Genomic DNA, 57,671 nt, shown 5'->3' with positions numbered 1-57,671 from the left:
TATTTTAAAGTGTTTTGCAGTTTCTTGTTGGTTTTTTTGAAATTATTATTATTATTATTATTATTATTATTAAGATTTTGTTAATATATCAGTATTGATTTCTAGATTACTGATAGTTCGGATATTTTTAAATCTTTGAACCCAAAAATATTTTTGCGACAATATCTAATCTAAGATTAATCCATAGTGAATTTAGAATATTGTAAGCGATTTCCCTACTAAATTAAGTTGTAAATTACTTATTACGATAGAAGTGGCAAGAAGTTTTTATTGTTTTAAAGCGGATTTGTATTGATGGAATGTAATTTAAAATTTTTTGATATGCAATAATTGAAAGCTTAAGATATTTTGCTTATCTATATTTTAATATTATTTCATTTGCTGTAATTCGATCTGAATTCAAGCTCTATTCGCTTGCAGATGATAAGTTCGATATTCTTTAATTTTTTGTTCAACGTCAGTAGGCTAGAAACCGTTTGTCGATATTTTTTGGTGATTTGCCGTAACTTGTTAATGACTTAACGAAAATGTTTAATCGTCTAAAAAAATAGATGATAATTTTGGTATTAGATAATAGATTTAACTCATCGATATGTATTCAGAAATATTTATTATAAAAGTATTTCAAATTGATCAGTACAAATAACTTTTTTAAAAAATAGTATACCTTATTTATTAAATTAATTTAAAGTTTTTAATTGCAAAATGCCAAAAGTTTAATCTCATTGTTTCTGTAGGTAAAAGTTTAATACTTATTTGCAACCAATAATATGAAGCAAATAATTTAGTACAAGTGGCTAAATTTTAACTATAAGTTTTAATATTTTTTTTCATAACATTAAATATTATATAGTATTTAATTCGAATTTCAAATTAATAATCCTTGTGGTTATTGATGTCCGTGGATGATTAAAAAAAAAACTCTTTTTTTTTAAAATTAGCAAGATTTTGCTTTTTATTTGTAAGTTTGTGATGTTGTTTTTAGTTTTTTTTTATCGGAATTTTTCTTCGTTATAAAAACCAATTTATAATTTATCTCGTATTTTAATTTGATATCCAATTTTTAATTAAAATTTCTATAGTATGAATAATTTTACACTCATTAATTCTGTAATTAAAAGTTTATTATCGATTTTCTATTTTCTATTTAGCAAAGGACTATTGATTTTGAATAAGTTATTAAATTTTAATTCTTTTTCTTTTTTTATAAATGTTTTTTTTCTTTTTAATATATCATCTTCAATATATGCTCAAGCTACTATTGTAACAAATCCATCAAATTTGCAGATAAATACCGCTTTAAATGGGCCTGGAATAGTTATCGTTGGTGGAACATTGTCGGGAGCAGCAACTGCCGCAACATTGCGTGCAAATCAAGTTGCCACCTTTTCTAATGGTATTAGTGGCGCTGGTTTGCAGATACCGAGCGGTGTGTACTTTACTACAGGAAGTGCCCCTTTCGAATTAGCAAACAAAAATACTGCTGTCCAAAATAGTTTTAACCCTGCTGGAGCTACAACATTATCAGATCCCAATTTATCTTTAATTGATCCTACCGCAACACGTGACTTAGTATCGTATTCTTTTACAATAACTTTAGCACCGAATGTTTCGGGACTACTTTTTAGTTATCAATTTGGTTCAGAGGAGTTTCCAGATTATGTAGGTTCTAATTATGATGATGCTTTTGGTTTTTTTGTTTCGGGGCCTGGTATTTCTGGAATTCAGAATTTCGCAACATTGCCAAATGGTAATGCCACATCAATAAATAAGGTAAATTCTGGTATTCCTGGATTTAGCTCACCGGCAACACCTGTCGCTGCATACGATGGTTCTCAATCTGCTTTGTATATCAATAATGGTCACATTACAACTACTACTGGAGGTAAATATAACCTGAATACAGCGCCTCAACCAGGACCTTTCCCAGTTTTTACAGAACATAATGGTTTAACAAAGTCGATAAAGAAATCCATTACTGGCTTAACTCCTGGAGGAACTTATACTTTTAAAATTGTAATTGCTGACGCTGGTGATGCATCGTTGGATTCGGGTGTTTTTTTAGATATTATAGAGGGTATAATTTCTGCCGATCTCTCTGTTTCTAAAACTGTAAATAACCCAAGTCCAAATGTGGGAAGCAATGTTGTTTTTACACTCACAGCAGGCAATACTGGTCCTGGTAATGCACCAAATACCAAGGTTACTGATTTGTTACCAGCTGGTTACACTTTTGTGTCTGCTACACCAAGTGTTGGGACATACGATTCCTCGACAGGGGTTTGGGATATTGGTTTATTAAATATAGGCTCTTCCCCAACTTTGCAAATTACTGCTACGGTAAAAGCTGCAGGTCCTTATTTGAATAGTGCTTCTATAGCATCTCCAGATATTGCAGATCCTACCCCTGGAAATAATACCTCTAGTGTTACCCCAACCCCGGTTGCGCAGTCTAATGTTGGTATAACCAAAACCGCAAGTAGCGCTACGCCTAATGTTGGCAGTAATGTTACTTTTACTTTAACAGCAACCAATGCAGGTCCAAGCAACGCAACAGGAGTAAGTGTAACGGATATTTTACCTTCCGGTTATACTTTTGTAAGTGCCAGCACAGCTTCAGGAACCTATACAAGTGGAACTGGAATCTGGGCCATTGGTACTTTAGCCAATGGAGCGAATGCTACCTTATCTATCATTGCCACAGTCAATGCCTCAGGAACGTATACCAACAGTGCGAGTATAACTGCCAATGAAGCAGATCCTACCCCTGGAAATAATACCTCTAGTGTTACCCCAACCCCGGTTGCGCAGTCTAATGTTGGTATAACCAAAACCGCAAGTAGCGCTACGCCTAATGTTGGCAGTAATGTTACTTTTACTTTAACAGCAACCAATGCAGGTCCAAGCAACGCAACAGGAGTAAGTGTAACGGATATTTTACCTTCCGGTTATACTTTTGTAAGTGCCAGCACAGCTTCAGGAACCTATACAAGTGGAACTGGAATCTGGGCCATTGGTACTTTAGCCAATGGAGCGAATGCTACCTTATCTATCATTGCCACAGTCAATGCCTCAGGAACGTATACCAACAGTGCGAGTATAACTGCCAATGAAGCAGATCCTACCCCTGGAAATAATACCTCTAGTGTTACCCCAACCCCGGTTGCGCAGTCTAATGTTGGTATAACCAAAACCGCAAGTAGCGCTACGCCTAATGTTGGCAGTAATGTTACTTTTACTTTAACAGCAACCAATGCAGGTCCAAGCAACGCAACAGGAGTAAGTGTAACGGATATTTTACCTTCCGGTTATACTTTTGTAAGTGCCAGCACAGCTTCAGGAACCTATACAAGTGGAACTGGAATCTGGGCGATTGGTGCTTTAGCCAATGGAGCGAATGCTACCTTATCTATCATTGCCACAGTCAATGCCTCTGGAACGTATACCAACAGTGCGAGTATAGCTGCCAATGAAGCAGATCCTACTCCTGGAAATAATACCTCTAGTGTTACCCCAACCCCGGTTGCGCAGTCTAATGTTGGTATAACCAAAACCGCAAGTAGCGCTACGCCTAATGTTGGCAGTAATGTTACTTTTACTTTAACAGCAACCAATGCAGGTCCAAGCAACGCAACAGGAGTAAGTGTAACGGATATTTTACCTTCCGGTTATACTTTTGTAAGTGCCAGCACAGCTTCAGGAACCTATACAAGTGGAACTGGAATCTGGGCCATTGGTACTTTAGCCAATGGAGCGAATGCTACCTTATCTATCATTGCCACAGTCAATGCCTCAGGAACGTATACCAACAGTGCGAGTATAACTGCCAATGAAGCAGATCCTACCCCTGGAAATAATACCTCTAGTGTTACCCCAACCCCGGTTGCGCAGTCTAATGTTGGTATAACCAAAACCGCAAGTAGCGCTACGCCTAATGTTGGCAGTAATGTTACTTTTACTTTAACAGCAACCAATGCAGGTCCAAGCAACGCAACAGGAGTAAGTGTAACGGATATTTTACCTTCCGGTTATACTTTTGTAAGTGCCAGCACAGCTTCAGGAACCTATACAAGTGGAACTGGAATCTGGGCGATTGGTGCTTTAGCCAATGGAGCGAATGCTACCTTATCTATCATTGCCACAGTCAATGCCTCTGGAACGTATACCAACAGTGCGAGTATAGCTGCCAATGAAGCAGATCCTACTCCTGGAAATAATACCTCTAGTGTTACCCCAACCCCGGTTGCGCAGTCTAATGTTGGTATAACCAAAACCGCAAGTAGCGCTACGCCTAATGTTGGCAGTAATGTTACTTTTACTTTAACAGCAACCAATGCAGGTCCAAGCAACGCAACAGGAGTAAGTGTAACGGATATTTTACCTTCCGGTTATACTTTTGTAAGTGCCAGCACAGCTTCAGGAACCTATACAAGTGGAACTGGAATCTGGGCGATTGGTGCTTTAGCCAATGGAGCGAATGCTACCTTATCTATCATTGCCACAGTCAATGCCTCTGGAACGTATACCAACAGTGCGAGTATAGCTGCCAATGAAGCAGATCCTACCCCTGGAAATAATACCTCTAGTGTTACTCCAACACCTATAAATATAATTGTTGCGGTAACAGAAACGACCCCTTCGGTTAATGGATTACCAGGTGGCACCACCACGGCATTAACGGGCAACGATACCTTAAATGGAAGCCCAGTAGTAGTAGGTACTGCAGCAGGGAATGTACAAATCACATCAAGTACGGTTCCAGTAGGATCAGGACTAGTAGTAAATGCAGATGGAACAGTAACAGTTCCGGCCAACACCCCATCTGGAAACTATTCAGTAAGCTATACGATTTGTGAAGTAAACAACCCATTGAATTGTAGTACTATTAGCTCTACGGTAGTAGTAAGTGCCCCGGCGATTGTTGCGGTAACAGAAACGACCCCTTCGGTTAATGGATTACCAGGTGGCACCACCACGGCATTAACGGGCAACGATACCTTAAATGGAAGCCCAGTAGTAGTAGGTACTGCAGCAGGGAATGTACAAATCACATCAAGTACGGTTCCAGTAGGATCAGGACTAGTAGTAAATGCAGATGGAACAGTAACAGTTCCGGCCAACACCCCATCTGGAAACTATTCAGTAAGCTATACGATTTGTGAAGTAAACAACCCATTGAATTGTAGTACTATTAGCTCTACGGTAGTAGTAAGTGCCCCGGCGATTGTTGCGGTAACAGAAACGACCCCTTCGGTTAATGGATTACCAGGTGGCACCACCACGGCATTAACGGGCAACGATACCTTAAATGGAAGCCCAGTAGTAGTAGGTACTGCAGCAGGGAATGTACAAATCACATCAAGTACGGTTCCAGTAGGATCAGGACTAGTAGTAAATGCAGATGGAACAGTAACAGTTCCGGCCAACACCCCATCTGGAAACTATTCAGTAAGCTATACGATTTGTGAAGTAAACAACCCATTGAATTGTAGTACTATTAGCTCTACGGTAGTAGTAAGTGCCCCGGCGATTGTTGCGGTAACAGAAACGACCCCTTCGGTTAATGGATTACCAGGTGGCACCACCACGGCATTAACGGGCAACGATACCTTAAATGGAAGCCCAGTAGTAGTAGGTACTGCAGCAGGGAATGTACAAATCACATCAAGTACGGTTCCAGTAGGATCAGGACTAGTAGTAAATGCAGATGGAACAGTAACAGTTCCGGCCAACACCCCATCTGGAAACTATTCAGTAAGCTATACGATTTGTGAAGTAAACAACCCATTGAATTGTAGTACTATTAGCTCTACGGTAGTAGTAAGTGCCCCGGCGATTGTTGCGGTAACAGAAACGACCCCTTCGGTTAATGGATTACCAGGTGGCACCACCACGGCATTAACGGGCAACGATACCTTAAATGGAAGCCCAGTAGTAGTAGGTACTGCAGCAGGGAATGTACAAATCACATCAAGTACGGTTCCAGTAGGATCAGGACTAGTAGTAAATGCAGATGGAACAGTAACAGTTCCGGCCAACACCCCATCTGGAAACTATTCAGTAAGCTATACGATTTGTGAAGTAAACAACCCATTGAATTGTAGTACTATTAGCTCTACGGTAGTAGTAAGTGCCCCGGCGATTGTTGCGGTAACAGAAACGACCCCTTCGGTTAATGGATTACCAGGTGGCACCACCACGGCATTAACGGGCAACGATACCTTAAATGGAAGCCCAGTAGTAGTAGGTACTGCAGCAGGGAATGTACAAATCACATCAAGTACGGTTCCAGTAGGATCAGGACTAGTAGTAAATGCAGATGGAACAGTAACAGTTCCGGCCAACACCCCATCTGGAAACTATTCAGTAAGCTATACGATTTGTGAAGTAAACAACCCATTGAATTGTAGTACTATTAGCTCTACGGTAGTAGTAAGTGCCCCGGCGATTGTTGCGGTAACAGAAACGACCCCTTCGGTTAATGGATTACCAGGTGGCACCACCACGGCATTAACGGGCAACGATACCTTAAATGGAAGCCCAGTAGTAGTAGGTACTGCAGCAGGGAATGTACAAATCACATCAAGTACGGTTCCAGTAGGATCAGGACTAGTAGTAAATGCAGATGGAACAGTAACAGTTCCGGCCAACACCCCATCTGGAAACTATTCAGTAAGCTATACGATTTGTGAAGTAAACAACCCATTGAATTGTAGTACTATTAGCTCTACGGTAGTAGTAAGTGCCCCGGCGATTGTTGCGGTAACAGAAACGACCCCTTCGGTTAATGGATTACCAGGTGGCACCACCACGGCATTAACGGGCAACGATACCTTAAATGGAAGCCCAGTAGTAGTAGGTACTGCAGCAGGGAATGTACAAATCACATCAAGTACGGTTCCAGTAGGATCAGGACTAGTAGTAAATGCAGATGGAACAGTAACAGTTCCGGCCAACACCCCATCTGGAAACTATTCAGTAAGCTATACGATTTGTGAAGTAAACAACCCATTGAATTGTAGTACTATTAGCTCTACGGTAGTAGTAAGTGCCCCGGCGATTGTTGCGGTAACAGAAACGACCCCTTCGGTTAATGGATTACCAGGTGGCACCACCACGGCATTAACGGGCAACGATACCTTAAATGGAAGCCCAGTAGTAGTAGGTACTGCAGCAGGGAATGTACAAATCACATCAAGTACGGTTCCAGTAGGATCAGGACTAGTAGTAAATGCAGATGGAACAGTAACAGTTCCGGCCAACACCCCATCTGGAAACTATTCAGTAAGCTATACGATTTGTGAAGTAAACAACCCATTGAATTGTAGTACTATTAGCTCTACGGTAGTAGTAAGTGCCCCGGCGATTGTTGCGGTAACAGAAACGACCCCTTCGGTTAATGGATTACCAGGTGGCACCACCACGGCATTAACGGGCAACGATACCTTAAATGGAAGCCCAGTAGTAGTAGGTACTGCAGCAGGGAATGTACAAATCACATCAAGTACGGTTCCAGTAGGATCAGGACTAGTAGTAAATGCAGATGGAACAGTAACAGTTCCGGCCAACACCCCATCTGGAAACTATTCAGTAAGCTATACGATTTGTGAAGTAAACAACCCATTGAATTGTAGTACTATTAGCTCTACGGTAGTAGTAAGTGCCCCGGCGATTGTTGCGGTAACAGAAACGACCCCTTCGGTTAATGGATTACCAGGTGGCACCACCACGGCATTAACGGGCAACGATACCTTAAATGGAAGCCCAGTAGTAGTAGGTACTGCAGCAGGGAATGTACAAATCACATCAAGTACGGTTCCAGTAGGATCAGGACTAGTAGTAAATGCAGATGGAACAGTAACAGTTCCGGCCAACACCCCATCTGGAAACTATTCAGTAAGCTATACGATTTGTGAAGTAAACAACCCATTGAATTGTAGTACTATTAGCTCTACGGTAGTAGTAAGTGCCCCGGCGATTGTTGCGGTAACAGAAACGACCCCTTCGGTTAATGGATTACCAGGTGGCACCACCACGGCATTAACGGGCAACGATACCTTAAATGGAAGCCCAGTAGTAGTAGGTACTGCAGCAGGGAATGTACAAATCACATCAAGTACGGTTCCAGTAGGATCAGGACTAGTAGTAAATGCAGATGGAACAGTAACAGTTCCGGCCAACACCCCATCTGGAAACTATTCAGTAAGCTATACGATTTGTGAAGTAAACAACCCATTGAATTGTAGTACTATTAGCTCTACGGTAGTAGTAAGTGCCCCGGCGATTGTTGCGGTAACAGAAACGACCCCTTCGGTTAATGGATTACCAGGTGGCACCACCACGGCATTAACGGGCAACGATACCTTAAATGGAAGCCCAGTAGTAGTAGGTACTGCAGCAGGGAATGTACAAATCACATCAAGTACGGTTCCAGTAGGATCAGGACTAGTAGTAAATGCAGATGGAACAGTAACAGTTCCGGCCAACACCCCATCTGGAAACTATTCAGTAAGCTATACGATTTGTGAAGTAAACAACCCATTGAATTGTAGTACTATTAGCTCTACGGTAGTAGTAAGTGCCCCGGCGATTGTTGCGGTAACAGAAACGACCCCTTCGGTTAATGGATTACCAGGTGGCACCACCACGGCATTAACGGGCAACGATACCTTAAATGGAAGCCCAGTAGTAGTAGGTACTGCAGCAGGGAATGTACAAATCACATCAAGTACGGTTCCAGTAGGATCAGGACTAGTAGTAAATGCAGATGGAACAGTAACAGTTCCGGCCAACACCCCATCTGGAAACTATTCAGTAAGCTATACGATTTGTGAAGTAAACAACCCATTGAATTGTAGTACTATTAGCTCTACGGTAGTAGTAAGTGCCCCGGCGATTGTTGCGGTAACAGAAACGACCCCTTCGGTTAATGGATTACCAGGTGGCACCACCACGGCATTAACGGGCAACGATACCTTAAATGGAAGCCCAGTAGTAGTAGGTACTGCAGCAGGGAATGTACAAATCACATCAAGTACGGTTCCAGTAGGATCAGGACTAGTAGTAAATGCAGATGGAACAGTAACAGTTCCGGCCAACACCCCATCTGGAAACTATTCAGTAAGCTATACGATTTGTGAAGTAAACAACCCATTGAATTGTAGTACTATTAGCTCTACGGTAGTAGTAAGTGCCCCGGCGATTGTTGCGGTAACAGAAACGACCCCTTCGGTTAATGGATTACCAGGTGGCACCACCACGGCATTAACGGGCAACGATACCTTAAATGGAAGCCCAGTAGTAGTAGGTACTGCAGCAGGGAATGTACAAATCACATCAAGTACGGTTCCAGTAGGATCAGGACTAGTAGTAAATGCAGATGGAACAGTAACAGTTCCGGCCAACACCCCATCTGGAAACTATTCAGTAAGCTATACGATTTGTGAAGTAAACAACCCATTGAATTGTAGTACTATTAGCTCTACGGTAGTAGTAAGTGCCCCGGCGATTGTTGCGGTAACAGAAACGACCCCTTCGGTTAATGGATTACCAGGTGGCACCACCACGGCATTAACGGGCAACGATACCTTAAATGGAAGCCCAGTAGTAGTAGGTACTGCAGCAGGGAATGTACAAATCACATCAAGTACGGTTCCAGTAGGATCAGGACTAGTAGTAAATGCAGATGGAACAGTAACAGTTCCGGCCAACACCCCATCTGGAAACTATTCAGTAAGCTATACGATTTGTGAAGTAAACAACCCATTGAATTGTAGTACTATTAGCTCTACGGTAGTAGTAAGTGCCCCGGCGATTGTTGAAGTTCCATCAATTGCCATAATTAAGACAGCGGTATTTAATGATGAAAATAGTAATGGGAATGCAGATGCTGGCGAAACTATAACTTATAACTTCAAGGTTACTAATACTGGAAATGTTCCTTTGTACAATATTACTGTTTTAGATCCATTAGCTGGTATTATTATGTCAGGAGGTCCAATAGATTTGAATGTAAATGATACGGATGAAGTTTCTTTTAGTGCTCAATATAGCATCACGCAAAATGATATTAATAATGGAAGTATTAGTAATCAGGCTAGTGTAATGGGTAGTACTCTAAGTGGAATTAAAGTTGAGGATAAGTCAGATAACATAAATAATCTAGGTGACAATCCAACAGTTTTATTATTAAGTGGTTGTGTAATCAAAATTTTTAATGCCGTTTCAATAAATGGTGATAGTATGAACGAAAGATTCTATATACAAGGAATAGAATGTTATCCTGACAACACAGTTCAAATTTATAATCGTTGGGGTGTATTGGTTTTTGAAAGAGATCATTACAATAATACCGATGTTGCCTTTAGAGGAATTTCAGAAGGACGTGTTACCATTAAAGAATCAAAAGGATTACCAGAGGGAACATATTATTATATCATAAAATATAAAGACCATCAATCTACTCCTCATCAGGAAGCGGGTTATCTGTACTTGACCAAATAATATTCTATGCTAATTAATTGGCTTGTTGAAGTTGAGCTGTAATTAAAAATGAAAAAAATGAAAAAGTTAATTTTAGTTTTACTGTTTTGTTCAACTGCGAGCTTTGCACAGCAGGATGCACAATTTACACAATATATGTACAATACCATTAATGTGAATCCTGCTTATGCGGGATCACGTGGAGTACTGAGTATTTTTGGTTTATATCGTACCCAATGGGTTGGGTTAGATGGCGCGCCGGAAACAAGTAGTTTTTCTGTAAATACACCAGTTGGTAATAACGTTGGGTTAGGAGTTTCATTAATCAATGATAAAATAGGTCCAACGAATGAGAATAACTTATCGGCAGATTTTTCGTATTCTATACCAACATCGGCTACAGCCAAATTATCTTTTGGCATAAAAGGATCAGCAAATTTATTCAAATTAGATCCAACTAAATTAACACCGGAAGATCAGGGAGATCCGCAATTTCAGGATTTTAAAAATAAATTCACGCCTAATATTGGAGCCGGAGTTTACTGGCATACAGATAAAGCTTATGTAGGTTTATCGGTTCCTAATTTCATTCAGACCAATCGTTATGATGATAATGATGTTGCGATTTACAAAGACAAAATCAACTATTATTTTATCGCAGGTTATGTATTTGAATTAGATCGTTATGAAACCGTAAAATTTAAACCGGCTATAATGACAAAAATGGTCGAAGGTTCACCATTGCAAGTAGATGCATCGGCTAACTTTATGTTCAACGATAAATTTGTAATTGGAGTGGCTTACAGATGGAGCGCTTCGGTAAGTGCACTGGCTGGTTTTCAAATCACAGATGGTTTGTATTTGGGTTATGCTTACGATCGTGAAACAACCAAATTAGTGAATTATAATTCAGGATCGCACGAGATATTCCTCCGTTTTGAATTCTTAAATAAATATGGACGTATAACTTCACCAAGATTTTTCTAATTATGAAAGTTAAAAATATAATTTATGCTGCTGTTTTGTCGTCTGTTTGTTTTAACGGAACGGCTCAAAAAACAGTTTTAAATAAAGCAGAGAAGGAGTACAATCAATATGCTTTTGTAGACGCTATCGCTATTTATGAAAAAGTAGCAGAAAGCGGATATAAGGATGAAAAAATGTTTCAGAGATTAGGAAACTCCTATTATTTTAATGCCGAATTACCGAAAGCTGCAAAGTGGTATGACGCCCTTTTTGCTTTTAACGAGCAACAAGAACCTGAATATTATTACAGATATGCTCAGACGTTGAAATCTGTGGGTGATTATGCCAAAGCAGATAAAATGCTTGAAATTTTTAATGCGAAAGTAAAAACTGATACAAGAGGCGTTTTATTCGAAAACAATAAAAATTATCTGGAGCAGATTAAAGCGAATTCAGGAAGATTTGATATTGCAAATGCCGGAATTAATTCGAAACAATCAGATTACGGAAGTACAATTTATAATAATAAATTAGTATTTGCTTCTGCTCGTGATACTGGAAGTGTTATTAAAAAAACATTTAAATGGACAAATAAATCGTTTACGAATTTATATGCTGCGGAATTAAAAGCGGATGGAACTTTAGATAATCCAATTCGGTTTGAGAAAAAAATCAATTCAAAATTCAATGAATCTTCTCCGGTTTTCACCAAAGATGGAAAGACAATGTATTTTACCCGAAACAATTTTTTAGGAGGTAAAAAAGGAAAAGACAATAAAAGAATTACATTATTAAAGTTGTACAAAGCCGAATTTGTAAATGATAAATGGGCAAATATTATTGAGTTGCCTTTTAATAGTGATCAATACAGTATTGCACATCCGGCTTTAAGTCTGGACGAAAAAAAGCTGTATTTTGCATCAGATATGCCGGGAACTTTAGGACAATCGGATTTGTTTAGTGTTGTTATTAATGAAGATGGAACATTCGGGAAACCGGAAAATTTAGGAACAGCAATTAATACCGAAGGAAGAGAAACATTCCCGTTTATATCCGGAGATAATGAACTTTATTTTTCAAGCGACGGACGTCCTGGATTAGGCGGACTTGATGTATTTGTGGCAAAAATCAAGGAAGATGCTACTTTTGATCTGGTACAAAATATTGGAGAACCCGTAAATACCAAGTTGGATGATTTTGCTTTTATAATTGACAGCAATACACGTAAAGGTTACTTCTCATCCAACAAAGAAGGCGGAATTGGAAATGATGATATCTATAAATTCACAGAAACAAAAAGACTGGATTGTGAAAAAAAATTATTTGGAATTGTTTCAGATTCTCAAACGAACGAAGCTTTAGCCGATGCAAAAGTAATTTTGCTTGACGATAAGTTTAAGGAAATTGCAACAATAATTTCGGATAAAAACGGAAGTTACAATTTTGATGTAAAATGCAATCAAACCTATTATGTAAGAGTTTCAAAACAAGATTATGAAACTAATGAAAGTTCGGTTACAATTCAGCCAACAAATGATAAACCTGAATTAGATATTAAATTAAATAAACAAATCAAGCAAATAGAAGTAGGGACAGATTTGGCTAAAACTTTAGATATTCCGATGATTTATTTTGATCTGGATAAATCATTTATTCGTCAGGAAGCTGCTTTTGAATTAGAGAAAGTACTTGCTGTAATGAAACAATATCCTGAAATGAAAATCGATGTTCGTTCTCATACAGACAGTAGACAGACTCAGGAATATAATATGAGATTGTCTAATAAAAGAGCAAAAGCAACAATCGAATGGTTTGTAAAACGAGGAATTGCCCCAACCAGAATATCAGGGAAAGGGTATGGCGAAAGTCAGTTAATCAATAAATGTTCAGATAATGTAGCTTGTACAGAAGATGAACATCAGTTAAACAGAAGAAGTGAATTTGTAATTGTTTCAATGCAATAAGAACTTACAAATCATTATCGATAAAAACACAGTCCTAAAAAGTGTGTAAGTTTTAAAAATAACGGGGTTTAACTTTTTAAATAAAGTTGAACCCCTTTTTCAAATATAGTTAAGAACTGATTGAGTATTAATTCCTAATTATGGATTAGAATAGCCCGTTTTTTGGTCAGTTCTATTCAAATAGACCTATATTTCTTAAAAGGGTTCTGTCGCATTTGGGAATAGCTTTTATCTTTGGAATTTTAAAACTAAAAAAAATGAATACCAAAGGTCAGAGCTATCCAAAATCTATTCTTCTTCGGGCAGTGTATTTTAAATTAAGATTTACCCTTACTTACAGGGATGTATAAGAGATCATGAAAATGCACGGAGTTCATGTTGATCATGCTACTATTCAACGCTGGGGCTATACGTTTACACCTTTCATCGAGTTAGAAATAAAGAAGAGAAAAGGCAGAGTGGGGACGAGCTGGAGATTGGATCAGACCTATATCAAAGTAAAAGGTATATGGTGTTACTTATATCGAGCGGTAGATAAATTAGGTAATACGGTTTACTTTCTTTTGACCAGAAAAAGACAAAGAATGAGCGCTCAGCCTTTTCTAATTAAAAATTAATAATAATTGCCGGCCAAGAGTAATAAACATTGATAAAAGCGGTTCTAATACTGCAGCAATCAAAGTCTGTAACAAGCGTTCGTTCTCAAAGATTAAAATCCGGCAGTGTAAATATCTCAACAATATTGTCGAACAGGACCATCGATTTATAAAATGGAGGATACAAAATGGGTTAGGCTTTAAAAATTTTGAATCGGCAAGACGAACATTGAGCGGAATTGAAGTTTTGCATATGCTGAGAAAGAATCAGATGATTGAATCAGGGGTAACTATGTTTAAATCATTCTGTAAATTGGCAGACTAACTTTAAAATTACTTAAAGTGTTATATCTGATTCTGACAGATGCGACAGAACCATTGTTGAAGGATTTCTTGATTTATGAAATGTAATAATCAAAAAATTTAAAAAAAGTCCTTTACAAAGAGTAAAGGACTTTCTGTTTAAATTCAAATCTTCCAAATTTAAATTTGTTTAGGGGACTAAACTAAAGTAAAAATAGATAAATTAAGCTTTAGTTGTTAGAAAAATATTTAAATAAAAAAGTTATTGTAAATACCATAAAATATTTATGATCATCCGTACTCATAATCTAAGTTTTTTAATTCGTTAACTAATCTGATATTTTCGTTTTTAGATTTTTAAGTAGATGTCAATTTATATAACAGTAGTAAAAAAAAGATATCGACTCCAAATGCCATGTACCATATTTTTGCCACAAAACTTATTACTAATTTTTTCAACATTTTTAGATATAGAATTCTATTCCTTGGTGTTGTGATCGCGAATCGAACCTGTTAAAATAAAAAAAACAACTAAAAAACAAGGAGCTTTTATAATATATTTAAATCTAAACTTTGCCAATAAATGATTCTCTAGTTTTAAAAAATAGCTTGTGCTACAATTTTACAACAGAGTAGGAAAATTAAATGAATTAAAAATTTTGGTAATAATTTTTGTTAGCAATATTTTAATAAAAGACCCGGTTGGGTAACATGGATGATAGTTAGTAGTAAATTCTATAAACCAATGGAATTATTACGTACTGACAAAAAATAAAAAGTAAAAAAGAAACAGTCTATATTTCATTTAGATAATTTAGTAATGTTTCGAACTTAAGGTTTCAAGTGATTGTTTTATAGTGTTTTATGGTTTGTGTTAAAATAGATGCACCGATTCTGCACCTACATTATTATATATAATTGTATTATAGATATTTACTATAAAAAAGTAATAGGAAACATAGTAGGAAATAGTAGGACATAATAGGAAGTGGTAGGAAGTAAAAAAACAACATCCTACCACATCCTACACCTTTTTTTTATCAAGAATTAGAGAAGGTTACTTATAATTTCAAATACATTTTTTTAAATGCAGAAAATTATTGTTAATAATATACTCGTGAAATATTAATCAAATTTCTTACTTTTAGAAACTTAATGCAACAATAATGATAGTAAAGATTAATTAATATATTTCAAAGAAGTTAAGATCATATTACGCCTTTTGGATCAAAAACATGTAAAAAAAAATACAACCCAAAATGACATTTGATTATAACTACCTAAAAACTATTGTTTATCATTTGAAACAGATAAGAATATGAAAAAAATAAATAAAATTGAAATATAGATGGAATCATCAAATGAAAAGTTTGAACAAGATTGGATAGAATATCGTAATGCTGTATCTGATAATAAAAGTAAAAGTCAAGATGATTTTGAAAAATACATAAATTTATTAGCTTCTGGTGGAATTGTACTTTCTTTGACTTTTTTGGAAAAAATTATTACAGTTGACAAGACCGATTTCAAACCTTTATACATTATTGGTCTTATTTGTTTAGTTCTAACATTGCTTTCAAATTTATACTCTCATTATAAATCAATTATAGATTCCGATTTAACAATTCAAGAAATAGATGAGAAAAAGTATAATGATATTTTTAAAAATATTAAAAAAAGAAATAAAATAATTAATCGTCTGAATAGAACATCAATTTGGAGTTTGATAATTGGAGTTGTATTCGTTCTAACTTTTGTAACAATAAATTTATTTAATATGAGCAATAAACAAAACCCTAGCCCGCCAGCCAAGCCAATGCCTGCAACAGAAGAAAAAGGCAGGACGATTCCTCTACCACCACAGAATAGACCAGCTAATAATCCTAAAAAATAAAAGATGATAGAAAAAAAAGTAGCCGATATTTTAAAAGAAACTATAGAAAAGTTAAATAAAAATGTACAGACAGGTGCTGTTGCAGGAAGAATAGTTCCAGTGCCGACTAGTTCACTAAAGCCAAAAGTTATAGTTAAGCCTGAAGATAAGAAGGACTAATAAAAATTGAGCATATTTAATTGTAGATACTTTAAACAAGTGAAATAAGATATGTTTTGCTAAGATAAACGTAGTGCCCTAAATAATTTTTGAAAAAGTTTTATATGGTACGAAAAATGAGAAACGTTCATCCTGGAGAAATTTTAAAAATGGAACTTATAGATGGAAGAAAATTTTCAATAAGTAAAATTGCAGAATTGCTAGATACTCCAATTTCGGATATTTCCAATGTTTTAAATGGTAATGTTGAAGTTTCTCCTATGATAGCTTTAAAACTTGAAAAAGTATTTGGAGGCACAGCTGATTCATTTTTACGTTTACAAACTGGATATGATTTAGAAGAATTTAAGAAACGGTTTAAACCCTAATTTAGATATTAGTTAATTAGTATTAAGCTAATTAAACTTACTTAGCTAGCAAAAGCTACATTTAAAAGCTATTGTTGGTAATCGAATGTGCTAAATTAATAAGGATAAGTATGCGTTTTGCATTAATTAAAGATATGAGAGTTGAGGCGACTCCAAACGGGAAAGCGATTTGTCCAGGTTGCACTCAACAGGTTGTAGCAAAGTGTGGTTCAAAGCGAATTCATCATTGGGCGCATCAAAGCAATAAAAATTGTGACAAGTGGTGGGAAGCTGAAACTGAATGGCATCGCAATTGGAAAAAAGAATTTCCGCTTAATTGGCAAGAAATTATAATGCGTGATGAAATTACAGGAGAACTTCACATAGCTGATGTTCGAACTGATAATAATATTATAATTGAATTTCAACATTCGCATATTGATACAAAGGAACAAGCTTCACGAGAAAGCTTCTATACAAATTTAATTTGGGTTGTTGACGGAACACGGCTTAAAAATGATTTTAAACGGTTTCAAAAAGGGAAATATTATTTTTCTTCATTGATGCCTCAAGTTTTTAGAACAAGCTTTTCATATGAGATTTTTCCCTCTAATTGGATTTATCGACCAGTCGCAGTTATTTTTGATTTTGGTAGGATTGAAACTCCCAAAAAAAGCAGACATACAAAACTATATTGCTTATTTCCTCAACGTCTCAATAATGAGTTTATAGTAGCTGAAATATCAAGAGAAGCTTTTATAGTTTCTATCACAAAAGGTAATTGGCTACAGCGGTTTGAAAATTTTATCAACAAAATTAAAGCTATTGAAATAGCAGAACGAGAAACATTTGCAGCATTAGAATTAATTGCATCTCGAAACAATAGGTAAAATGGAAGATCCAAAACTAAATATCAGTGTTTAAAAGGAAAGCTCATATTAAAAAAATGCTTATTTAGTTTTGATTCAAATTATTATTTTTTGAGGTAATAGATATGAGAAAATTTTTAAAAAAAACATGAATAAAGAGTTTCACGAAAAAGATATTGAAATACGTAAAGAGTTAGAGGAATTAATCGAAAATGGTAAAAAAAACATTTCAGAAATAGAAAAGATAATTGAAAATAATGATTTTAGAATTAATGATCTAAACGATCCAAATTCAAAGTCTGCAGTTAATCTTCGAATCGTGAGGAATTTTGTAATTGGAACAATTTTATTTTTGCCAATAACATATATTTTACTTACTTATGTTAAAGGTTTTAATGAGGTACTATTTTATTTTCTTTTAATTTTTTACTCTTTGCTAATTGGACTTATTTTTTGGTTTATTCGAAAAAAATATAGGTTGTTATATGGTCTAATTGAATTAAGCGTAGGGGTTACGGCTATTTTTATAGTACTTCAATCTGTAAATAATAGTTTAGATATTTTTTATTGGAAAATCGAAAAATTGATGAGTTTTGTAGGGGGAGTATATATTCTAGTTAGAGGCATTGACAATATTTCTGTAACAAATTTTGGAAAGAAGGTTGATGATTTTTTAAATTTTAAATGACAAAAAAATAATTAATATGTACAGAACAATTATAAAGAATAAAATACATTAACACGAAAATATTAAGGATCAAAAACATGAAACAAAAGATATTCTTACTATTTTTACTATTTTCAACATTAAATAATTACGCTCAATTATCTGATTCAGAATATCAAGATAGATGCGATAAAGAATTTCAATCACTTTGCAACTTATTACCTAAAGGACAAGAAGAAAGTTGGATAATAAAAGCCAGAAATATTGATATTGAATATATCAAAATTGGAAAAGAGAAACAGAAAGAAGAAGAAGTTTATAAAAAACTAAATGCAGAAGCAATCTACGCTGTGCAATACCTAAATTCAATCAATAACTTTTTGTTACCTGCAAAAACAAAGCTTGTGAATTCATTAGCTGATAAAATTGTTAAGATTAAAATCGGCAGTTCCATTGAATCAAAAATAGATTCTTTGGACAGAGTATTTAATGATTATGCAAATACAAATAAAGCAAAAAATTTTGAAAAAGCTTATGATAAATTTTTAAGCGAAAAATCTAAATATTTGAAGATAAAATCTGAACGAGACACTTTATTTTATACCGTTTACGAGGTAAAAAGTAATGTTTATTCAGATCCTGATTCTAAAGATATATATGCAGTATTTAATTGGAAAGTTCGTATTGAAAAACTAAATAAATTAAAAACTGATTTTGATAATATTTCTGAAGAAGTAAAGTCAAAGCAATTTCTAGTTGTTAAAGATCCAAATCCAATTGTTCCATTGTTATTCCAGTTTTGCACACTTTTGGTAGTAATTTCAGGAGTGTTTGTAAACTTTGCATTTGAAAAAAAACGCCATAAAATAGTTTTAATATTAGTATTGTCATCGCTAATTACAGCAATTATTTTATTGTTTGTAAGTGATAATACTTTTCTAAATACTGCTGTAAATATATTAGTTCCAGGAATAGGATATATTATATTTTATTACAAGAAAAAAAGGAGTTAAAGATCATAATATTTACTAACTTATATTTAAAAAAAAAAATAACTAATGAATAGAGAAAAAGAATTATTGTTATTGACCGAAAATGCAGAAGACAGTATTATCTTAGACCTTTATAATAGAGCTTATTCGAACTTAGAAAAACTGAATGAAAAAGTTGATAAATATTCTATATACTTAATTCTTGTTATTTTATTTTTTTTTATTTCTTCAAATTTAGAAATTGATACACTTCAAATTGGACCAGTTGCTATAAAAAACACCTCCATTGTTACAATTATACTTCCTGTTTTATATTTTTCTTTTATATTCACTATTATTTCTATGTCTATGTACAAAAGCGAATTGTATTTTGGAATTAAAAAATTGGGAAAAAAAATTTATAATAATGATTATAATTGTCCTAATATTTATGATCATCAAAATAATTTTATAGACAGAATTTCATTACCATTTTCATATTCATCTTTTGGAAAACAAATGATTGTTAAAGAAGGAGGAATAGCAAGTGTTATTTTTGGCCTAGCCGTCTTGTCCCCAGTTATCTTAATATTTTTGGCTTTATTTGGAATTGCTTTTTTGATGTTAAGAGATTTGTGGCTTGTGCATTATTCTACAACATTAGGTAAGATTTCATTCTGGGTTTCAATATGGATGATATTATTCATTATTTACATAATAAAAACTTGGATAAAACTCTTAGATGGCGAAAATTTAAATATCTAAAGAAATAGCTTACCGTAAAACATTTTTAGAACAATGAAGCTTTTTTGCGTATATAAAAATTAAATGCTCTACTACAAAGATAATAATCAATTATATAACTATCAAATCAACTAAATATGGATGATATTAGATTGTTTCTAACTAGTACAATTATGGCCGGAATAGTTTCTGCGATTGTATCTTATGTCATTACTGTTAAGCTTAAAAAGTTAGATTTCAAAAATGAGTACTATAAAGAAATATTAAAAAAGAGATTAGTAGCTTATCAGTATATTGAAAGCCAAATAGCTGTTCTTAAGACTGTTGTGCTAGATGAGGCAGACAGCCAACCTTATCACATGATGTTCTCTTACAGCGATATCGAATTTTTTGAGTTCCAGAAAAATATGCTAATGGCTATAAGTTTTAGTTTATGGATAGATGATGAAACGAGTGAAAATTTGGAGAAGTTAAATGAACTTTTTTATAATTTAAATATAAAAGTAGGAGGGAAATCTAATCTTGAATTAATAGATTTAGGTAAAAAATATTATCAACATATTTCCGATTTGAGATTTCAGTTAGAAAATTCTACAAAAAGAGGATTGTACAACTTGCATGACATTGACAAAGCATTTAAAACTAAGAAAGTAAACACCAAAAGAGAGATTCGAGAATTGAAATAATATATATTATAAAATTTTTAGTTGTTTTAGATGCTTAATAAAATCAATTTTTTCTTTATTTTCTACAGCAAGGGCTATAATAATGTCTTCTTCTGATAATGATTTATCTATTTTTTAGAAGAAGCAACACATTTATAGAATTACTTTGGTCATTTAAATTCACATTATTTATTCTATTTTTAAGTTTAATTTTGTCTATAATTTTATATTCAGGAACTTCATTTTGGATTGAAACAAATCATGATGAAAGTTGGCTACAAATACTAGCATACTTTTAGTTTTGCAATTTTGATTTCTATACGGTATGCTTGCTACGTGGTTTTCTATAATCGATACAATTAGATTTTCTATAGTTTTAATTAAAATTAAAACTGTCAAAAGTAGAATTATGTTTATTTATAGTATTTGTTCTGAAGTTAGCCCAATAGGTTTATAATTAGTTTTAATATTAAAACTATTATAATCTGCAATACAAATCCAATCCTCTGACTGTTTATTTGTATAATAAGACTGGTACCAAGTTATACCAGATCCAATTAACACTCTAATAAGTCCAAAAACTGCTTCTGTCATATTAAATTACTTGTAAATTAAAGTCTTTATTAAAATTTTCAATCTGAATTGAAATCATGATTTAACGAAAACTTATTATGAAACCATGTTGGTAATCTTCTCAAAAATAAATCTTACTGCTTCTTCACGTATTTTATTTCTTTCAGTACTTTCTATTTTGGTAATAAAAGTTTGAAGTCGTAAATGAGGCTTTAAATGCTTATAGTAGACTGCAACAAAAATGTCCCCAACTTCACCAGATACAGGATACTTTTCCGTTCCAGGAGATGCTATTCCTGTAACAGCAACATATATATCAGAACTAGGATAGAGCTTTAACAATCCATATGCCATTTCTATAGTTGTTTCAATTGATTCAGCAGAGTATTTATCAATAGTTGATGGATTGACTTGTAGAATTGTTGATTTTAATTCTCTGTCATATGTGACAATGCTTCCTTTTAAAATACTTGAAGCGCCTGCAACAGAAGCTATCGAGCTTGAAAGCATTCCAGCGGTAATACTTTCGGCGCATACAATTGTTAAATTATTTTTACTAAGGGTTTTGTTGAACTTTTTAATTTCCTGCTTTCTCATTTTCTATTTAAATTTTTTCTGTGTAAAATTTGTGTATGCAGCCTAATCCTTCCCTTACGATAATGCAGTCTGATTTATAGTTATTTTTATTGTAAGGGCAGACTTCAACACCTATATGGGAGATAAAATGAAACTCAATACGGCTTTCTAAATGATCATTCTCACTGTCGAAAAATTCATCTTCTTTATTCTTATTAAGCAGGTTATATACATCTGTATGAGATTCCGTAATCTTTCCAGTATAGAATAATGAAACAACATAAATTTTTTCAACGCCATTAAAAAATTCATGAGTTTTGTCTTCCTTTCTTTTTTTATGAATTAACTTTCGAATAGTTCTTCCATCATGAACAACATCTGTTATTATAAGAACAGATTTAAAACGTCCGTTATTCTCAAAATTCAATTGTTTTTCAAAGTCAGAATGATCGTCATATCTATAGGAATATGGCAAGAAACTATAAGGCTTTGAGCTGAGGACTGCTGTTCTGGTTGCCAGAATATTTCCTTCAACTCCGAGCCCAATTACAAAATCAAATTTAATGTCAGAGTTTGCTATAGTTTCATAAATATGCTTTTTACATTTAGCAAGACGGGATCTATCTCCCAATAATTTTGCTACATCAATCCATCCGTGAGCCCGTGAGGTTTCGCTCCAGTGAAAATGTCCGGAATGAAATAAGTTATTGTCCTTGATCAGTTTCAATAAGCTAAGATGTCTACTGTCATTTATATCGAATGGATGAAGCGGTTCTTTTTTCTGCACCTCGGCATCTACTGGTGATTCGGTTTCTTCCGGTAAAAAATCAGAAAAAGGAAGAGCCGTCTGGCTTGGCGGTATTTTTAATTCTATTTTACTGACCTCCCCGCAGGAAGAGCTTATGTCCCATACCCCGTGCTCAGGCTGTCCATTTATATTGTTATTAGTAATTCTAAAATATTTATTTTCAAGAATCACCTGTGAATCTTTTTTTTTAAAGACTAAAAGATTAAAGTTTGGATCAGGGTTTTTACAGCCGAACGACCCTATGCTGATATGTGGAACCCTTTCTTTTATTTCGGAAAATGGAGTGTGTTCGTTGCCAAATATATAACAATCCACCTGATTGATTTCGAGTATTCTTTTTATGTCCGAGTAATTCTCTTTATCCCACTGCGGAGCTATTTCTTTTTTATAAAAATTGATTAAATTGTGGTGGATAACTGCGATTTTAATATAATCAGAGTACGTTGTTGTAATTTCAGCCAGTTCTTGTCCAAGTTTAGCAGGATCTATAAAACCTAAACCTGAGATAGCACCAATTTTGAAGTTGGAATTCAAGCCTATGTAAATTATTTTTAAATCTTCAATAACTAGTACATCTGTAACAGCATTCTCAGCACTAAATGTTTTTGATTTTTCAAAAAACGTGTTGTAGAATTTCTCAAATTTCTCCACATTAAAATCATAAAGCTTTTTTGGCTGTGCTCCCGCACCGGCCTTTTCAAATGCTATGGCAGCATCAACTCTATTTACGTCATGATCACCAGGAATTATTAAAATATTTTCTTTACTAATCCTTAATTTGGTTATGAGTATATCCAAAATTAAGGCTAGTTCGATGAATTCATTATCTTTTGCTGAATTTGTTAAGTCACCAGATATAATTAAATAAATTAATGTATCTGGAATTTGTTCTTCTACAAAATCGCAGAAAGATATTATAAATCTTTCATTTTCAGCTTTCTTATCAACCACAAGCCAAGAATTGAAATCATTAAGAAGATCGCCGTTTGCGTCAAAGCAGGAGGTTACATGAAAATCTGATATGTGTAAAATTGCCTTATTCATCTGGATCTATAGCTGTTTTAATTTTGAATTTTACCTGAGAATTATTTTTCTGATTGATGTTAAAAACACTTAAGTTCTTAATTTTTTCTTTGGCAATGTCATCTTCATATAACGTATCTAATTTTACAATGCTAACATTACCAATAACCCTCCCGCCAAGAAAAGAAATAATATTTTTCGTGATTTTAACTTCTGTGCCCAGACATACAACATCTGACACAATTATATATTTTTTGCCTTCTTCGATTTTGCTGTTTAAACTGCTGTAGTGTGTATTGACAGGACCAACGTGATCAAGAATCAGTATATCAAGCTGGAGGAAATTTGATAGTACGGAGCTGATGAAAGAGCTGTTTAAATTTTGGCAAACCAGTACTGGTTTATCATTAATGTTTTCAATCCAGCTATCTTTAACTTTTATTGACAAATGGTAAAGGCAGAACATCATAAAACTGGTATCCTCTGAAATCATTCTTTTGATATCTATATAGGATGTCAAGTAAACTGAAGATGATTCATGTAAAAATAACTTGTCTGTATCCTTAGTTTTAAAATGCATTATAAATGACAGCAGATAGTCTTCAAACAAGTCTTTCGAATCTAGATATTTTTCTGTTGCAGAATCATTTCCAAAATAGAACATAGCAAATTTATCGTCTTCGTCAACTTTATGATTGTTAGGATTGTTCAAAAAGTCCTCACTAAGTGATAATTGACTTAAAATATTCTCTTTTAAATTAATGAATATCAAAGACTTTACTTTGCTTTTTATTGAAGATAGGTCGTCAAATAAATTTTTTCCTGCGTTTTCAATACGTTCGAAATCTAGGTATAAGACATATTTTGTACTATTATCGATTTCATCCAGACCTTTAGTAATCCTATTAAGGGTGCTGTCAAAAAGTTCTGTGGCATATAACCCTATTTCAGCAGCGAAGTAGCTGCTGCTTATAGTCTGTTCAGCGTGAAGATTGAAATAAATCGATTCTTCATGTATAATCTTAGAAATTAACATACTTAGTACTTTTTAGGGATTTCTACTTCTATGTGCACCCCTTTAAATCTAACCTCATATAAGCGTATGGAGGAGTATTTTACATCTTGGTTATAATTTGAAATTATGTTTGAAATCAACTTTTTAAATTCATTTCTAACGACCAATGTAAGTTCGTTGAAAACAGTCATAAATTCATCTTTAGTAATTAACTTCGAAATATATTTTAAATGATTATCATAGATTAGATTTCGCATATTTACCAAGCTCTGAATTTCATTAAACATTCTAAGTGATATTATGATCTGGGCGTTATTATTATGCAGTCTGAAATATCCATTAGAATCTAATACGACTGTAGTCATTAAGTCAAAAAGTCCCTTTCTGTCCTTTAATATTGAATAGTAAAGGGCTTCAAAAATTGCGTAAAATGACTGCTTTATTTTGTCTGCTACATTTAATGGAATCTCATTCAAAAGCTCATTATATAAATCAAACAATTTATAGCTGTCGTTTACAATCTGTTTTTCTTTCAGAGCCAAAGATGAAAACAATCCAATTCCGTTATCCGAAATTGAGAAACAGGTCTTTTCCCTGTCGGTAAACATCAAGGCATATACATCTGATTTTGAGTGCAAAACTCCATTAGTAATCAGTTCTGATAAGATCTGGACATAGTCGAAAACAACTTTATTGTTTTGGTGGCTTTCTTTTAAAATATCTTCAAAATGGTCTTTGACTTTGTACGTGTAGTATTCGATAAGAAGATCTCTCTGCTGTTCAGCCGTGGAGACATTGATCATATTATGCGAAGAATTAACTTCATTCAAAGAATAAAATCTCACTTTGTGCTCGGGCCTTTGTTCATTTAAATTGAAGAATCCTAAATACTCCTTGTTGAACTTTAATATATTTTTACCAGGCTTGGCAAAATTACCTGAAACTTTGAAAAAATCGGACCTGTCTAAAAAAGCCAGTACTTTATTTGTGGAGTGGGTATTGTATAATTCAAGAGAAATAGGCTCATTATGAAACTTGGTGAGCTGGTCCGCCAATGAAAGAAATAGGGGGATAGTAATTGGGTCAAAGTAATAAGAATGCAAGAAGGATTCTTTTTCATTTTCACCGATTAAGAAAAATGTTATTTTTTCCTTTGGAAATTGCTGATAAAAACTAGCAACGCTGCTTAAAAAATACGAATAAAAGTGAAATGGCGTAAAAGCCTTATTATTCAGTAAAATAGGTACTCCGTTCATTTTATTATATTTTTAAGACTTAAAAATGATTATTTAAATTTTATCTTCTTTTTTTATCACTTCTGTAAATCTAATCCCGTCATTTTACTTATGGATCGATAGCTTATTTAACAGGATTATTTATAATCACTGAGTTTAATATCAAGGTGACTAAGATAAAGAAAGTTATAAAAAAGAAGCTAGAGTATAAATACGTGTTTAAACTTGTTTAATCGGCATGTCTTTTTTTAAGCAGATTTTTCATTGTCTGGCGCAAATTAGAAAATGCTAATGTAAATAAATTACGGGTTTCCGTAACGTGAGTGTTTTTATTAAAATATTAGGGAAAATCATGGGGCACTATTTATATCTCCCATTTCTAATGTCTTAATTTTAAATTTGTAAATTCGTTTCTAATATCGCTCAGGCTGTTTTAAAGTCAATGCAGTCAATTACTCATTTTATACAGATCAAAATTAGTACAGTTGGTAACAAATTTTAAAAATAAAATGTTCTAAATAATAACAAAATCTAAAAATCCTTATTTTTCAGGGCATAAAAAAAGCAAATCGGTGCTTTTTGCTTTATTAAGAATTTACGGAAGGATCAGAATTATTCTGAAGCAGGTTCTTCGCTGATCGGCTGGTCTGCTGTTTTCTTCATAAGAATGTAAAAATCCCTTAAATGCCACCATGCCGGACAGCGATCGACAGGACCGTTAAAGTTTCTGATGGTGGTATAACAGCTTTTCAGGAAAACCTGAGTGTCGGTAATCTTCGCCCATTAGGTCCACACTACTTCATTCGGCGGCGGAGTGTTCTCAAAATATCGTTTTATTTCTTCATGATTCATAGGGCAAAATTACTTAAAAAACCAGAACAGCACAAGGGCATGAAAGATGAAAACGCCCCTAAAGGGCGCCTTCATCTGCAAAAGAGTAATAGGTTTCGGGTGTCACAATCAGATGGTCGAGCAGTGGAATATCCAGCAGTTTTCCCGCTTCCCGGATTTTTCGGGTCATATTTCTGTCGGCCTCGGAAGGTGATGTTTTTCCGGAGGGATGGTTGTGGGTGATGATGATCCCGACGGCGGCAGCTTTCAGGGCTGCAGCGAAAAGCAGGTGCATATCCACCACAGTTCCCGCTATGCCTCCTGAGGAAACCTCATAGATTCCCAGAACCCTGTTGGACTGGCTGAGCAGCAGCACTTTGAACTGCTCAAAGAATTCTATTTTGCCGGGATCCCAGCTGTCGAGCAGTATGCGGTAAGCATCTCTGGAAGAAGTGATACACGGTCTTTCAGTACTTTTTACTCTGGTTTTATAGATCAGTTCGATTTCTGATACTTTCTGCCAGTCTGTGTTTTGATGTTGATTTTTCATAATTGCTGTAGTTTTAAGATTAATTACAGCACCGCTGAGCGGGCAGGGACGAGCGAACGCAGAAAGCAACGCAATAAAGCAGGAGCGCAGCCCTGCATTTATGGGGGAATTTTTTGCGGAGAACCGAAAGCCGTGCCCGAACTTTGTGGTGAAATTGACTTAACATTCCACAATAGCCCCTAAGCCGGGACTGCTCTGTGAACCTTAAAGTGTCTGCGCGCGCAAAAAAATACCGCAGTGTAAAATCTGCGGTATCAATAGTAAAATGGTTTAGGCGAGAGCATTCTGCTTTTTCTGCTTTTTCAACCGCCCGGCAATCTCAGGCAGGTTTTTATTTATAATCCTAAGAATCCTGCTGTGATATTTAGTGGCTTTATTGCGAAGTCCCCTGCACTGGATAATTTCCATTCTCGAAAGGGATACTTCAATGGTTTCCACGGGTCTGTTTTCAATCTGCGCCGAGAGTATCAAGGAATCTTTCTTTTTATAATACTCATTGGTAAATACGCAGTGGTGGAGCGTGTCGCCCTCTTCGAGAAAATCCTGCACACGGTCAAGGACTTTTACGGTAAGGTCGTTATCAGTAAAGGAAAGTCCGAAGAACTGTTTTTTATCATTTTCATAAATCGGCTCTGCTTTTTGTATTTCAGCACGCATCTGCGCAAGATGTTTCTTGCGCTGAATATCCCTTTTTTTGGCAACAAGCCTGTCATGCGCCTGGTCTAAATTTTCAGGGCAGACAAGAGCAGGGGAGCTGAGGTCTTTTTTAAACCATCGGAGCAGGGCAATATAATCCTCCCAAATTTTTATGTCCTGAATCTGATAACGCTGTTTAAGGCAGGTTTTTACTGCCTGCCAGTTTTCACGCAGATGCTGTTCATGGGAGGTGAGATAATGCTTGAGCAGAGAGGTCTGCGAACTTTTTAAAAGGGTTTCTGCAATGGGGTCTTTTAGAAGAGCAGTAAAGAGTATCTGCGGTGCAATGCCATACGTGGAAGTCTTAAAACCATTTCTTTTCAAAAGCGGAATCACTTTCATGTGCGGATATACCTTGTAGGGATTGATGCGGTACTTTGGCGAGTTCTGAAAATCCTTTGGGCGGATTTCTAAAGGGGAATAGTACTGCCATGCATCATAGGCATTAGAAAAAACATTGGTGCTTCTTGAGATGGTGCGCACTTCCCCTTTTGGATTTATCCAATGTTGCATGACTTCGGTATGGGAATAGGCAGGAAGAACATTTTTTTTCATGTTCTTGTGCGAGCAGATGATGCGCACCACCTGATACCCAGAGCAGGTATCGGTGAGGGCAAAGTATTCGATTTCTTTGAAATGCACCTGATTGTGCTGATGCATTTTAAGTTTCCCCTGACAGGCGGTACAGTTAATATAATTTTTGCAAGACTGGCTTTGGCTGTCGGGTTTCCACGAATGGGTGCATTCCAGACAATGGAATTTTCCCCTTGAGAGTACCGCCCATTTCAGGAAAATGTTTTTTTCCGCCCACTGATGCATCTGTGCTGTGATTGGGGCTAGGGTAGTGCTTAAGGCGCTGATTTCTTTTTCTATAACTGTTTTGGGTATCATAAGTCAAAGAGTGTTAGGGTTTGTACAGGCTTCACGGGCTGCACTATTTCTGTTTTTTGAACTGTGCTTTGAGATACTGCGGGAGCAGTTGAGAACAAATCAGGTTTGGCAGGGGAACTTGCTGCTACTTTGCATTGAACAGGGGCAGGCGTTCCAATAGTGTCGTCTGTGTAGTACTTCACAGCCATGTCAAAGATTTCCTGATTGTCAAAGGCGCATTCCTCTGTTTTTTTGACCTCGCCGAAAATGTAATGGAAACAGCTTTCAAGGTTTTTGCTCTCTTTTTTATAGTCCGCTGAAAAAACGGCATCGTTCTGCGCTTTTTCGCTCAGGTAGCTTTCTATAGCGGTTTTAAATTTATCTGATGCTTTCATAAGGGAAGATTTAAGATTGAAAAGCGTTATTCAAAACTGTTTCTGTAGATGTCAAAACAGTATTCTTCAAAGCAGAGCCAGCATACAAAGGTGTAATGGGGCAGACGGTGGCGGTTTTTGACAGATTCCCCAAGGGAATCTTCAATTTCGTATCGGATATTTTCCAAATCATCCAAATGCTGGATATAGAATTTCCTGCAGTCCGAGTTGTAGACAAACTCTGAAATCATCCCGCAGATGCATCCATTTTTCTGCAGGTCTTCCAAAAAAGATTTTAACTGCTCTTTTTTTGTTCCGTCATAAGATTCCATATTGGAGAGGACTATTTTTTTGAACTGGGCGGATACGGGATATTCTATGTAGACTGATTTTTCAAAGGCTTTCATGGCGTATAAATTTTGATGTGAAACCGTATAGATTCCAATTAGAAAGGCAGGTCGTCAGGGGTGTCTTGATCCATGTTTTTCTTTTGGACTGCGGGAACTTCAGTAGTGTTTTCTGTTTTCGGGAAAACCAGTATTTTAATATTACTGGTGTGAAAGGTCAGCGAACCGAGCGCTTTGCCCTCGGCATTATTGTAAACATTCATACCTATACGTCCGAAGAGTTCAACCACGGTTCCTTTTTTAAGCCACTGCGCCATTTTGGAACCCATCCAATAGGAGCAGTCGATGTAGGTTACAATCTTTTTAAGCTCGCCTGAGCCTTTTGGTCTGTAGCTGTCGTTTATGGCAATGGAGAAATTTACCACCTCCCTGTCATTTGAAACTTTTACCATTACGGCATCTTTTGTGATTCGTCCTGAGATTTCCATGATGTAAAATTTTAAGTGAATATTTTTTCTGTTTTTTCTCAAGCCCGCATAAAATTTTTCAAAGAAAAAACGGGAAAAAAGAAAGCACAAAATCAAGCGCCCGATCAAGGATCCGGAGTGCTATAAGTCCCGAAGGGCGGCAAGGCCGTTATGCGCATGCAGGAGCCTGCGGGTGCTATTTTCGCGGCTCTTTTAATCCGTTTTCATTGAAAATTTCCTTATAGTTTTTACAGCAGGCTGAACCCCTATTTCAGATGCCTGTTTTGGGATCGGCATTGAAATATTTTGTAATTTCAGGTGACAAAAAAGCAATGCAATGGAAAAGCGATATGATCTGGACCGATTTTTAGAAGCGCAGCGGGAAACGTACGGCAATGCTCTGGAAGAGATCAGGCAGGGCAGCAAACAGACCCACTGGATGTGGTTTATTTTTCCCCAGCTAAGAGGACTGGGATTCACGGATTATAATATCTTTTACGGCATTGAAAACCTAAAGGAAGCCTCACTGTATCTCAATCACCCGATACTGGGAAAACGTCTGGTGGAAATTACCCAGCCAATGCTTGAGATCGAGAATAAAACGGCACTGGAAATTCTGGGCAGGCCAGATGAAAGGAAACTTAAATCCTGCATGACCCTGTTCGGACTTCTGCCTGAAACGCCTGAATGTTTCAGGCAGGTGCTTGTGAAATATTACAATGGAGAGCAGGACGAAAAGACACTGCAGCTTATAAAAGAATCCGGTAGCTAAAAAAACATTTCTTTTTTCTCTGTCTCAAGAAAACATCTAAGGATTAAAAGTTATTTTTCTTTTTTGAGAACCAGTGATGAAAGCGCAGGATTTTTGATTATCCTTTCCATTTCACTGTGGATTATTTCCTGAATTTCAATTTTTATCTGCAGATAATTTTTGTGGATGATAGCATTATCAATTGTCCGTATGATCGGAATTTCTTGGTAATTATCTGTTTCTTTTTTAATTTTTTCGTGGTCGTTGATGATCTCGCAGTGAAAGGTTTTAAGCTCAATTCTGCAGTCCGGGTTATCAGCTGTCATGCCCACGAATTCCCCCGAACTCAGCGAAGAAATCTTCGAAGGCGGCACTGCGGATTCCAGCTGTCGGGAACGGCTTATGGAGGTGTCGCTGCTGTTTATAGAGAGGCTTTCGCGGTCCTGCATTATTTTTCCGAAACGCTCTGAGAGCTGTTTGGCCGTATCCCCACTGACCTGTCCGCAGATGATATTTCCGACTATATTAATGATCACATCAGCCTGCTCGCGGCCGTAGTCTTTACGAAGCTGGCTGAAGTCCTGAATACCCAGACAGGTGCTCACTCTGTTGCTTCTTGCCGTTGCAATCAGACTGTCAATATTATTGAGATAGACAGTGGGGAACTCGTCAAAAATGAGACTGCTTTTAAGCTTTCCCTTCTGGTTTACCTGTTTGATAAGACGGCTGACAAAAAGGGAAAGGACTGCCCCGTATGTCTGTATTTTCTGCGGATTGTTCCCCATTGAAACAATTTTTGGATCAGATGGATTATTAATGTCAAGGGTAAAATCACTGCCTGACAGCACATAGTAAAGCTGGGGTGAGGAGAGTTTTGCCAGTGAGATTTTAGCAGAAGCGATCTGCCCCTCCAGCTGGTCTACAGCCTCGTTCAGGAACGCACTGACAAAGGGATTGATAAGCACTTCGATCTCTTTTTCAGTTCTCAAAAGCGTGAAAAGGCTCTCGTAATCTGCCTGGATCATTTCAATAACGTGGGGCAGGGTGCAGAACTCGCCATCGTTGTATTTTCGAAGGTACCAGATGACAGCTGTCAGGAAATTTATAGGGGATTCCACAAAGAAATCTCCCTGTTTTTTAATCCACTCCCGGTTGAGTCCCATAAGGATTGTGCGGGCAGATTCAGCGGCATCGGTAATGTCTGTCATTGCCGCAGGATCAAGAGGATTGCACCGGTGCGTTCTGGAGAGGTCGTCAAAATTTATGATGTAAAATTTGGGCTCCACGGCATAAAGATGACGATATTTCAGCCAGGCATTATAGGCGATAACGGTGAGGTCGTCGAACTTAAAATCATAGATGAACATGGAAAATCCTTTGGCAATATGCTGGGTGATTATATGGCGGATTACAAAGTATGATTTTCCCGAACCCGGCGTGCCTGGAACCAGAATACCTCGGAAGGGATTTATAATGTTAATCCAGCTGCTGCGCACTTTGTCTTTGAGGTGATAGCGTGCGGGAAGGTTAACGGAATATTCGTTTTCAATCAGCCTTTCCTCTTGTGGGAAAGTTTCATTTTCCTTATTGAATATATCTGCTGAACCCAGCTTTCTGCGGATAATTCGGGAGAGTAGGGTGCCACCGGAAAGCGTCATTAAATAACCCAAAGAACACAGTGAGATATATAGTACGGAGCAGACCTCAGCATTCGCAAATATTACAAAAGCCAGATAGGAACCAAAGTAAAACATCAGCCCCAATGAGATATAATAAAAAGCAGTTCTAAAATGGAGCTTTTCATCTTTTCTTCCTCTGGCCCCCATGAGGGAAATAACCAAGAGTCCAAGTGCAAAAAGCTTTGATTTATGGAAGCTGTCCAAAAGCCCCGTACGATAAATATTCTCCAGTATCCTGCAGGTAAAATCCGGCGCAAGATTCCAATGCCTGAAGGAATTAAAGCAGTAATAATAAAAATGGATGAGCAGCACTGCGATGCTCATCAGTCTTGTCATATCTAAAATTTTTCTAAGCGCCTGTTCATTTTCTCCCGTCTGCATGCTGTTGATTTTTATGTGTTAATTATTATCGGACTGTCCTTTTCTCCTTCTTTTTTTTCGCTTGTTTTTAAGCTCTCTGGGAAGGTAATCTGACGGCGTTCCGGCGTAAAGCACTTCATCAATTATCCGCTGCACTTCCCCTGCGGAAATAAAAGAGCCGTGCTTCTTAGCGGTACCATCAGGAACTGTATACTGCTTCTCATAATGAGAGGAATGGCCCAGACGCTGCAGGAGACCTTTGGCTGCATATCCAGGTCCCAGACTGCTTCCGTTGAAAACGCATCTGGTGTTATGATCTATGTACGTCATGCCGTATATTAGCCCCTGTTCATTTTTTCTGACAACTGCCGTAATGCCCTGGTTAGCCAGCCGCGTTTCAAGCTGCGAGAGCGTAATGTTTGGGTATTTCAAAAGGAGCAGGTCCACCGCATTTCGTGTTCTTTTCATGTTTATCATGCGAGAAGTTTTGGAGTCGGCAAAATTAATTTCAAGCCGGGAAAGGGTTGGCTTGGAATAAAAACTACTGGCTTTTATAGGAACTCCGACAGTCTTTTTGTTCTCATCCAGAATCTGGTAGACCAGCCCTTTATTCTGAAACATTTTTGAATTTTCCTTTCCCCTTTCCGCCTTCACGTTATAGAGGTTCAATACTGCGTTCAGCTCACCCAGCGTTGTGTATTTGTAGTGCGGAATAACTGCATTGAGTACACTTCCGATGGCTGTCTTGGAATGTATTGCCCCATATTTTATTTTTTCCGCATCGATGTCATTAATAAGTGCCGGACTCTGTTTTCTTCTCGAGTCCGCCCGAACCAGATTAAAAGAAATCTCCAATTCTTTGCGAGCAGTTTCAGACTGGTTTCTTCCAATATTGTGCATGTTAATTCTGGATCCGTCTGCCCGCACATTTATGGATGCGATATGAAGGTGGGGATGTCCCGCATCGTGGTGCTGGTAGACCAGATAAGGCTGTGCGCCGAATCCAATTTTCTCCATATAACAACAGGCAATCTGCATGAGTTTCTCTTTGGATAAATCCTTGTCCGAACGGTCAAAATTCAGTGAGATGTGCACAGCGCAGCGCTTGACATTTTCATTGAGCTGGAGCTGTTTTAGAAATACGCCGAGCTTAAAAGATTCTGACATTTTTTCAATATCGATGGGATAATTTCCCTCGCCGATGCACACAGCTGCACCCTGGGAAACTTTATTCTCATTGTACATGAAGATGCCTCTAATCGAGTGTCCTGTGTTTATGACTGCAACCATTTTTGGGCGAGATTTTCAATTTGTTTTTTTATTTCTTCAACCAGCGAAAAATATTTTTTTCTTTCAGATTCAAAAGACAGAATCCAGACTCTTAAATCGGAAATTTCAAAAAGGGTATGGAGTTTTTTAACGCTCTGATTGAAATTATTTCCCATGAAATTCAGCTGTGTTCTGAGCTGGATAAGCTCCTGCAGCAGCTTATCCAGCGACTCGTTTCTATATCTCATTACAATGGGTTTTCTCAGCAGATTTCTGCGCACGAAGTCACTGCGTTTACGGCAGGCTGATGCTTTGAAATTCTTATCAATAAAATCAAATTCTTCTTTGGTCAGCCGGATGTGCAGCCATCTGTTTCTGCCGCTTTTTTTTTCTTCCATGATCTTTTCATTTTCTGTTTCAATTTCATTCAACCTTAAATTTTTACTGCCAGCGAGTTCCGAGCAGAGGGGCAGCAAGATTTTTGGTTGTGATACAACCAGACATCTTGCTGACTGCAGAAAACCGCAGTCCGAAAGCTTCTAAAAGTCTTTTTTCAGCTGTAGCAATCAGCTAAGAAGAAGCTGTCATCCCTATTAAAAATTAAAGGAAATCCATTCAGAATCTGCTTTAAAAATCTAAAATGCACCAATTGAACAGGTTCTACGGATTTACATGAGAGCTAAATTAGAAAAGGCCTCCAAGCCCTGCAATCCTCCCCAAATTTTGAGTAGGGTAAATAGGGATGATACTTTATAATTTTACGGTAAGTGAAATATTAATTTAAAATGATGAAGTATGATTACAGTAAATGATGCGGCCAAGGTTTTTGATACGGTGCTGAGTATCCCTGGCATGAATGAGCCGGTGAAAATGGATTTGAAAATTTCACGAAAAAATGTGCTGCTTTTAAGCCATTTGATACAGGACGGGCTGAAGATAAGAGAAGGATCTTCGGTACTATTGGAGAGCATAAGTGAGCAGGGAAGGACAGAACTGGAGAGTCTCTCTCAAGAGTGCCTGCAAAAAGCAGGGCTTATAGAGCTGCATGAAAAACTTGCCGGAATCAGTGCCTCGATAAAAGGCTGATTTCAAAAACAATTACAATGATTTAATGCCTGCGCTATTCTTACAAAGTGCAGGCATTTATTTTTTATGCCATCTCAAATGTAAAACTGCCTGATTTTCAAAGTTTTTGGCTTGATTTTTAAAGTCTTTATGCGAAATTTCGTATTTACATTTGTGTAAGATAATCATCTAATAATATATGATTTAAAAATGAGATAAACTTAAAATCTTAAGATTATGAATTCACGTCGATCGATAAAAAATCTTGTAATACAGTTAGTTTCTTATTTATATGTTTTATTGTTTGTATATGCTGCAATAAGTAAACTGCTTGATTTTGAGAACTTTCATGTGCAGTTGTCACAATCTCCTCTATTAAGTGCTTTTTCATCATGGATAGCTGTGTTAGTTCCAATTGCAGAACTTCTTACTGCTATATTGTTAATTACGTCAAGATTTAGATTGTGGGGACTTTATTTTTCTCTTATACTGATGGAAATGTTTACGGTTTATATATTTATTATTCTTCACTTTAGTTCTTTTATTCCTTGTTCGTGTGGTGGTGTGTTAGAAAAGATGAGCTGGAATGTGCACCTGCTTTTCAATTTAACATTTATTATTCTAGCGGTTTTAACAATTTTATTAAGTTCCAATGGCGGCGAAAGAAAGTATACTTTTAAAAGTTACCTAAAACCTATAAGACTAATCTGCTTTTGCTTAGTTTTTAGTGTAGTTAGCGTCACATTGCTTTTTCTTTCCTCAGAAAATATTATGCATTATAACAACCCATTTATCAGAAGATATCCTGTGCATGCAGCAGAGTTTATTTACGAGATTGATTTGAAATTCAATTCATATTATTTTGCCGGTTCCGATGAGAAAAAAGTTTATCTCGGTAATTACACCAATCCTTCACAGGTTTTATTAATTGATAATAAAAACAAACAGATTAAAAGGGTTAGAATATCATTTTCTCCAAACAAAATACCATTTAAAAATATTTCCATAGCAGTCCGTGATTCCTCGTTTTATTTATTCGATGGGAGTGTCCCAAAATACTTTCAGGGAAGTCTGAAAAATTGGAAAATTAATAATGATTTTGATGGATTTCCTTATTTTACAAAAGCATTGCCTCTAGACGATTTTAGCGCAGTATTCCGATCTAATAATGCAAAGAACGCAGCAAACGTACTTGGAATTTACAACACATCGGATACGTCTGGCAGGATTAAATATAAAAGAGATTTATTAGAGCGGCAGACAGATGGAATTTTTGATACAGATGGGATGTTATTATACAGCCCAAAGCTAAAAAAAATCGTGTATCTCTATTACTACCGGAACGAATTTATAATTGCTGATAAACTTGGAAATTTATCTTATAGAGGGCATACTATAGATACAATAAAGAATGTCAAGATAAAAACTGCATCTTTAAATAATGATAAAGAGAGAACTATTTCTTCGCCTGTTTATATTGTAAATGCACATTCTGCTGTTTATCAAAATCTACTTTTTGTAAATTCAAAGATAAAAGGAAAAAATGAAATCGATAAGCTTTGGGAACGTTCCTCTATAATTGATTTGTATGATATTAAAACTAACAAATATCTCCTGAGCTTTCCAGTTTATCATATAGGAAAAAAAAGACTGCGTTCTTTAACTATAACTGAAGAAAATTTATATGCTTTGATTGATAAAACTCTTGTTGTATATAAGTTTAGTGATATCATTAAAAAGGAAATCTCATCACATTAAATATTTTATAAAAACATTAAGATATACCGGCCGGTGTCAGGATTAAGATCGAAAACCTGTAGAAAAAAGTAGATCACACTATAATTTAAAAATTAAAATCATGAAAACTTTAAGTTTAAAAAATCTGCTGCCAGCAGGAGTTATAGCTCTGGCAGTCTGTGGTGCATTTGCAACCACTTCGATGCAGAGCGCTTCGAAAAAAACAACTACCCTGACACAGGGGTATAATGCCTTGTCAAACAACAAATGTGGTAATGTGTCAGTAGATTGCGACGACGCTATAAGTGAAAATTTTTGCCACATTTCAGGTGACTCTGGACCATTGGCCTATGAGAAAACTACAAACAATAATTGTGTAACGCCTTTATATCGTTATGACAATTGAATCCATTATTAAAATGACAATGCAGTTCATAATTTGAACTGCATTGTTTTTTTATTTTGTACCCTTTTCAATCCACATAGCGGATTGGTCATTTTTTAAGAAGTAACGAAACCAATCCATTGTACGTTCTGTAACATCTTTTTGATTTAAAGAATTTATCAATAGATGATTCTCATCTGGATACTGCAGCATGATACATTTTTTACCAAGTCGGCGCAGCGCTAAATAAAATTCAAAACTTTGGGATGGATTTACTTGCGAATCAATTTTACCTGTCCATAATAATGTGGGCGTATTTACATTTTTTACGTGGGCAATAGGTGAGTTTGACCAATAGGATTCTGGTGCTTCATAAGGTGTTGCCAACATTGTCCACTGTTCAATTCCAAATCTCCACATATCAGGTTTTCCAGATCTACTGTTTATAGTGTGATAGTAACTGTTCAGATCCGTAATCGCACCACTAGCGATTGCAGCAGAAAACAGCTGAGTTTGAGTAATAATGAAAGAAGATTCAAAACCTCCGTAAGAATGTCCCATCAGACCAGGGAAATTGTACGTTTTTGTACTGAATTATGACGATTCCTGCCCTGACTTAAATTTTAAGGCTGAAAATGCAGTGGCTGCAAGCAGGGACGTGCTGTTTTCTTTAGAAAACGAAAATCAGAAAAGGATCGAACAGTGTGCTTGGTCTGCGTATTCAAAAAAGAAAAAAATCAGTGGTCTAAAAAAATCAAAGTATCAGATCAGACTAGAGGTGAACGGCATCTTTATCCAGCAGGATGTTTTGTATCTGCGTGTTGTTTTTGAAAACAAATCAAAGATTAACTACGATATTGATCAGTTTCGTTTTTTTATTAGGGATAAGAGAAAATCAAAACGAACAGCCTCACAGGAAATTGAATTGGAGCCTTTGTATGCAACTTCATCATCTTCTGTAATTCCTTATAAATCTGAAATAATAAAAGTCTATGCGCTGGAGAAATTTACTATCCCTGAGAATAAGTATCTAACCATTCAGATGATTGAAAAAAACGGGGGGCGAAATTTGGAATTAGATATAAATAATAATCTGACTAATCTGGTATTTCCGATTTCCGAATTAAGCAGTGACACTTTTTAAGCTTTAAAATAAATTATGATAATCAATTTAGCTGACACTGAAATGATGCTGTCGTTTGCTGAGGAAATGGCTTATAACGGCCATCGATTTGCCGCCTTTAATACCGATGAGATGACTGATACCGACACAATTGAGTTTTTTAGAAATCCCTTGGATGCGAAGGAGTACTGTCTGGTTATGACCAATGATGTGAATTATTTTCAGAGCCTGCCGATTGAATCAGTTATCGACGACTTGCGAGCAGTTTTGAATAGCGGGGCAGATACTTCCGAAAATGAAGCAATAGAACTTACTGGATTTGCCAAAAGGGAAATAGATAGGAGAGAAATTTTAGAAAATAATTTAAATGAAAACGCAATGAATGAGAAAAATTTAGAATACCTGAAAGACCAGTTAAAATATACTGGATTTGGAGAAACGTTCGATGCTGAACTGCGAGAGAACATAATGAAGGGAGATAAGGATTTTAAAATTATGCACACCGGCATTATGAACAATGGTCTGCCAAATAAGGATACCTTAACTGTAGAATTAAATTTCAAAAGGTCTGAGCAGACAGATATGTACTTTTTTAATTCCTATCATGTCAATCTTCAGAAAGAAGAAAACAAACCTGGTCTGGAACAGACCTTCTACATCAACAAAGACAGCGCCAGCATTACAATGAAAGAGGCTTATAATTTGATGGAAGGCAGATCTGTCAATAAAGATCTTAAAAACAAAGAAGGGGAGAGCTATAATTGCTGGCTGAAAATCGACTTTAAACAATCTGACAATGGTAATTTTAAGCTGAACCAATACCATCAGAATTATGGGTATGATTTGGAAGCAAGTCTGGCAAAACATTCAATCAAAGAGCTCAATACTCCGCAGTATAAAGAAGACCTTTTAAATTCCCTTAAAAAAGGAAATCTTCAGTCAGCGACTTTCGTAGTTAGCGGTGTTGAAAGTAAAATGTTTGTGGAGGCAAATCCCCAGTTTAAGACTGTTAATGTTTATGATGAAAATTTACAAAGAATTAATCATCGAGAGAGTAAGGAAGAGAAAAAGGCTGAATCTCAAAAAGAATCAGTATCTAAAGATCAAAAAAAAAATCTAGATTCTGATGAAGGTGATTCAGGGAGGAAAGATAATAAAGTAAAGAAAAGAAAAACTCCCTCACTTTAAAAGTTATGGAAAAATTAAAGCCTTTATCGGATTTTTTCACCGCAATAGAGAATGATTACCGGATTAGTCCAATGCATATTGCCATTTATGCAGCTCTATTACAATTTAGATCCGTTAAGGGCTTTATTAATCCAATTTTTGTCTTTAGCTCGGAGATTATTGTTATTGCTAAAGTTTCTTCAGCAAATACGTATCATAAATGTGTCCAGGAACTTCATCAGTATGGATACATAAAGTATAGACCATCTTTTAAAAAAAATCGTGGAAGTGAAGTATATTTTTTGTTTTCAGCTGACGCGGACATTTAAAGGTTCTGCAATTAATAATTTTATGAAATTGTACTATGAATGAAATTGTAACCAAGGAAGATCTGAGACAGTTTGGTCTTCTTCTAGTAGATAAAATACAGGCTTTATTTAAAGATAAGGATTCTGGACGGAAAGAAACTTTGGAACCAGAGTGGATTAAAAGCAAGTCTGTGAGAAAACTGCTTGATATTTCAGCAGGTTCAGTACAGAATCTTAGAACAAGCCAAAAAGTCCGTTTCAAAAAAGTGCTTGGGTCGTACTACTATAATAAAGAAGATCTTCAAAAATTATTTGATGATGATAAACACTAGGAGATTAAAAGAAAGCTATATAATGAGTTATCTGTCAATGTATAGTAATGATCCTAAACTAAATGTCTGGCATCTATCAATTTTGACAGCAATACTAGGATTAGGCTATAGGCAGGGCCAAAGAAGAAGGATTAAAGTCAGCCGCAGTAAAATTATGGAGCTGTCACATGTGAATACGCTGCCGACTTATCATAAGTATTTTAAACAGCTTCAGGATTTAGGATACATTAAGTACACCCCATCTTATCATCCAGGATATAAAAGCGAAGTTAAGTTGTGTAAAAGGAGGCTATCTCAAAATATTTGAGATAGCCTCTTTTAATTTTAAATATATTTTGAAATTTATTGATCACGAAGAAATGTTGTATTTCTTTTTGATTGCCTGAATTTCCTTTTCGAGCCTACTGAGAACCGCCAAATCAGGTTTAGATATTTTGGATCCAGTTTTATTGAGTTTTTTATTGAGAATAGACATTTCACGACCGATTGTGGCCTGCTCAGTTATAGCATATGCCTCAGTCTGTTTTACCGATGCATGACCCAGCAGTTCTTTAACTACATTAATAGGGACGTTGTTATTTAATGTCACAGTGCTTCCAAAAGTACGGCGGGCCATATGCGTGTTTAATGTAAAAGGAAAGCCACACAAGACTGCCACCTCTTTTAGATACTCATTCATTTTCTGGTTGGATGAAACAGGAAGCACGGTTCCACGCTGGATACACAGCGGGTGCTCTTTATATTTTTCAACTATTTTCAGTGCTTGGGGAAGAAGAGGTACATTAAATGATGAGTTTGTTTTCTGTCTTTCGGACATAATCCATAGATTTCCATCAATGCCTTCTTTGATATCAGTTTTCTTTAATTGATAAGCGTCTATGTAAGCCAGGCCAGTGTAGCATTGGAAGACAAATACATCCCTTACGACATTGAGCCTGTCAGTTGTGAAATAATGACTTTCAAGTTCGTACAATTCCTGTGCGGTGAGTGGTTTTTTTACCAGTTTTGTTTTACGTCCCTTAAAGTTCTTAAATGGGTCCTTGGTGATTAACTCCTTATCAATGGCGCGGATTACAATCTTTTTGAAATTTGCAATATACTTTAGGGTGGTGTTGTTGCTGCAGTCGCGTACAGTTCTAAGGTAAAACTCGAAGTCCTTTACAAACTCAAGATTCAAATCCGCAAATTCAAGATCGTGCTTTTTAAGCTTGAATTTGATAAAAGCAGTCAAATGGTTTTTAGTAATGGTAAACCGGTCAAGGGTGCCTTTTGCATAGCCTTTTCCAAGAAGCGCCTCCATTTCATCATTATGCTTTTGAAATTCTTCGAGCACCTTAATCTTTGGCGCTGTCCTTCCCAGAACCTCGTCCATAATTTTCTCAGCGGTTATGGTTTTGCCGCTGTACATCATTTCGGTTTTGATTTCATTGATTTTTAAAGTCAGCGAATCCAAAAAGAAGTTTAGGGACTTTGCATCTTCCTTTGAGCCGATTGCTCTTTCGAACCTTTGATCCCATCGTGTATTATCCCATTTTCTCTTAGTTGAGCTTTCCTTACGGATACCGTCAACAGTTATTCTGAAATATACGATCCATTCTTTACTTTCTATTTTGGGTCTTTTTAAAAAGAATCCCAAACCAAAACTGCTTTCCAACATAATCCTACTTTTTAAATTAATAAATGTAGAATAATATTACTGCCAAATCAAGTCGTTAATCTTGTTAACCCCTGTAATATAAGGGATTTTCATTGTTTCTGGTGCACTTTTCAGCGCGCCGGAAAGTGCACCGATTCTGCACCTTTAATTTTGTGAGGATTTATAAATATTGAAAATAGGCTTTAAACGAAAAAAACCTGCAAATCGTTGAATTTGCAGGTCTTCAGACATTTTTTGTGGCTTTTTGAAAAGATTGAAAACTTTAAGTTTTCCGCCTTTTTGGCCTTTCCGTGGGGAGAGCAGGATTCGAACCTGCGAAGTTTTCACAGCAGATTTACAGTCTGCCCTCGTTGGCCGCTTGAGTATCTCCCCGATTCTCTAGCGTTGCGCTTATTTTTTTAAGCGGTTGCAAAGATAGGAACGTTTTCTACATTTCCAAACAAAAAAAGGACTTAATTTTAAGTTATTTTAAAGTCGTTTTTTAATTAGTTGGAATTGAATAAAATATAGAAAATCCAAATTGTGATTTTTCAAGTTTATTTTTAGAAATAAGATTATTCTTATTCGATTTGTGGTTTTGTCTTTGGATTTAGATTGTAGAAAAAACGTTAGATACTAGTTTTACTGGCGTGTTGAGTAAGTGTTAACAAATGATTTTTTATTTGATATTGATCTGAAATTAACTTTTTCGTCGACTCTTTGTTTCTTTTTGATGAAGTTGTATTTCTAAGTTTCTGAACGCGGTATAAAACAAAAAAATCTCCACAAGGGAGATTCTTTTGATTATTTTATAAGATGATTATTTTGATAGCAATTCTTTGATTTTTGCTTTTAATTCATCACCTCTTAAATCTTGTGCAACGACTTTTCCTGATGCATCCAAAATGAATGTTGCAGGAATAGATTCAACATTATATTGTTTAGCAATTGGCTCGTCCCAAAATTTCAGATTAGAAACTTGAGTCCAAGTTAAGCCGTCTTTTGCAATAGCTTCTTTCCATTTTGCCGCATCTTTGTCTAAAGATACCCCAATAATATTTAATCCTTTTGAATGAAACTCTTTGTATAGCGCTACAACATGAGGATTTTCTTGTCTGCATGGTCCGCACCATGAAGCCCAGAAATCTACAATAGTAACTTTGCCTAAGCTTTCTTTAAGCGAAACTACTTTTCCTTCTGGATTTGGAGCCGAAAAATCTGCTCTTCATTTAGCGTTGCCTACCGCTGGAGCTGTTGCACCAACAGATGGCATTTTTGCTTGGCCAAATCTAGTTTTGATTTCTTTTCCTGGAGCAGTGTTTTTTAAAGACTCATCCAAACCATTGTAAAGTCCTTCTAATTTTTTCATATCTGCTGTTGGATCATTCAATAAACTTTGGATAATTAAAGCGGTAATGAAAGATTTTGGGTGACCTTCAGCGTAAGTTAAATATTTCTTTTTGCTGCTTTCTTGCACTTCTTTCTGAATTTCCATGTATTGTTTCATCAAGCCATTGATAACTGCTGTATCTTGTGCTTGCTGAGCTTGCTTCATTTTGTCGTTATTCTTTTTCTGGAAATCAATTAAGCTTTTTTGAGTTTTATTCATGTCTTCCATGAAAGCAAAATACTCATCATTGTTGTAAGTTCCAGAAATTTTAGTTTTGTGGATGCTATCTTTATCAATAGCGATATTAATTTCTCCAGTTTCAAGGATGAATGGGATAGGACCATTAGCGCCTTGTAAAATTAATGTGTGGAAAGCTGGTTCAGTAACTTTTCCTTTTATTTCAAATTTTCCGTTTTCAACTTTTACTGTATCAAGAGAAACTGGCATTCTCGTAGCAGGGTCTTGACCTTGTAAGATGATAGTTTTTCCGTTTTCAATTCCTGTAGCTGTACCTGTAATAAGGTATTCTCCATCTTTAACTTTGCTGCAAGAAATGATAGCTGCAGAAGCTGTAAGTACAAAAAGTATTTTTTTCATTATAAAAAATTAATTAGTTAATTGATTTGTGTGACAAAAGTATCTAAAATTATAAAACTTACAGAATTTTGTAACCTAAAATTTTGTTATAGTTTTTTTGGGTTTAAAACCCATGAAATCAGCGTGTTTGTTGGCTTGATTTGATGAAATACTCTTAATGTGGAACATATTTCAGGGTTCTCAATTCGATTTTTTAAATTTTAGGCATAAAAAAAGCACTCGTTTAACAGAGCGCTTTTTTGTAAAATATGGTATAGTAAAACTATTCTTGATTTGTTTTCTTTCTCCAGGTAAAAGCATTTAAAATGTGTCTTTTTGCAAATCTTGCAGGAGAATCAGCATTTACCATTTTCACGTAAGTTGCTTTAGGAACACTGATGTATTCGTAAACACTTCCGTTAGAAAAATCAATAATTAAACGCCCTTCAACAAATTTAAAATCTGTAATAGAGCAAGTTGAAATTGTTTCTGTGTACTCAGGTAAATTAAGTTTGATAGTATCAGGGTGGATGCTTACTAGAAAGTGGTAAGCTTCGATAATCGTTTTACTTTTTTCTTCTGCTTCTTTAAGACCAGCTTCATTTCCAACAAATTTATCAGGATGAGATTCTTTCATCGCATTGCGATAAATTGTTTTTAAATCTTTTAATTCTGCAGTTTTGTCTACGTTTAGTAACTTGCGGTATTCAACTATTTTTTTCATAAATAAAGGTAACTACTTGTCTATTAGTTTGAAATCGTTTTGTTTTAGTTCAAATCGACAAATTTTTTGCAAAGGTACACTTTTTTTTAACTTTTCAGTTTTGATCGAAAAAATATTGAAAAAAGTTAACCGTAAGTTTATTTAACCGCAAAGGTTGCAAGGAAATTTTAACCGCAAAGAGCACAAAGAATTACGCAAAGTACACAAAGCTTTTTTTTGAGATTCATTAAAATGAAAAGTTCGCAAAGCTAAGTCAGCACAAAGCTTTGCGAACTTAAATATTCTCAATGCATAATGTTTAGCAAAAATTAACTTTGGGTTCTTTGCGGTAAATATTTTTTTAATCGCAAAGAGCGCAAAGAATTACGCAAAGCACACAAAGATTTTTTTTGAGATTCATCAAAATGAAAAGTTCGCAAAGCTTTATATAAAAACTTTGCGAACTTAAATATTCTCAATGCATAATGTTTAGCAAAAATTAACTTTGGGTTCTTTGCGGTAAATATTTTTTTAATCGCAAAGAGCGCAAAGAATTACGCAAAGCACACAAAGATTTTTTTTGAGATTCATCAAAATGAAAAGTTCGCAAAGCTAAGTCAGCACAAAGCTTTGCGAACTTAAATATTCTCAATGCATAATGTTTAGCAAAAATTAACTTTGGGTTCTTTGCGATAAATATTTTTTTAATCGCAAAGAGAGTAAAGAATTACGCAAAGCACACAAAGATTTTTTTTGAGGTTCATCAAAATGAAAAGTTCGCAAAGCTAAGTCAGCACAAAGCTTTGCGAACTTAAATATTCTCAATGCATAATGTTTAGCAAAATTAACTTTGGGTTCTTTGCGGTAAATATTTTTTTATCGCAAAGAGCGCAAAGAATTACGCAAAGTACACAAAGCTTTTTTTTGAGATTCATCAAAATGAAAAGTTCGCAAAGCTTTATATAAAAACTTTGCGTCCCGAGGCTTCGGGATTGAGTAAACCTTAGCGTGCTTTGCGGTAAAACTTTACCGTTCCAACAAAACTTGAAACTTGAAACTTGAAACTTGATCCCGAAGCTTCGGGAGAAACTTGAAACAAAAAAATTATTCCGGCTTATGATTTGCCTTATCAAAATTTCTTGATTTTTTTGGATATTTATCATAGCTCATATCGCTTGGGTTTTCAATAACAGATTTTATTGTAATCCAATCGCCTAGATTAAATTTAGCCTGAACCATTTTGTAGTCTAAAAGATATTCTCCGCAGAAATAATTATTATTTTCATCTTTTTCGATAATGCCGGTAAAAACTCCTTTTTGCGGCATTTTTTGTTCTGAATCTTTAGACATGATTTTTTTGTTTTGAATTAAGGCACAAAGGTAAGCAATTTAGGTTTGGTTTAGGGAGTTCGCTGTAATCTGAGTATATTTGCAGTATGCAAAAAAACTTTAAGCCACATCCCAATTCTTTTAAAAATACCTTTTGCGCGTTTAATGAAGTGCTTCCAGACGCCATTCAAGGGTTGAAAAAACAATTTGAAAGTAAAGCAGGAAGCTCTTATTATTATACTGAAGAAGGAATGTATCGCGTTTCTAATCATTGGGGGAGGCTGGCAAACAGTAAATGGCGCTTGGTTGCCCGCGATCCAGAAACAGAATCGAAGACTAAAATTGGTTTTGCAAAATGGACAGAATTTTATCCTGATAATGCTACAGAAAAATTATATTACATAGAAGCCGATTACGAAAAGAATCTGGCCAATTATCAGCATAAAAACAATCCTGAGTATGACGGAAAAGCGATTTTAAGAACTAGTGCTGAAACCGCAAAAAGACTAAAGCAGATTAGAAACCTGCAGCAGCTGACCAATTGGGCTAAGCATTTTGATTATGACGATATCGATGATTTGAGAAAACAGCTTATCAACGAACTGATTTTTACCGAAAAAACGTTAGAACAAATCAAAAGAGAAGTATAATGGGACGCAATAACGAGAAAAATATCAAAAAGCATAATGATAAATTGCATAAAGCCCAGGCAAAAGCCAAACAAGCCGAAATTGCAAGAAAAGAAAAGCTCAAAGAAATAGTAAAGAAGTACAACGAAAGTAAAAACGAAGAGTAAAATATTTGTTTCAGGTTTCAAGTTTCACGTTACAAGTTAACGCAGCGAACTTGAAACCTGAAACCTGAAACTTGAAACCTGAAACTTGAAACAAACAATAAACAAATGAATAGTAAATTCGAAACACTAAAAGCAAACGTACAGGAAATCATTGATTTGATCGCGGCGAAAAATGACAGAGAAGCAAACAACAAATTGTTGGAAGTAAGCGAAACGCTTGACGAAATGATTGATTTTGCTGAAGAGGATGAAGAAGTGAGAGAAATCACTCGTTATCAAGTTTTGTTAAATCAGCTTCATGTAAAAATTAATGGAGAAGAACCAGTCGATGGAGAGTAAAAAATGTTGCTGCGATACAGGATTGCTTTTTGAGAATTGCTGCGGATTGTATCTGAATGGCACCCAAAAAGCGCCTTCAGCATTAGCCTTAATGCGTTCCAGATATTCAGCATATGCAACCCACAATGCCGATTATTTAATAGAAACAACTTATTTTTCAGAAAGAAAATATTATTCGAAACCTGAAATTTTAAGATGGGCGGTTTCCAATAAATGGCAGAAGCTGGAAATTTTGAGTTTTTCTCAAAACACAGTAGAATTCAAAGCCTATTTTTTAGATTCGGATAATAAACCGCAAGTGCACTATGAATTTTCTACTTTTAAATTCGAGAATGAAGCTTGGTATTATTTGGATGGAAAGTTTGAATAATTATTATATCTAACACTGTTAGTTGAGATTTTTGGTTAAATATTTTAACTAAAAATTAATAAACGATTCGTTTTTCATAATTCCAAAAAGATGTAATTTTAGAATTATGAAAAACGAATTTAAAAAAGGCTTTTATTTTAAGACTTACGAAGCTCCTTTTCAGTCTCCGTTTGACAAACTTTTTACGATTTTTAAAGAGTTGATCACCCATACTTCGGGCGATTTTGATGAAGCCATCAGTTGGCTTCGGGAACTGGACAAAGAATACAAACTTACAGACGAAAATTATACTATCGACGATTTTATCGAAGATCTTAAGAAAAAAGGATACATCAGAGATGAAGTAAAAGGCGATGGAAGTTCTGGTTTTGGCATTACGGCAAAAACCGAAAGAGCGATCAGACAGCAGGCTTTAGACCAGATTTTTGGAAATTTGAAAAAATCTGGAAACGGAAATCATAAAACAAAATATGCTGGAAGCGGCGATGAGCATACAGGAGAATTCCGCGAATATAATTTTGGCGACAGTTTAGAGAGAATCTCGTTGACTGAAAGTCTTCGAAATGCACAAGTCAATAATGGTGTCGAAAGTTTTATGCTGACTGAAAACGATTTGATCGTAGAAGATGCTCAGTACAAAGCCCAAATGAGCACAGTTTTGATGATTGACATTAGCCATAGTATGATTTTGTATGGCGAAGATCGTATCACTCCTGCTAAAAAAGTAGCTATGGCCTTGGCTGAGTTAATTACGACAAGATACCCGAAAGATACCCTTGATATTTTAGTTTTCGGCAATGATGCCTGGACAATTCCTATCAAAGATCTGCCTTATTTGCAAGTTGGGCCTTATCATACCAATACAGTTGCGGGCTTGCAATTGGCGATGGATATTCTGCGAAGAAAACGCAATACCAATAAGCAGATTTTTATGATCACTGACGGAAAACCAAGCTGTGTTCGGGAGCGCGATGGTTCTTATTATATGAATAGTAACGGATTGGATGAATACATTGTCGATAAATGCTATACTCAGGCACAGCAGGCAAGAAAACTTCATATTCCGATTACGACTTTTATGATTGCTAGAGATCCATATTTACAGCGTTTTGTGAATCAGTTTACGGAGGCTAACCAAGGAAAAGCATTTTATACCGGAATTAAAGGTTTGGGAGAAATGATTTTTGAGGATTATGAGGCAAATAGGAAGAAGAGAATTAAATAAGGGACAGAGGTTCTGAGGGACAAAGGTTCAAAGTTTTTTTTGTAGAGACGCACTGCAGTGCGTCTAACACATCGATTGTCACGCTGAGCAAAGTCGAAGCGCAAATCAATAAATAACAAAATCTATATTTCAACACAATGGAAATAAATACTATAAAGACATTAGGTCAATTAAAAGCCGCTGGATATAAAAGTACAAGCATTAAAGATGAATTGCGAAATAATCTTCGCGAAAAAATCAAATCGGGAAAACCTGTTTTTGAAGGGGTTCACGGATTTGAAAATACTGTTATTCCCGAATTGGAAAGAGCAATTTTATCTCGCCATAATATCAATTTACTAGGGCTTCGCGGACAGGCTAAAACGCGTTTGGCGCGCAAAATGGTTGAGTTATTAGATGAATACATTCCGTATGTTGGAGGTTCAGAGATTAATGACGATCCGTTAAATCCGATTTCTCGTTTTGCAAAAGATTTAATTGCAGAAAAAGGTGATGAAACTCCAATTGCATGGCTGCATAGAAGCGAACGTTTCTTCGAAAAACTGGCAACTCCAGACGTAACAGTTGCTGATCTAATTGGAGATGTTGATCCTATAAAAGCCGCAAATCTTAAATTATCGTATGCAGACGACCGCGTAATTCACTTCGGAATGATTCCGAGAGCCAATCGCTGCATTTTTGTAATTAACGAATTGCCAGATTTACAAGCAAGAATTCAAGTGGCATTATTTAATATTCTGCAGGAAGGCGATATTCAGATTAGAGGTTTTAAACTCAGAATGCCTTTGGATATGCAGTTTGTTTTCACTGCAAATCCAGAAGATTATACCAATAGAGGAAGCATTGTGACGCCTTTAAAAGACAGAATCGGTTCTCAGATTCTGACACATTATCCAGAAAGCATCGAGATTGCAAGAACGATAACAGAACAGGAATCCAAATTAGACAGAAATCAGACTGATGTTGTTTACATTCCGAGTTTGGCCAGAGATATTTTAGAACAGATAAGTTTTGAAGCGCGTGAAAGCGAATATATTGATAATAAAAGTGGAGTTAGTGCGAGAATGAGCATCACGGCATTCGAAAATTTAATTAGTACTGCCGAACGCCGAGCGCTAATTTCTGGAGCTTCAATAACAACTTTACGTTTATCAGATTTTATTGGAATCATTCCAGCGATTACCGGAAAAGTAGAATTGGTTTATGAAGGAGAGCAGGAGGGGGCAAATGTTGTAGCTGAAAGCCTAATTGGGTCTGCAATTCGAACATTATTTCCTGAATACTTCCCTAAGATTGAAAAATTGGAAAAACCAGACGAAAAAACGCCCTATTCTGATATCGTGGAATGGTTTTTCGCGGAAAGCGGTTTTGAATTATTAGATGATGCCTCTGATGCAGAATACAAAAGTATTTTGGACGAAGTTGCGCCGTTAGATGATTTATTAAAAAAATATCAGCCTCAATTGGCAAAAGATGATCAATATTTTATGAAGGAATTCATTCTCTGGGGATTGGTCGAATATAAAAAATTGAGCAAAGACCGATTTGCAAAAGGAAATCAGTTTAGAGATATTTACGGAAGTTATATCAGTAAGTTCTAAAACGATATTTAAGAATAAAGTTAAACCCGACAGCTATTGAAGTCTGTTGGGTTTGTTTTTTTAACACATATCTTGATAGCTGCTTGTCATCCTGAGCGAAGTCGAAGGATACGCTAGAAACTCGACAAAGATTGGCGAAATGCTGTAAGGAGCTACTTGCGTCCTTCGACTTCGTTCAGGAAGACAAGTAGGAGTGACTCTATGTGTTTGAAGGATAATTTTAATCTGGTCTACCGTGTTTTTCAAAACCGGCTGAATCTTTTTCATTACTAATGCTGTACTTTTACAATCCAAATATAAATTTATGTTGTTCCTTATTTTAAGCATTTTATGCAGTGTTACAGTTGGCGTTATATTCAAAATTTCAAGAAAATACAATGCCAATCCTTCTCAGATAATTTCATTCAATTATATAGCAGCAATCGCCCTTTGCTATTTCACTTTTAGTCCAAATCTTAATGAATTAGATAATAACGCGCCTTTAGGAATTTATACCGCTGTGGGAATCCTGCTTCCGATTGTGTTTTTGTTTCTTGCGCTTTCGATAAAATTTATGGGAATTGCCAAAACCGATGCAGCGCAAAGATTGTCGCTCTTTATTCCAATTCTCGCAGCTTGGCTGTTATTTAATGAAGCTTTTAATACCTATAAAATAATTGGAGTTTTGGTAGGTTTTGCAGCACTTTTATTTATACTAAGAAAGCCATCAGATAATACTGAAAATAAATGGATTTATCCTGCAATGGTTCTGTTTGGTTTTGGCATCGTAGACATTCTTTTTAAGAAAATAGCTTTATATACAGTTGTTCCATATACAACATCGCTGTTTTTTGTTTTCCTAATAGCTTTTGCTGTTTCTGTTTTAATAGTGGTGTATAAGTTATTCGTAACAAAAGAAAATTTTACAGTAAAAAGCATCCCGTTCGGAATATTGGTTGGCGTTTTTAATTTCTGCAATATTTTATTCTATTTAAAAGCCCATAAAGCATTTGCAGAAAATCCGTCAACTGTTTTTGCTGGGATGAATATGGGAGTAATTGTTTTGGGAACGGTCATTGGAGCTTTTTTCTTCAAAGAAAAATTATCTAGAATCAATATTTTTGGACTTCTTTTGGCTCTTATAGCTGTCGTTTTTATCTTTTTTTCTCAATTGCAGTAAATTTTTTAAAAGCATAATCCGTTAGTTTACAGCTGTTTTTGTGAGAAAATGAAAATTGTTTTAAATTAACTCTACTAATTCTATAGAATTTATAAATATATTTTTGTAGCTTTGTCTCAACAATGAAAAACTTTAGTCAAAATATAAGAACGTCTTTTCCATGCTGCTTTGCGATGTGCTGCATGACGAATCACGTTTTGAAATGGCGTTAATAGAGAAAGTACTTGTTAGTTATTTTTTTTTTTAGCCTTTCATTGCACCATGAAAGGCTTTTTTTTGAATCGTTAAAAAATCAAGATATGAGAACCAATAGAAATATGAAAATTTTGATGCGCTGCTGCCAGATTAAAATTCCGTGTTGCATTAAAAAGGAAGAATTAAATAGAAATCAACTTCTCTAGCACAGAAGATCAATTAAATATAAAAAGATAACCCAAACCTAAAACTATATATTATGAGTTCAGAAATTATAAAACACAATCCGTTTCAATCTATGATTGATCGCTTTAATATTGCTGCAGACATTTTGAATTTAGATGATTCGATTAAACAAAAGCTGCAGTGTCCTGAAAAACAAATCACGGTAAACTTTTCTATTACTTTAGACAACGGAAACGTTCAAAATTTTGAAGGATATCGTGTCATTCACAACACGGCTTTAGGGCCTTCAAAGGGCGGAATTCGTTACGACACCGCTGTTAATTTGGATGAAGTGAAAGCACTTGCCGCCTGGATGACCTGGAAATCTGCTGTAACTGGAATTCCGTTTGGTGGAGCAAAAGGCGGCATTATTTGCGATCCTAGAAATCATTCTAAAACAGAATTAGAAAAAATTACAAGAGCGTACACAAAAGCTTTATCAGATATTTTTGGACCGGAAAAAGATGTTCCTGCACCAGATATGGGAACAGGTCCAGACGAAATGGGCTGGCTGATGGATGAGTTTTCAATACTGCACGGAAGGCCTATTCATGCAGTAGTTACAGGAAAGCATCTTCATTCGGGAGGATCTCTAGGCAGAGTAGAGGCAACGGGAAGAGGGGTAAGCATTATTACGATTTTGGCTCTTCAAAAATTAAAGATCAGACCGGCAAGAGCTACTGCGGCAATTCAAGGATTTGGAAATGTCGGATTGCATTCTGCCTTGTTCCTGCATGAAAAAGGAGTGAAAGTTGTAGCCGTGAGCGACGTTTCTGAAGCGTTTTACAACCCGAACGGGATTAATATTCCAGAACTGATTTTATATTACAATTTGAATAATAGAACCATAAAAGGATACCCGAATTCGGTTGCCATAAAACATGAAGATTTATTGCTTTTGGATGTCGATGTTCTAATTCCTGCGGCTAAAGAAGATGTAATTACGCAGAAAAATGCAGGCGATATTCAAGCCAGAATTATTGTTGAAGGCGCCAATGGTCCAGTTGCTTCAGATGCAGATCAGATTCTGCATGAGAAAAATATATTAGTTGTTCCTGATATTTTAGCCAATGCGGGCGGTGTAACCGTTTCTTATTTCGAATGGCTTCAGAATTCGCTTTTGGAGTCTTGGAGAATTCATCAGATTAATAAACGTCTGGAGGATATATTAGAGAAAGGTTTTGAAACTGTTTTTAGAGTGGCAGTAAAACACAATGTAACGCCTCGTATTGCCGCTTATATTATTGCTTTGAAGAAAGTAGCCGAAACACAATCGGTTAAGGAAGTGGCGCTGGAAGCTCCTTTGTTTAAGCAGAATTAAATCAGGTTTACTTCGTAAAAGGTCATTTTCGTTGATTGCGTTTTTTGTCTGCTAAAAACGTAATTGATGGAAATGTCTTTTTCGTTTGTGCGGTTAAGTATAATTTTTAACTCGTGAGTTGAAATTCTAACACATAGAAACATAGTCTTTGCAAGTTTAGAAAAAGGCGTTTCACTAATTTCAATACACATAGCTATATATGTGTGTTAAAGCTTGCTTTTTTTGTAATCTCAAGCAGAAGTAATGAAAATCTATGTTTCTATGTGTTAAAATTAAATTGCTCAATACATAAATTTTTAGAATCGAAAAGTATCATATTAAATGAAAAACATCAATTTTCTAGCATTTGCCATGCCGGCCTTTTTTCTTTTTTTGTTTTTGGAATATAAGCTTGCTCAACGCAGAAAAAAGCCTGAAATTTTCAATTATGAAAGTTCCGTCTCCAATATCTCGATCGGAATTGCAGAACGATTGATTAACTTATTTGTTGCGGCCAGTTTTTATCAGTTGTATTATTTGATTTACGACGATTATAGAATATTTGAGATTCCGAGTAATGCTTTAGTTTGGATCGGATTAATTCTCGCTACCGATTTTGTCTGGTATTGGTATCACAGATTAGGGCACGAAGTCAATTTTTTCTGGGCGGCGCATATTGTCCATCATCACAGCGAAGAATTTAATTTTACCGCAGCGGCAAGAATTACTACATTTCAGGCGATTATTAGGACTGGATTTTGGTGTGTGCTGCCTCTAATTGGTTTTCATCCAAGTATGGTCATTACCATGCTGATTGTGCACGGTGCTTACTCGTTCTTCACGCATACGCAGCTTATAGGAAAAATAAAATGGCTGGAATATGTTTTCGTAACGCCTTCTGTTCATGGAGTGCATCATGCTTCTGACGAAAAATACCTAGACAAAAATTATGGCGATATGTTCACCTTTTGGGATCGCCTTTTTGGAACTTTCCAAACCGAAGAAGAAAAACCAAAATATGGATTAACGCATCCGCTGAAAAGCTATAGTTTTTTGTGGCAGCATTTTCATTACTATTTTGAAATCTACGAATTATGGAAACGCTCCAGCGGATTCAAAGCCAAATGGAATGCTGTTTTTGGGAGTCCAGCCGATATGGATCAGGATATTCGCCCGATTTTGGAAAAACGTTTTCTGCAGGATAAAGCAGCTCCAAACCAGAGGCTCCGATTTAAAAATTACCTTTATGTGCAATTAGGAATCTGCACCTTGATTCTGACTATTTTTACGTATTATTTTGATTATTTAGAATTGTATGATAAAATGTTTGTCCTTTCTTTTGTAATTATCACCTTAATTAATTGTGGTGCTTTATTAGAACAGCGCAAATGGATTTATTATCTGGAATATGCTCGTTTAGCTATGATTTCGACTTACTTTCTATATGAAGAAGATTTAATCGCATTTTTCTTTGTTCCAATTGCTGCTATGATTTTTGCTGAGCAACTGTTTTCATTAAGTACGATTTATCAAAATACCATTTTGCAGTTGGAATCTGTGGAGTAATTTTTTTTTTAGCCACGAATTCACGAATTATTTTTTAATATCTATTCGCGTAATTGTTGCGTACAAATTTCACGTATCATTTTAAATAAAAATTCGTGAATTCGTGGCTAAAAAAAACTTAGCATCTCAGCATCTTAACAACTTAGATCGTCTTAATCTCCATAATTTTCTGCTCAAAAGTATCTTTAAAATCAGATTTGCTTTTAATTCTGGTTTTGTAGGTATAGATTGTAGCTACAGAAAGTTCCAGAAATTCTGCCATTTGGCTGCTGTCTTGAATTCCTAATCTGTACAAGGCAAAAATTCGTAATTCGGTATTCAGCAGTTCGCCTTTTTTGACAATACTTTTATGATCGTTTGGAAATAAATTATTGAAATCGGTTACAAATGTCGGGAAGAGCTTCAAGAAGATTTCATCAAATTGATGGAAAAGATTTTCGCGCTCTTCCTTTACATTATAGCGCTTTAAACTCGCAATAACTTCATCGGTTTTTTTGGTGATGATTTTATGCAGCGTACTCTTTTGAATATGATCTATTTTGTTAATGAAAGCCGAAGTTGCTTTAATGAAATAGGTAATATATTCTTCTTTGATTGCATTGGCTTCGCTCAAACTCACGTTCATTTCCTGCAATTGCAAGTACGAATCGGCCATGATTTTTCTCGCTTTATTTTTTTCTTTCAATTGTTTGAAAATGATGCCCAAGAAAACAAAAATGATAACCGTAAGAATTGTCAAAAGAATAATAATCTTTTCGAGTTTATCATTCTTATCTTTTACATTATTCAGCTGCGCTTTTTCAATAATCGGTAAAATCGATGAAATTTCAATTTTTCGATGTCTTGCGTTATAAAAAGTAGCATCATCCATCGCGATATTAATGTACTCGTTTGCTTTATCCAAATACCCCATTTTAAATAGTTCATTGGCTAAATTTCGAAGCGCAACAGTTTCTTTCGTTGCATTTTTAACATCGGCAATTGCTGCCAGAGCCAGATATTGAATGGCTTTTTTAGTATAGCCCCTTTCGGAATAAATATAACCAAGACTCGAAGTTGCGATTCCGTAATAATCAGGAGGCAAATTGTAATTGTTAATCCAGTAGCTGAATGCAAATTCGGCACCTCGCCAGTCCTGCTGCTTAAGGCGTTTCAAACTTTCTGCTGCCCAGTACTCATTGGTATTGGTTCCGATTAATTCTAAAGCTTTCTTTAAGAAATGATTTCCCTGTTGCACATAATGAATATTAAAGCGCTGGTCACGGTTATAATCGGCTAAATCATAATACGCACGGGCTTTGATGTTGTAATATTCAAACTTGTTTTTGAGATCCAGTTTAGTGTCATCAATAACGTTTAAAGTATCGATTGCCTCTTTAAAAAGTCCCGAAGACAGAAGCACAAAACCTTCTTTGATTCGGCTTTTAGATAAATATTTTGGATCTTTTAGAATTTTAGCTTTGATTTTAGACTGTTCTAAATAGTAGTAAGCAGAGTCATATTTAAAAGATTTGTATTCATCAAACAGCGACATATAGCAGTTGTACAGCTCTTCATTATTTTGGTTAAGGGTAAACTTAGATACATTTTTCTTTAAAGATTCAATTTTTCGATATTTCTGTTTCAGGTAAACATCTTTTTTCAAGAGTGCCTGATCTAGTTCTTCTAAATAAGGATTTGTCTCTTTTGCAATAAGAGAAAAACCGCCCAGGAAGAAAAGCAGCATCAATATTCTTTGCATGATTTTATTTTGGTTTAGGGAGAAAGGTTGATTGATAGATATAATTAGTTAATTCGTTTTAAAATTAAGAATAAGTTTGAGATTAAGCTAAACCTGTTTTTTTAGAATCTTGTAAATTGTTTAATAACATTGCTTTAGAAGGGGATTTTCTGACTGAAAATAAGCTGTAAATGTTAAAAACAGGTAATTTATTTGCAATTATACAATAAAAACCATTTATATATATGCATAGTGAAAAAAATATGCTCATTATTTTACATATTGTCATTTTTACCATTAAAAAACGGCCCATTTTCATCTAAACAGCGTCTTGATTTTTTACTTCTCTGTAAAAATATAAATAATTGATTGTTAGTTATTTGTGTTTTTTATTGCTTGAATTTCATCTTGATTTTTCTCGGATTTTTTTTTTAGGATTTATTTAAGGTCTAGTTTCGCTGTATCCTTTTGAAGGGGATAACAAACTAACGAAAACCAAAAATTTATGAAATGTAAAAGTCTTTATTGGTTAGCTTTTATGATGTGTTTTTTTGTAATCGGATGCGATAACACAGATGACGGAAGCTACGTAGAACCGATTACCCTTTATGAAAAAGTAAATGGAAATTGGGGATTAACAAATCTGAAAATGGTAGATGAAGTTGCGAAAGCAAATAAGATCGAACCAAACGAAGAAAACTTGAGTACTTATTTTAACTACGAAGATTTTAAAATCAAATTTAACGTAGACGATAAGAACAACCCAACAAGTTATGAAGTAACAGGAGATGTCCCTCCGTTATTTGCTCCAAAAGGGTATTGGGCATTAAGCTCAGATTTTCAGCCGACCAACGGTGTTGGAACAAAAATCTATTTGTACAGCGATGCGCAAAAAACGCAGAAAACAGATGAGTTGAGGCTGATTTCGGTTCCTGGTAAAAACAAGGAAATGCAGATTCAATTGGCGCATTCTTCTGGAGGTGTAGATTTTGTGTCCTATGTGTTTAAATTAAATGCTATTAATTAAAAAGTAATATGAAAAAGTTTATATATACAATTTTACTTGCCTTGTTGATGGCTCCTAATTTTATTATGGCACAAGAAGCCGCTGGAGCTGTAGGGCCAATATCATCATTTCCTGTTGTGTACAAATATGATGAACAGGTTACGTGGTATTTTGATATGTCTGCATCGACATTTGCAGAAACAGAAGATTTATACATCTGGATCTGGTCTCCATCTGAACCAGACGCGGGTCACTGGGAAAATTCTTCAGATTTTGCCAAACTGAAATATGAAGGAAACAAAATCTGGAGTTTTACTCTAACTCCAACCGTTTATTTTTCTAAAACACCTGAGCAAATCGCTAAGAG

Annotated in this window: 51 protein-coding genes, 1 tRNA gene and 1 pseudogene (1 of these 53 running past the window's edge); 32 read left to right on the top strand and 21 right to left on the bottom strand. The window is 35.5% G+C overall.

Going from position 1 to position 57,671, the window contains the following annotated elements:
• The first annotated feature begins 1,281 nt into the window (after window positions 1–1,281).
• The 13 genes from N4T20_RS18140 (at window position 1,282) to N4T20_RS18085 (ending at window position 20,648) form a co-directional block, all read left to right on the top strand.
• Window positions 1,282–10,503, top strand: coding sequence for a choice-of-anchor L domain-containing protein (locus N4T20_RS18140; RefSeq protein ID WP_260670499.1), 9,222 nt, complete (start codon window positions 1,282–1,284; stop codon window positions 10,501–10,503).
• A gap of 57 nt (window positions 10,504–10,560) precedes the next feature.
• Window positions 10,561–11,469, top strand: coding sequence for a type IX secretion system membrane protein PorP/SprF (locus N4T20_RS18135; protein WP_035629060.1), 909 nt, complete (start codon window positions 10,561–10,563; stop codon window positions 11,467–11,469).
• Between the two features lie 2 nt (window positions 11,470–11,471).
• Window positions 11,472–13,412, top strand: a complete 1,941-nt coding sequence (locus N4T20_RS18130) for an OmpA family protein (protein WP_035629056.1) — start codon at window positions 11,472–11,474, stop codon at window positions 13,410–13,412.
• A gap of 362 nt (window positions 13,413–13,774) precedes the next feature.
• Window positions 13,775–14,029, top strand: a complete 255-nt coding sequence (locus N4T20_RS18125; RefSeq protein WP_205625928.1) for a DDE-type integrase/transposase/recombinase — start codon at window positions 13,775–13,777, stop codon at window positions 14,027–14,029.
• Window positions 14,025–14,333 (top strand): DDE-type integrase/transposase/recombinase, encoded by a 309-nt coding sequence (locus N4T20_RS21835; RefSeq protein ID WP_205625929.1) that lies wholly within the window; start codon window positions 14,025–14,027, stop codon window positions 14,331–14,333. The genes N4T20_RS18125 and N4T20_RS21835 overlap by 5 nt, the downstream gene beginning before the upstream one ends.
• A 1,326-nt stretch (window positions 14,334–15,659) precedes the next feature.
• Window positions 15,660–16,205, top strand: a complete 546-nt coding sequence (locus tag N4T20_RS18120; protein ID WP_035627480.1) for a hypothetical protein — start codon at window positions 15,660–15,662, stop codon at window positions 16,203–16,205.
• Window positions 16,206–16,208: 3 nt separating this feature from the next.
• Complete coding sequence (locus N4T20_RS18115; RefSeq protein ID WP_165571470.1) at window positions 16,209–16,364, top strand: hypothetical protein; 156 nt, start codon at window positions 16,209–16,211, stop codon at window positions 16,362–16,364.
• A 116-nt stretch (window positions 16,365–16,480) separates the two neighbouring features.
• Window positions 16,481–16,732, top strand: coding sequence for a HigA family addiction module antitoxin (locus tag N4T20_RS18110; RefSeq protein ID WP_051886100.1), 252 nt, complete (start codon window positions 16,481–16,483; stop codon window positions 16,730–16,732).
• 110 nt (window positions 16,733–16,842) lie between these two features.
• Complete coding sequence (locus N4T20_RS18105) at window positions 16,843–17,601, top strand: competence protein CoiA (protein WP_081912541.1); 759 nt, start codon at window positions 16,843–16,845, stop codon at window positions 17,599–17,601.
• A 127-nt stretch (window positions 17,602–17,728) separates the two neighbouring features.
• Window positions 17,729–18,268, top strand: coding sequence for a hypothetical protein (locus N4T20_RS18100; RefSeq protein WP_035627474.1), 540 nt, complete (start codon window positions 17,729–17,731; stop codon window positions 18,266–18,268).
• A 77-nt stretch (window positions 18,269–18,345) separates the two neighbouring features.
• Window positions 18,346–19,260: a hypothetical protein gene (locus N4T20_RS18095; RefSeq protein WP_035627473.1), complete on the top strand. Its 915-nt coding sequence runs from the start codon at window positions 18,346–18,348 to the stop codon at window positions 19,258–19,260.
• A 45-nt stretch (window positions 19,261–19,305) separates the two neighbouring features.
• A complete protein-coding gene (locus tag N4T20_RS18090) occupies window positions 19,306–19,983 on the top strand; it encodes a hypothetical protein (protein ID WP_035627471.1) in 678 nt (225 codons plus the stop codon).
• Between the two features lie 152 nt (window positions 19,984–20,135).
• The gene (locus N4T20_RS18085; RefSeq protein ID WP_260670498.1) at window positions 20,136–20,648 is read left to right on the top strand and encodes a hypothetical protein; all 513 of its coding nucleotides are present in this window, start codon (window positions 20,136–20,138) and stop codon (window positions 20,646–20,648) included.
• Window positions 20,649–21,296: 648 nt separating this feature from the next.
• On the opposite strand, the gene N4T20_RS18080 is transcribed toward N4T20_RS18085, so the two are convergent.
• The 10 genes from N4T20_RS18080 to N4T20_RS18040 form a co-directional block, all read right to left on the bottom strand.
• Window positions 21,297–21,797 (bottom strand): CinA family protein, encoded by a 501-nt coding sequence (locus N4T20_RS18080; protein ID WP_051886096.1) that lies wholly within the window; start codon window positions 21,795–21,797, stop codon window positions 21,297–21,299.
• A 7-nt stretch (window positions 21,798–21,804) separates the two neighbouring features.
• Complete coding sequence (locus N4T20_RS18075) at window positions 21,805–23,628, bottom strand: metallophosphoesterase (RefSeq protein WP_035627465.1); 1,824 nt, start codon at window positions 23,626–23,628, stop codon at window positions 21,805–21,807.
• Entirely contained in the window at window positions 23,621–24,643 is a 1,023-nt protein-coding gene (locus N4T20_RS18070) for a hypothetical protein (RefSeq protein WP_035627463.1), read from the bottom strand. The genes N4T20_RS18075 and N4T20_RS18070 overlap by 8 nt, the downstream gene beginning before the upstream one ends.
• A gap of 2 nt (window positions 24,644–24,645) precedes the next feature.
• Window positions 24,646–25,878 carry an ATP-binding protein gene (locus N4T20_RS18065; protein ID WP_035627460.1) on the bottom strand — a complete coding sequence of 411 codons (1,233 nt, stop codon included), beginning with the start codon at window positions 25,876–25,878 and terminating at the stop codon, window positions 24,646–24,648.
• A gap of 591 nt (window positions 25,879–26,469) precedes the next feature.
• Window positions 26,470–26,631: a DUF6965 family protein gene (locus tag N4T20_RS21830; protein ID WP_394332186.1), complete on the bottom strand. Its 162-nt coding sequence runs from the start codon at window positions 26,629–26,631 to the stop codon at window positions 26,470–26,472.
• Window positions 26,632–26,767: 136 nt separating this feature from the next.
• Window positions 26,768–27,238 (bottom strand): JAB domain-containing protein, encoded by a 471-nt coding sequence (locus tag N4T20_RS18060; protein ID WP_035627489.1) that lies wholly within the window; start codon window positions 27,236–27,238, stop codon window positions 26,768–26,770.
• A 270-nt stretch (window positions 27,239–27,508) separates the two neighbouring features.
• Entirely contained in the window at window positions 27,509–28,825 is a 1,317-nt protein-coding gene (locus tag N4T20_RS18055) for a PcfJ domain-containing protein (protein ID WP_035627458.1), read from the bottom strand.
• Window positions 28,822–29,199 (bottom strand): Cas9 inhibitor AcrIIA9 family protein, encoded by a 378-nt coding sequence (locus N4T20_RS18050; protein WP_035627456.1) that lies wholly within the window; start codon window positions 29,197–29,199, stop codon window positions 28,822–28,824. The genes N4T20_RS18055 and N4T20_RS18050 overlap by 4 nt, the downstream gene beginning before the upstream one ends.
• A 26-nt stretch (window positions 29,200–29,225) precedes the next feature.
• A complete protein-coding gene (locus tag N4T20_RS18045) occupies window positions 29,226–29,585 on the bottom strand; it encodes a hypothetical protein (protein WP_070908213.1) in 360 nt (119 codons plus the stop codon).
• Window positions 29,586–29,623: 38 nt separating this feature from the next.
• Window positions 29,624–30,013 (bottom strand): single-stranded DNA-binding protein, encoded by a 390-nt coding sequence (locus tag N4T20_RS18040; RefSeq protein WP_035627454.1) that lies wholly within the window; start codon window positions 30,011–30,013, stop codon window positions 29,624–29,626.
• Window positions 30,014–30,329: 316 nt separating this feature from the next.
• Here N4T20_RS18040 and N4T20_RS18035 point away from each other — a divergent pair, with 316 nt between their 5' ends.
• Window positions 30,330–30,764, top strand: coding sequence for a DUF1810 domain-containing protein (locus N4T20_RS18035; protein ID WP_035627452.1), 435 nt, complete (start codon window positions 30,330–30,332; stop codon window positions 30,762–30,764).
• A gap of 50 nt (window positions 30,765–30,814) precedes the next feature.
• On the opposite strand, the gene mobC is transcribed toward N4T20_RS18035, so the two are convergent.
• Genes mobC through N4T20_RS18020 form a run of 3 tightly spaced genes read right to left on the bottom strand, consistent with a single transcriptional unit; the run spans window position 30,815 to window position 34,449 of the window.
• A complete protein-coding gene (gene mobC / locus N4T20_RS18030; RefSeq protein WP_035627448.1) occupies window positions 30,815–32,803 on the bottom strand; it encodes a conjugal transfer protein MobC in 1,989 nt (662 codons plus the stop codon).
• Window positions 32,804–32,821: 18 nt separating this feature from the next.
• Entirely contained in the window at window positions 32,822–34,072 is a 1,251-nt protein-coding gene (locus tag N4T20_RS18025; RefSeq protein ID WP_035627444.1) for a relaxase/mobilization nuclease domain-containing protein, read from the bottom strand.
• Window positions 34,057–34,449, bottom strand: a complete 393-nt coding sequence (locus N4T20_RS18020; RefSeq protein WP_035627485.1) for a plasmid mobilization protein — start codon at window positions 34,447–34,449, stop codon at window positions 34,057–34,059. The genes N4T20_RS18025 and N4T20_RS18020 overlap by 16 nt, the downstream gene beginning before the upstream one ends.
• Before the next feature lie 397 nt (window positions 34,450–34,846).
• On the opposite strand from N4T20_RS18020, the gene N4T20_RS18015 reads away from it, so the two are divergent.
• The 3 genes from N4T20_RS18015 (at window position 34,847) to N4T20_RS18005 (ending at window position 37,259) form a co-directional block, all read left to right on the top strand.
• Entirely contained in the window at window positions 34,847–35,137 is a 291-nt protein-coding gene (locus N4T20_RS18015; RefSeq protein ID WP_035627442.1) for a hypothetical protein, read from the top strand.
• 216 nt (window positions 35,138–35,353) lie between these two features.
• Window positions 35,354–36,874, top strand: a complete 1,521-nt coding sequence (locus tag N4T20_RS18010; RefSeq protein WP_035627439.1) for a MauE/DoxX family redox-associated membrane protein — start codon at window positions 35,354–35,356, stop codon at window positions 36,872–36,874.
• A 100-nt stretch (window positions 36,875–36,974) separates the two neighbouring features.
• A complete protein-coding gene (locus N4T20_RS18005; RefSeq protein ID WP_035627438.1) occupies window positions 36,975–37,259 on the top strand; it encodes a DUF6520 family protein in 285 nt (94 codons plus the stop codon).
• Between the two features lie 51 nt (window positions 37,260–37,310).
• Here the strand turns inward: N4T20_RS18005 and N4T20_RS18000 are convergent, their stop codons facing one another.
• Window positions 37,311–37,799 (bottom strand): S9 family peptidase, encoded by a 489-nt coding sequence (locus tag N4T20_RS18000; RefSeq protein ID WP_260670497.1) that lies wholly within the window; start codon window positions 37,797–37,799, stop codon window positions 37,311–37,313.
• A gap of 13 nt (window positions 37,800–37,812) precedes the next feature.
• Here N4T20_RS18000 and traN point away from each other — a divergent pair, with 13 nt between their 5' ends.
• Genes traN through N4T20_RS17980 form a run of 4 tightly spaced genes read left to right on the top strand, consistent with a single transcriptional unit; the run spans window position 37,813 to window position 40,168 of the window.
• Window positions 37,813–38,382 (top strand): conjugative transposon protein TraN, encoded by a 570-nt coding sequence (gene traN / locus N4T20_RS17995; protein WP_260670496.1) that lies wholly within the window; start codon window positions 37,813–37,815, stop codon window positions 38,380–38,382.
• Between the two features lie 15 nt (window positions 38,383–38,397).
• A complete protein-coding gene (locus N4T20_RS17990) occupies window positions 38,398–39,549 on the top strand; it encodes a hypothetical protein (RefSeq protein WP_083342586.1) in 1,152 nt (383 codons plus the stop codon).
• Window positions 39,550–39,554: 5 nt separating this feature from the next.
• On the top strand, window positions 39,555–39,857 hold the full coding sequence (locus N4T20_RS17985; RefSeq protein WP_026983253.1) for a hypothetical protein: 303 nt from the start codon (window positions 39,555–39,557) through the stop codon (window positions 39,855–39,857).
• A 35-nt stretch (window positions 39,858–39,892) separates the two neighbouring features.
• Window positions 39,893–40,168: a hypothetical protein gene (locus N4T20_RS17980; RefSeq protein ID WP_012026320.1), complete on the top strand. Its 276-nt coding sequence runs from the start codon at window positions 39,893–39,895 to the stop codon at window positions 40,166–40,168.
• Window positions 40,169–40,517: 349 nt separating this feature from the next.
• Here the strand turns inward: N4T20_RS17980 and N4T20_RS17975 are convergent, their stop codons facing one another.
• The 6 genes and pseudogenes from N4T20_RS17975 to N4T20_RS17950 form a co-directional block, all read right to left on the bottom strand.
• Window positions 40,518–41,825, bottom strand: coding sequence for a site-specific integrase (locus N4T20_RS17975; RefSeq protein WP_035628624.1), 1,308 nt, complete (start codon window positions 41,823–41,825; stop codon window positions 40,518–40,520).
• Window positions 41,826–42,116: 291 nt separating this feature from the next.
• Window positions 42,117–42,197, bottom strand: a tRNA-Tyr gene (locus tag N4T20_RS17970).
• 427 nt (window positions 42,198–42,624) lie between these two features.
• Window positions 42,625–43,011, bottom strand: a pseudogene (locus N4T20_RS17965) (TlpA family protein disulfide reductase); the annotation flags it as partial.
• Between the two features lie 18 nt (window positions 43,012–43,029).
• A complete protein-coding gene (locus N4T20_RS17960; RefSeq protein ID WP_260670495.1) occupies window positions 43,030–43,791 on the bottom strand; it encodes a DUF4369 domain-containing protein in 762 nt (253 codons plus the stop codon).
• A gap of 262 nt (window positions 43,792–44,053) precedes the next feature.
• A complete protein-coding gene (locus N4T20_RS17955) occupies window positions 44,054–44,494 on the bottom strand; it encodes a KTSC domain-containing protein (RefSeq protein WP_129747705.1) in 441 nt (146 codons plus the stop codon).
• A 1,083-nt stretch (window positions 44,495–45,577) separates the two neighbouring features.
• A complete protein-coding gene (locus N4T20_RS17950) occupies window positions 45,578–45,823 on the bottom strand; it encodes a hypothetical protein (protein ID WP_260670494.1) in 246 nt (81 codons plus the stop codon).
• An 86-nt stretch (window positions 45,824–45,909) separates the two neighbouring features.
• Here N4T20_RS17950 and N4T20_RS17945 point away from each other — a divergent pair, with 86 nt between their 5' ends.
• The 9 genes from N4T20_RS17945 (at window position 45,910) to N4T20_RS17905 (ending at window position 54,578) form a co-directional block, all read left to right on the top strand.
• A complete protein-coding gene (locus N4T20_RS17945; RefSeq protein ID WP_260670493.1) occupies window positions 45,910–46,452 on the top strand; it encodes a hypothetical protein in 543 nt (180 codons plus the stop codon).
• Entirely contained in the window at window positions 46,452–46,598 is a 147-nt protein-coding gene (locus N4T20_RS17940) for a hypothetical protein (RefSeq protein ID WP_203418311.1), read from the top strand. Before N4T20_RS17945 ends, N4T20_RS17940 begins: the two co-directional genes overlap by 1 nt.
• 105 nt (window positions 46,599–46,703) lie before the next feature.
• A complete protein-coding gene (locus N4T20_RS17935; protein WP_111289368.1) occupies window positions 46,704–46,937 on the top strand; it encodes a hypothetical protein in 234 nt (77 codons plus the stop codon).
• Complete coding sequence (locus tag N4T20_RS17930; RefSeq protein WP_409559639.1) at window positions 46,927–47,307, top strand: YchJ family protein; 381 nt, start codon at window positions 46,927–46,929, stop codon at window positions 47,305–47,307. Before N4T20_RS17935 ends, N4T20_RS17930 begins: the two co-directional genes overlap by 11 nt.
• A 106-nt stretch (window positions 47,308–47,413) precedes the next feature.
• On the top strand, window positions 47,414–48,532 hold the full coding sequence (locus N4T20_RS17925; RefSeq protein ID WP_260670491.1) for a vWA domain-containing protein: 1,119 nt from the start codon (window positions 47,414–47,416) through the stop codon (window positions 48,530–48,532).
• A 137-nt stretch (window positions 48,533–48,669) separates the two neighbouring features.
• Window positions 48,670–50,133, top strand: coding sequence for a magnesium chelatase (locus tag N4T20_RS17920; protein WP_260670490.1), 1,464 nt, complete (start codon window positions 48,670–48,672; stop codon window positions 50,131–50,133).
• A 304-nt stretch (window positions 50,134–50,437) separates the two neighbouring features.
• Window positions 50,438–51,292 (top strand): DMT family transporter, encoded by an 855-nt coding sequence (locus N4T20_RS17915; protein ID WP_260670489.1) that lies wholly within the window; start codon window positions 50,438–50,440, stop codon window positions 51,290–51,292.
• A gap of 454 nt (window positions 51,293–51,746) precedes the next feature.
• A complete protein-coding gene (locus N4T20_RS17910; protein WP_260670488.1) occupies window positions 51,747–53,033 on the top strand; it encodes a Glu/Leu/Phe/Val family dehydrogenase in 1,287 nt (428 codons plus the stop codon).
• Window positions 53,034–53,354: 321 nt separating this feature from the next.
• On the top strand, window positions 53,355–54,578 hold the full coding sequence (locus N4T20_RS17905) for a sterol desaturase family protein (protein ID WP_260670487.1): 1,224 nt from the start codon (window positions 53,355–53,357) through the stop codon (window positions 54,576–54,578).
• A 142-nt stretch (window positions 54,579–54,720) separates the two neighbouring features.
• On the opposite strand, the gene N4T20_RS17900 is transcribed toward N4T20_RS17905, so the two are convergent.
• Window positions 54,721–56,319: a DUF6377 domain-containing protein gene (locus N4T20_RS17900; RefSeq protein WP_260670486.1), complete on the bottom strand. Its 1,599-nt coding sequence runs from the start codon at window positions 56,317–56,319 to the stop codon at window positions 54,721–54,723.
• 484 nt (window positions 56,320–56,803) lie between these two features.
• Here N4T20_RS17900 and N4T20_RS17895 point away from each other — a divergent pair, with 484 nt between their 5' ends.
• Window positions 56,804–57,325: a DUF5004 domain-containing protein gene (locus N4T20_RS17895; RefSeq protein WP_260670485.1), complete on the top strand. Its 522-nt coding sequence runs from the start codon at window positions 56,804–56,806 to the stop codon at window positions 57,323–57,325.
• A gap of 8 nt (window positions 57,326–57,333) precedes the next feature.
• Window positions 57,334–57,671, top strand: the beginning of a protein-coding gene (locus tag N4T20_RS17890; protein ID WP_260670484.1) for a hypothetical protein. The gene runs 745 nt beyond the window's last position; 338 of the gene's 1,083 nt are visible here — the first part of the coding sequence; its start codon is at window positions 57,334–57,336; its stop codon lies off the right edge, out of view.

The organism is Flavobacterium sp. TR2 (genome assembly GCF_025252405.1).
Classification (GTDB): domain Bacteria; phylum Bacteroidota; class Bacteroidia; order Flavobacteriales; family Flavobacteriaceae; genus Flavobacterium.
Note: the sequence above shows the minus strand (reverse complement) of the source record. Positions and strands in the feature narration are given on the sequence as shown.

What these genes read in the sequence shown, in the direction of transcription:
- N4T20_RS18105 (WP_081912541.1), top strand. Translation starts at nt 16,843, where the DNA reads ATGCGTTTTGCATTAATTAAAGATATGAGAGTTGAGGCGACTCCAAAC.
- N4T20_RS17910 (WP_260670488.1), top strand. Translation starts at nt 51,747, where the DNA reads ATGAGTTCAGAAATTATAAAACACAATCCGTTTCAATCTATGATTGAT.
- N4T20_RS18135 (WP_035629060.1), top strand. Translation starts at nt 10,561, where the DNA reads ATGAAAAAGTTAATTTTAGTTTTACTGTTTTGTTCAACTGCGAGCTTT.
- N4T20_RS18060 (WP_035627489.1), bottom strand. Translation starts at nt 27,238, where the DNA reads ATGAAAAATCAACATCAAAACACAGACTGGCAGAAAGTATCAGAAATC.
- N4T20_RS18110 (WP_051886100.1), top strand. Translation starts at nt 16,481, where the DNA reads ATGAGAAACGTTCATCCTGGAGAAATTTTAAAAATGGAACTTATAGAT.
- N4T20_RS17975 (WP_035628624.1), bottom strand. Translation starts at nt 41,825, where the DNA reads ATGTTGGAAAGCAGTTTTGGTTTGGGATTCTTTTTAAAAAGACCCAAA.
- N4T20_RS18130 (WP_035629056.1), top strand. Translation starts at nt 11,472, where the DNA reads ATGAAAGTTAAAAATATAATTTATGCTGCTGTTTTGTCGTCTGTTTGT.
- N4T20_RS18100 (WP_035627474.1), top strand. Translation starts at nt 17,729, where the DNA reads ATGAATAAAGAGTTTCACGAAAAAGATATTGAAATACGTAAAGAGTTA.
- N4T20_RS17915 (WP_260670489.1), top strand. Translation starts at nt 50,438, where the DNA reads ATGTTGTTCCTTATTTTAAGCATTTTATGCAGTGTTACAGTTGGCGTT.
- N4T20_RS17945 (WP_260670493.1), top strand. Translation starts at nt 45,910, where the DNA reads ATGCAAAAAAACTTTAAGCCACATCCCAATTCTTTTAAAAATACCTTT.
- N4T20_RS18095 (WP_035627473.1), top strand. Translation starts at nt 18,346, where the DNA reads ATGAAACAAAAGATATTCTTACTATTTTTACTATTTTCAACATTAAAT.
- N4T20_RS17990 (WP_083342586.1), top strand. Translation starts at nt 38,398, where the DNA reads ATGATAATCAATTTAGCTGACACTGAAATGATGCTGTCGTTTGCTGAG.
- N4T20_RS18080 (WP_051886096.1), bottom strand. Translation starts at nt 21,797, where the DNA reads ATGAGAAAGCAGGAAATTAAAAAGTTCAACAAAACCCTTAGTAAAAAT.
- N4T20_RS18055 (WP_035627458.1), bottom strand. Translation starts at nt 28,825, where the DNA reads ATGATACCCAAAACAGTTATAGAAAAAGAAATCAGCGCCTTAAGCACT.
- N4T20_RS17985 (WP_026983253.1), top strand. Translation starts at nt 39,555, where the DNA reads ATGGAAAAATTAAAGCCTTTATCGGATTTTTTCACCGCAATAGAGAAT.
- N4T20_RS17905 (WP_260670487.1), top strand. Translation starts at nt 53,355, where the DNA reads ATGAAAAACATCAATTTTCTAGCATTTGCCATGCCGGCCTTTTTTCTT.
- N4T20_RS17940 (WP_203418311.1), top strand. Translation starts at nt 46,452, where the DNA reads ATGGGACGCAATAACGAGAAAAATATCAAAAAGCATAATGATAAATTG.
- N4T20_RS18085 (WP_260670498.1), top strand. Translation starts at nt 20,136, where the DNA reads ATGGCCGGAATAGTTTCTGCGATTGTATCTTATGTCATTACTGTTAAG.
- N4T20_RS17960 (WP_260670495.1), bottom strand. Translation starts at nt 43,791, where the DNA reads ATGAAAAAAATACTTTTTGTACTTACAGCTTCTGCAGCTATCATTTCT.
- N4T20_RS18005 (WP_035627438.1), top strand. Translation starts at nt 36,975, where the DNA reads ATGAAAACTTTAAGTTTAAAAAATCTGCTGCCAGCAGGAGTTATAGCT.
- N4T20_RS18020 (WP_035627485.1), bottom strand. Translation starts at nt 34,449, where the DNA reads ATGGAAGAAAAAAAAAGCGGCAGAAACAGATGGCTGCACATCCGGCTG.
- N4T20_RS17895 (WP_260670485.1), top strand. Translation starts at nt 56,804, where the DNA reads ATGAAATGTAAAAGTCTTTATTGGTTAGCTTTTATGATGTGTTTTTTT.
- N4T20_RS18075 (WP_035627465.1), bottom strand. Translation starts at nt 23,628, where the DNA reads ATGAATAAGGCAATTTTACACATATCAGATTTTCATGTAACCTCCTGC.
- N4T20_RS17950 (WP_260670494.1), bottom strand. Translation starts at nt 45,823, where the DNA reads ATGTCTAAAGATTCAGAACAAAAAATGCCGCAAAAAGGAGTTTTTACC.
- N4T20_RS18000 (WP_260670497.1), bottom strand. Translation starts at nt 37,799, where the DNA reads ATGGGACATTCTTACGGAGGTTTTGAATCTTCTTTCATTATTACTCAA.
- N4T20_RS17900 (WP_260670486.1), bottom strand. Translation starts at nt 56,319, where the DNA reads ATGCAAAGAATATTGATGCTGCTTTTCTTCCTGGGCGGTTTTTCTCTT.
- N4T20_RS18050 (WP_035627456.1), bottom strand. Translation starts at nt 29,199, where the DNA reads ATGAAAGCATCAGATAAATTTAAAACCGCTATAGAAAGCTACCTGAGC.
- N4T20_RS18035 (WP_035627452.1), top strand. Translation starts at nt 30,330, where the DNA reads ATGGAAAAGCGATATGATCTGGACCGATTTTTAGAAGCGCAGCGGGAA.
- mobC (WP_035627448.1), bottom strand. Translation starts at nt 32,803, where the DNA reads ATGCAGACGGGAGAAAATGAACAGGCGCTTAGAAAAATTTTAGATATG.
- N4T20_RS17955 (WP_129747705.1), bottom strand. Translation starts at nt 44,494, where the DNA reads ATGAAAAAAATAGTTGAATACCGCAAGTTACTAAACGTAGACAAAACT.
- N4T20_RS18120 (WP_035627480.1), top strand. Translation starts at nt 15,660, where the DNA reads ATGGAATCATCAAATGAAAAGTTTGAACAAGATTGGATAGAATATCGT.
- N4T20_RS18045 (WP_070908213.1), bottom strand. Translation starts at nt 29,585, where the DNA reads ATGAAAGCCTTTGAAAAATCAGTCTACATAGAATATCCCGTATCCGCC.
- N4T20_RS18090 (WP_035627471.1), top strand. Translation starts at nt 19,306, where the DNA reads ATGAATAGAGAAAAAGAATTATTGTTATTGACCGAAAATGCAGAAGAC.
- N4T20_RS18015 (WP_035627442.1), top strand. Translation starts at nt 34,847, where the DNA reads ATGATTACAGTAAATGATGCGGCCAAGGTTTTTGATACGGTGCTGAGT.
- N4T20_RS18065 (WP_035627460.1), bottom strand. Translation starts at nt 25,878, where the DNA reads ATGAACGGAGTACCTATTTTACTGAATAATAAGGCTTTTACGCCATTT.
- N4T20_RS18115 (WP_165571470.1), top strand. Translation starts at nt 16,209, where the DNA reads ATGATAGAAAAAAAAGTAGCCGATATTTTAAAAGAAACTATAGAAAAG.
- N4T20_RS17930 (WP_409559639.1), top strand. Translation starts at nt 46,927, where the DNA reads ATGGAGAGTAAAAAATGTTGCTGCGATACAGGATTGCTTTTTGAGAAT.
- N4T20_RS18040 (WP_035627454.1), bottom strand. Translation starts at nt 30,013, where the DNA reads ATGGAAATCTCAGGACGAATCACAAAAGATGCCGTAATGGTAAAAGTT.
- N4T20_RS17920 (WP_260670490.1), top strand. Translation starts at nt 48,670, where the DNA reads ATGGAAATAAATACTATAAAGACATTAGGTCAATTAAAAGCCGCTGGA.
- N4T20_RS18125 (WP_205625928.1), top strand. Translation starts at nt 13,775, where the DNA reads ATGCACGGAGTTCATGTTGATCATGCTACTATTCAACGCTGGGGCTAT.
- N4T20_RS18010 (WP_035627439.1), top strand. Translation starts at nt 35,354, where the DNA reads ATGAATTCACGTCGATCGATAAAAAATCTTGTAATACAGTTAGTTTCT.
- N4T20_RS17935 (WP_111289368.1), top strand. Translation starts at nt 46,704, where the DNA reads ATGAATAGTAAATTCGAAACACTAAAAGCAAACGTACAGGAAATCATT.
- N4T20_RS18025 (WP_035627444.1), bottom strand. Translation starts at nt 34,072, where the DNA reads ATGGTTGCAGTCATAAACACAGGACACTCGATTAGAGGCATCTTCATG.
- N4T20_RS17925 (WP_260670491.1), top strand. Translation starts at nt 47,414, where the DNA reads ATGAAAAACGAATTTAAAAAAGGCTTTTATTTTAAGACTTACGAAGCT.
- N4T20_RS18070 (WP_035627463.1), bottom strand. Translation starts at nt 24,643, where the DNA reads ATGTTAATTTCTAAGATTATACATGAAGAATCGATTTATTTCAATCTT.
- N4T20_RS17980 (WP_012026320.1), top strand. Translation starts at nt 39,893, where the DNA reads ATGAATGAAATTGTAACCAAGGAAGATCTGAGACAGTTTGGTCTTCTT.